Source organism: Actinomycetospora lutea (assembly GCF_028737205.1).
Classification (GTDB): Bacteria; Actinomycetota; Actinomycetes; order Mycobacteriales; family Pseudonocardiaceae; genus Actinomycetospora; species Actinomycetospora lutea.
In genome coordinates this window covers 55,832-111,667 of sequence record NZ_JAQZAL010000008.1, presented here as the reverse complement: position 1 = coordinate 111,667, position 55,836 = coordinate 55,832, and the positions used below count along the sequence as shown (strand labels likewise).

At 74.8% G+C, this 55,836-nt stretch carries 53 protein-coding genes and 3 pseudogenes (2 of these 56 only partly in view); 22 read left to right on the top strand and 34 right to left on the bottom strand.

The genetic code is table 11. The features are described from left to right. Together PHK61_RS11035 and PHK61_RS11030 are read left to right on the top strand one after the other, a co-directional pair. A protein-coding gene (locus PHK61_RS11035; protein WP_274281018.1) for a TIGR03085 family metal-binding protein crosses the window boundary here: on the top strand, nucleotides 1-344 show its 3' portion. 289 nt of this gene lie to the left of the window's left edge; 344 of the gene's 633 nt are visible here — the last part of the coding sequence; its start codon lies off the left edge, out of view; it ends in the stop codon at nucleotides 342-344. 184 nt (nucleotides 345-528) lie between these two features. Further along, a complete protein-coding gene (locus PHK61_RS11030; protein WP_274281017.1) occupies nucleotides 529-2,217 on the top strand; it encodes a ribonuclease J in 1,689 nt (562 codons plus the stop codon). 9 nt (nucleotides 2,218-2,226) lie between these two features. Here the strand turns inward: PHK61_RS11030 and PHK61_RS11025 are convergent, their stop codons facing one another. Continuing rightward, the gene (locus PHK61_RS11025) at nucleotides 2,227-3,045 is read right to left on the bottom strand and encodes a DUF2182 domain-containing protein (protein ID WP_274281016.1); all 819 of its coding nucleotides are present in this window, start codon (nucleotides 3,043-3,045) and stop codon (nucleotides 2,227-2,229) included. Nucleotides 3,046-3,049: 4 nt separating this feature from the next. Then, nucleotides 3,050-3,652: a DUF1326 domain-containing protein gene (locus tag PHK61_RS11020; protein ID WP_274281015.1), complete on the bottom strand. Its 603-nt coding sequence runs from the start codon at nucleotides 3,650-3,652 to the stop codon at nucleotides 3,050-3,052. A gap of 327 nt (nucleotides 3,653-3,979) precedes the next feature. On the opposite strand from PHK61_RS11020, the gene PHK61_RS11015 reads away from it, so the two are divergent. Then, nucleotides 3,980-5,092: an MFS transporter gene (locus PHK61_RS11015; RefSeq protein WP_274281014.1), complete on the top strand. Its 1,113-nt coding sequence runs from the start codon at nucleotides 3,980-3,982 to the stop codon at nucleotides 5,090-5,092. A gap of 2 nt (nucleotides 5,093-5,094) precedes the next feature. On the opposite strand, the gene PHK61_RS11010 is transcribed toward PHK61_RS11015, so the two are convergent. Continuing rightward, nucleotides 5,095-5,481, bottom strand: a complete 387-nt coding sequence (locus PHK61_RS11010) for an NUDIX hydrolase (RefSeq protein WP_274281013.1) — start codon at nucleotides 5,479-5,481, stop codon at nucleotides 5,095-5,097. A gap of 37 nt (nucleotides 5,482-5,518) precedes the next feature. Here PHK61_RS11010 and PHK61_RS11005 point away from each other — a divergent pair, with 37 nt between their 5' ends. Then, nucleotides 5,519-6,130, top strand: coding sequence for a hypothetical protein (locus PHK61_RS11005; RefSeq protein ID WP_274281012.1), 612 nt, complete (start codon nucleotides 5,519-5,521; stop codon nucleotides 6,128-6,130). 148 nt (nucleotides 6,131-6,278) lie between these two features. Then, a complete protein-coding gene (fdhA, locus tag PHK61_RS11000; protein WP_274281011.1) occupies nucleotides 6,279-7,493 on the top strand; it encodes a formaldehyde dehydrogenase, glutathione-independent in 1,215 nt (404 codons plus the stop codon). 34 nt (nucleotides 7,494-7,527) lie between these two features. Here fdhA and PHK61_RS10995 read toward each other — a convergent pair whose 3' ends face one another. From PHK61_RS10995 to PHK61_RS10935, 13 genes are all read right to left on the bottom strand, one after another. Next, nucleotides 7,528-8,598: a sodium:calcium antiporter gene (locus PHK61_RS10995; protein ID WP_274281010.1), complete on the bottom strand. Its 1,071-nt coding sequence runs from the start codon at nucleotides 8,596-8,598 to the stop codon at nucleotides 7,528-7,530. 7 nt (nucleotides 8,599-8,605) lie between these two features. Next, nucleotides 8,606-9,187, bottom strand: coding sequence for a TMEM165/GDT1 family protein (locus tag PHK61_RS10990; protein ID WP_274281009.1), 582 nt, complete (start codon nucleotides 9,185-9,187; stop codon nucleotides 8,606-8,608). Between the two features lie 55 nt (nucleotides 9,188-9,242). Then, on the bottom strand, nucleotides 9,243-9,536 hold the full coding sequence (locus tag PHK61_RS10985; RefSeq protein ID WP_274281008.1) for an amphi-Trp domain-containing protein: 294 nt from the start codon (nucleotides 9,534-9,536) through the stop codon (nucleotides 9,243-9,245). 78 nt (nucleotides 9,537-9,614) lie between these two features. Further along, the gene (gene pqqE, locus PHK61_RS10980) at nucleotides 9,615-10,751 is read right to left on the bottom strand and encodes a pyrroloquinoline quinone biosynthesis protein PqqE (RefSeq protein WP_274281007.1); all 1,137 of its coding nucleotides are present in this window, start codon (nucleotides 10,749-10,751) and stop codon (nucleotides 9,615-9,617) included. Then, nucleotides 10,744-11,025: a pyrroloquinoline quinone biosynthesis peptide chaperone PqqD gene (gene pqqD, locus PHK61_RS10975; RefSeq protein WP_274281006.1), complete on the bottom strand. Its 282-nt coding sequence runs from the start codon at nucleotides 11,023-11,025 to the stop codon at nucleotides 10,744-10,746. Before pqqD ends, pqqE begins: the two co-directional genes overlap by 8 nt. Next, a complete protein-coding gene (pqqC, locus tag PHK61_RS10970) occupies nucleotides 11,022-11,756 on the bottom strand; it encodes a pyrroloquinoline-quinone synthase PqqC (RefSeq protein ID WP_274281005.1) in 735 nt (244 codons plus the stop codon). Before pqqC ends, pqqD begins: the two co-directional genes overlap by 4 nt. Before the next feature lie 8 nt (nucleotides 11,757-11,764). Then, entirely contained in the window at nucleotides 11,765-12,703 is a 939-nt protein-coding gene (gene pqqB / locus PHK61_RS10965) for a pyrroloquinoline quinone biosynthesis protein PqqB (RefSeq protein WP_274281004.1), read from the bottom strand. Between the two features lie 93 nt (nucleotides 12,704-12,796). Continuing rightward, nucleotides 12,797-12,889 carry a pyrroloquinoline quinone precursor peptide PqqA gene (pqqA, locus tag PHK61_RS10960; protein ID WP_116706252.1) on the bottom strand — a complete coding sequence of 31 codons (93 nt, stop codon included), beginning with the start codon at nucleotides 12,887-12,889 and terminating at the stop codon, nucleotides 12,797-12,799. 74 nt (nucleotides 12,890-12,963) lie between these two features. Further along, entirely contained in the window at nucleotides 12,964-13,728 is a 765-nt protein-coding gene (locus PHK61_RS10955; RefSeq protein ID WP_274281003.1) for a ribonucleotide-diphosphate reductase subunit beta, read from the bottom strand. Between the two features lie 13 nt (nucleotides 13,729-13,741). Further along, the gene (rd, locus tag PHK61_RS10950; protein WP_274281002.1) at nucleotides 13,742-13,957 is read right to left on the bottom strand and encodes a rubredoxin; all 216 of its coding nucleotides are present in this window, start codon (nucleotides 13,955-13,957) and stop codon (nucleotides 13,742-13,744) included. A 94-nt stretch (nucleotides 13,958-14,051) separates the two neighbouring features. Continuing rightward, nucleotides 14,052-14,141, bottom strand: a complete 90-nt coding sequence (gene pqqA, locus PHK61_RS10945; RefSeq protein WP_133825024.1) for a pyrroloquinoline quinone precursor peptide PqqA — start codon at nucleotides 14,139-14,141, stop codon at nucleotides 14,052-14,054. A 56-nt stretch (nucleotides 14,142-14,197) separates the two neighbouring features. Continuing rightward, nucleotides 14,198-15,889 carry a PQQ-dependent dehydrogenase, methanol/ethanol family gene (locus tag PHK61_RS10940; RefSeq protein WP_274281001.1) on the bottom strand — a complete coding sequence of 564 codons (1,692 nt, stop codon included), beginning with the start codon at nucleotides 15,887-15,889 and terminating at the stop codon, nucleotides 14,198-14,200. A 36-nt stretch (nucleotides 15,890-15,925) separates the two neighbouring features. Then, nucleotides 15,926-16,384, bottom strand: a complete 459-nt coding sequence (locus PHK61_RS10935) for an MSMEG_3727 family PQQ-associated protein (protein ID WP_274281000.1) — start codon at nucleotides 16,382-16,384, stop codon at nucleotides 15,926-15,928. A 549-nt stretch (nucleotides 16,385-16,933) separates the two neighbouring features. Here PHK61_RS10935 and PHK61_RS10930 point away from each other — a divergent pair. Next, nucleotides 16,934-17,695, top strand: a complete 762-nt coding sequence (locus PHK61_RS10930) for a hypothetical protein (protein WP_274280999.1) — start codon at nucleotides 16,934-16,936, stop codon at nucleotides 17,693-17,695. Nucleotides 17,696-17,775: 80 nt separating this feature from the next. Beyond that, entirely contained in the window at nucleotides 17,776-20,487 is a 2,712-nt protein-coding gene (locus PHK61_RS10925) for a DNA translocase FtsK (RefSeq protein WP_274280998.1), read from the top strand. A gap of 50 nt (nucleotides 20,488-20,537) precedes the next feature. Here PHK61_RS10925 and PHK61_RS10920 read toward each other — a convergent pair whose 3' ends face one another. The 8 genes from PHK61_RS10920 to PHK61_RS10885 are packed head-to-tail and all read right to left on the bottom strand — an operon-like array spanning nucleotide 20,538 to nucleotide 27,517. Next, nucleotides 20,538-20,825, bottom strand: a complete 288-nt coding sequence (locus tag PHK61_RS10920) for an Ada metal-binding domain-containing protein (protein WP_274280997.1) — start codon at nucleotides 20,823-20,825, stop codon at nucleotides 20,538-20,540. Beyond that, on the bottom strand, nucleotides 20,822-21,475 hold the full coding sequence (locus PHK61_RS10915; protein ID WP_274280996.1) for an alpha-ketoglutarate-dependent dioxygenase AlkB family protein: 654 nt from the start codon (nucleotides 21,473-21,475) through the stop codon (nucleotides 20,822-20,824). The genes PHK61_RS10920 and PHK61_RS10915 overlap by 4 nt, the downstream gene beginning before the upstream one ends. 25 nt (nucleotides 21,476-21,500) lie before the next feature. Beyond that, nucleotides 21,501-22,526, bottom strand: a complete 1,026-nt coding sequence (locus PHK61_RS10910) for an amidohydrolase family protein (protein WP_274280995.1) — start codon at nucleotides 22,524-22,526, stop codon at nucleotides 21,501-21,503. Beyond that, nucleotides 22,523-23,479, bottom strand: coding sequence for a fumarylacetoacetate hydrolase family protein (locus PHK61_RS10905; protein ID WP_274280994.1), 957 nt, complete (start codon nucleotides 23,477-23,479; stop codon nucleotides 22,523-22,525). Before PHK61_RS10905 ends, PHK61_RS10910 begins: the two co-directional genes overlap by 4 nt. Next, the gene (locus tag PHK61_RS10900; protein WP_274280993.1) at nucleotides 23,479-24,414 is read right to left on the bottom strand and encodes a VOC family protein; all 936 of its coding nucleotides are present in this window, start codon (nucleotides 24,412-24,414) and stop codon (nucleotides 23,479-23,481) included. The genes PHK61_RS10905 and PHK61_RS10900 overlap by 1 nt, the downstream gene beginning before the upstream one ends. 12 nt (nucleotides 24,415-24,426) lie before the next feature. Then, nucleotides 24,427-25,551: an FAD-dependent monooxygenase gene (locus PHK61_RS10895; RefSeq protein WP_274280992.1), complete on the bottom strand. Its 1,125-nt coding sequence runs from the start codon at nucleotides 25,549-25,551 to the stop codon at nucleotides 24,427-24,429. A 38-nt stretch (nucleotides 25,552-25,589) separates the two neighbouring features. Continuing rightward, nucleotides 25,590-26,594, bottom strand: coding sequence for a cyclase family protein (locus PHK61_RS10890; RefSeq protein WP_274280991.1), 1,005 nt, complete (start codon nucleotides 26,592-26,594; stop codon nucleotides 25,590-25,592). Next, nucleotides 26,591-27,517 (bottom strand): fumarylacetoacetate hydrolase family protein, encoded by a 927-nt coding sequence (locus tag PHK61_RS10885; protein WP_274280990.1) that lies wholly within the window; start codon nucleotides 27,515-27,517, stop codon nucleotides 26,591-26,593. The genes PHK61_RS10890 and PHK61_RS10885 overlap by 4 nt, the downstream gene beginning before the upstream one ends. 118 nt (nucleotides 27,518-27,635) lie before the next feature. Here PHK61_RS10885 and PHK61_RS10880 point away from each other — a divergent pair, with 118 nt between their 5' ends. The 3 genes from PHK61_RS10880 to PHK61_RS10870 all read left to right on the top strand — a co-directional run bounded on the left by PHK61_RS10880 (nucleotide 27,636) and on the right by PHK61_RS10870 (nucleotide 30,442). Beyond that, nucleotides 27,636-28,166: a putative immunity protein gene (locus PHK61_RS10880; protein ID WP_274280989.1), complete on the top strand. Its 531-nt coding sequence runs from the start codon at nucleotides 27,636-27,638 to the stop codon at nucleotides 28,164-28,166. Nucleotides 28,167-28,175: 9 nt separating this feature from the next. Beyond that, nucleotides 28,176-29,144 (top strand): LysR family transcriptional regulator, encoded by a 969-nt coding sequence (locus PHK61_RS10875; protein WP_274280988.1) that lies wholly within the window; start codon nucleotides 28,176-28,178, stop codon nucleotides 29,142-29,144. An 86-nt stretch (nucleotides 29,145-29,230) separates the two neighbouring features. After that, nucleotides 29,231-30,442, top strand: coding sequence for an MFS transporter (locus PHK61_RS10870; RefSeq protein ID WP_274280987.1), 1,212 nt, complete (start codon nucleotides 29,231-29,233; stop codon nucleotides 30,440-30,442). Here the strand turns inward: PHK61_RS10870 and PHK61_RS10865 are convergent. Next, nucleotides 30,403-30,504, bottom strand: a pseudogene (locus tag PHK61_RS10865) (DNA-binding response regulator); the annotation flags it as partial. The gene PHK61_RS10870 and the pseudogene PHK61_RS10865 sit on opposite strands and share 40 nt — an antisense overlap. Between PHK61_RS10865 and PHK61_RS10860 the strand changes: the two are divergent. Continuing rightward, nucleotides 30,502-31,368: a sensor histidine kinase gene (locus PHK61_RS10860; protein ID WP_274280986.1), complete on the top strand. Its 867-nt coding sequence runs from the start codon at nucleotides 30,502-30,504 to the stop codon at nucleotides 31,366-31,368. The pseudogene PHK61_RS10865 and the gene PHK61_RS10860 overlap by 3 nt on opposite strands. On the opposite strand, the gene PHK61_RS10855 is transcribed toward PHK61_RS10860, so the two are convergent. After that, nucleotides 31,365-31,898 carry an amino-acid N-acetyltransferase gene (locus tag PHK61_RS10855; RefSeq protein WP_274280985.1) on the bottom strand — a complete coding sequence of 178 codons (534 nt, stop codon included), beginning with the start codon at nucleotides 31,896-31,898 and terminating at the stop codon, nucleotides 31,365-31,367. The two genes, PHK61_RS10860 and PHK61_RS10855, sit on opposite strands and share 4 nt — an antisense overlap. Before the next feature lie 95 nt (nucleotides 31,899-31,993). Here PHK61_RS10855 and rimO point away from each other — a divergent pair, with 95 nt between their 5' ends. The 4 genes and pseudogenes from rimO (at nucleotide 31,994) to PHK61_RS10835 (ending at nucleotide 35,864) form a co-directional block, all read left to right on the top strand. Next, on the top strand, nucleotides 31,994-33,463 hold the full coding sequence (rimO, locus tag PHK61_RS10850) for a 30S ribosomal protein S12 methylthiotransferase RimO (RefSeq protein WP_274280984.1): 1,470 nt from the start codon (nucleotides 31,994-31,996) through the stop codon (nucleotides 33,461-33,463). Further along, on the top strand, nucleotides 33,460-34,098 hold the full coding sequence (gene pgsA, locus PHK61_RS10845) for a CDP-diacylglycerol--glycerol-3-phosphate 3-phosphatidyltransferase (protein WP_420791381.1): 639 nt from the start codon (nucleotides 33,460-33,462) through the stop codon (nucleotides 34,096-34,098). Before rimO ends, pgsA begins: the two co-directional genes overlap by 4 nt. Nucleotides 34,099-34,253: 155 nt before the next feature. Further along, nucleotides 34,254-34,469: pseudogene (locus tag PHK61_RS10840) on the top strand (helix-turn-helix domain-containing protein); the annotation flags it as partial. A 564-nt stretch (nucleotides 34,470-35,033) separates the two neighbouring features. Next, nucleotides 35,034-35,864 carry a PspA/IM30 family protein gene (locus PHK61_RS10835; RefSeq protein ID WP_274280983.1) on the top strand — a complete coding sequence of 277 codons (831 nt, stop codon included), beginning with the start codon at nucleotides 35,034-35,036 and terminating at the stop codon, nucleotides 35,862-35,864. Nucleotides 35,865-35,873: 9 nt separating this feature from the next. On the opposite strand, the gene PHK61_RS10830 is transcribed toward PHK61_RS10835, so the two are convergent. Further along, entirely contained in the window at nucleotides 35,874-36,587 is a 714-nt protein-coding gene (locus PHK61_RS10830; RefSeq protein ID WP_420791380.1) for an AraC family transcriptional regulator, read from the bottom strand. A gap of 24 nt (nucleotides 36,588-36,611) precedes the next feature. Here PHK61_RS10830 and PHK61_RS10825 point away from each other — a divergent pair. Next, nucleotides 36,612-36,918: pseudogene (locus PHK61_RS10825) on the top strand (DUF2000 family protein); the annotation flags it as partial. Between the two features lie 81 nt (nucleotides 36,919-36,999). Here PHK61_RS10825 and PHK61_RS10815 read toward each other — a convergent pair. From PHK61_RS10815 to PHK61_RS10795, 5 genes are all read right to left on the bottom strand, one after another. Further along, nucleotides 37,000-37,641, bottom strand: a complete 642-nt coding sequence (locus PHK61_RS10815; RefSeq protein ID WP_274280982.1) for a hypothetical protein — start codon at nucleotides 37,639-37,641, stop codon at nucleotides 37,000-37,002. Between the two features lie 105 nt (nucleotides 37,642-37,746). Next, nucleotides 37,747-40,485 (bottom strand): ATP-binding protein, encoded by a 2,739-nt coding sequence (locus PHK61_RS10810; RefSeq protein ID WP_274280981.1) that lies wholly within the window; start codon nucleotides 40,483-40,485, stop codon nucleotides 37,747-37,749. 32 nt (nucleotides 40,486-40,517) lie between these two features. Further along, entirely contained in the window at nucleotides 40,518-41,396 is an 879-nt protein-coding gene (locus PHK61_RS10805) for a DNA-formamidopyrimidine glycosylase family protein (protein WP_274280980.1), read from the bottom strand. A 24-nt stretch (nucleotides 41,397-41,420) separates the two neighbouring features. Beyond that, nucleotides 41,421-41,744 (bottom strand): hypothetical protein, encoded by a 324-nt coding sequence (locus PHK61_RS10800; RefSeq protein WP_274280979.1) that lies wholly within the window; start codon nucleotides 41,742-41,744, stop codon nucleotides 41,421-41,423. A 74-nt stretch (nucleotides 41,745-41,818) separates the two neighbouring features. Beyond that, nucleotides 41,819-43,615, bottom strand: a complete 1,797-nt coding sequence (locus tag PHK61_RS10795) for an MFS transporter (protein ID WP_274280978.1) — start codon at nucleotides 43,613-43,615, stop codon at nucleotides 41,819-41,821. A gap of 172 nt (nucleotides 43,616-43,787) precedes the next feature. On the opposite strand from PHK61_RS10795, the gene PHK61_RS10790 reads away from it, so the two are divergent. From PHK61_RS10790 to PHK61_RS10770, 5 genes are all read left to right on the top strand, one after another. Next, nucleotides 43,788-45,305 carry a M28 family metallopeptidase gene (locus PHK61_RS10790; protein WP_274280977.1) on the top strand — a complete coding sequence of 506 codons (1,518 nt, stop codon included), beginning with the start codon at nucleotides 43,788-43,790 and terminating at the stop codon, nucleotides 45,303-45,305. Between the two features lie 104 nt (nucleotides 45,306-45,409). Further along, a complete protein-coding gene (locus PHK61_RS10785; protein WP_274280976.1) occupies nucleotides 45,410-46,222 on the top strand; it encodes an IclR family transcriptional regulator in 813 nt (270 codons plus the stop codon). A 200-nt stretch (nucleotides 46,223-46,422) separates the two neighbouring features. Then, complete coding sequence (locus tag PHK61_RS10780) at nucleotides 46,423-47,565, top strand: inorganic phosphate transporter (protein WP_274280975.1); 1,143 nt, start codon at nucleotides 46,423-46,425, stop codon at nucleotides 47,563-47,565. An 8-nt stretch (nucleotides 47,566-47,573) separates the two neighbouring features. After that, entirely contained in the window at nucleotides 47,574-47,816 is a 243-nt protein-coding gene (locus PHK61_RS10775; protein ID WP_274280974.1) for a hypothetical protein, read from the top strand. A 114-nt stretch (nucleotides 47,817-47,930) separates the two neighbouring features. Then, complete coding sequence (locus tag PHK61_RS10770; protein WP_274280973.1) at nucleotides 47,931-49,391, top strand: amino acid permease; 1,461 nt, start codon at nucleotides 47,931-47,933, stop codon at nucleotides 49,389-49,391. Here PHK61_RS10770 and PHK61_RS10765 read toward each other — a convergent pair. Both PHK61_RS10765 and PHK61_RS10760 read right to left on the bottom strand, forming a co-directional pair. Continuing rightward, entirely contained in the window at nucleotides 49,366-50,346 is a 981-nt protein-coding gene (locus tag PHK61_RS10765; RefSeq protein ID WP_274280972.1) for a hypothetical protein, read from the bottom strand. The genes PHK61_RS10770 and PHK61_RS10765 overlap by 26 nt on opposite strands. Before the next feature lie 97 nt (nucleotides 50,347-50,443). Continuing rightward, complete coding sequence (locus PHK61_RS10760; RefSeq protein ID WP_274280971.1) at nucleotides 50,444-55,324, bottom strand: DEAD/DEAH box helicase; 4,881 nt, start codon at nucleotides 55,322-55,324, stop codon at nucleotides 50,444-50,446. 106 nt (nucleotides 55,325-55,430) lie between these two features. Here PHK61_RS10760 and PHK61_RS10755 point away from each other — a divergent pair, with 106 nt between their 5' ends. After that, nucleotides 55,431-55,836, top strand: the 5' end (the start) of a protein-coding gene (locus PHK61_RS10755) for a patatin-like phospholipase family protein (protein WP_274280970.1). It continues 842 nt past the right edge of the window; 406 of the gene's 1,248 nt are visible here — the first part of the coding sequence; it begins with the start codon at nucleotides 55,431-55,433; the stop codon falls past the right edge of the window.

Genomic DNA, 55,836 nt, shown 5'->3' with positions numbered 1-55,836 from the left:
TGCGCGCGGTGGACGTCCAGGAATTCTTCATCCACCACGAGGACGTGCGCCGGGCGCAGGCCGGGTGGTCGCCGCGCCCGCCGGACGAGGCGCGCGACCGCACGATCTGGCGGATGGTCGGCCTGCTCGGCCGCCTGTCCTACCGCTCGAGCCCGGTGGCCGTGACCCTGCGTCGCCCCGACGGCGAGGAGCACGCCGTGCGCTCCGGGCCGCGCACCGTCATCCTCACCGGGGAGCCCGGCGAGCTGCTGCTGCACGCGGCCGGGCGCGACGAGTGCGTCGTGCACCCCGAGGGCGAGCCGGCCGACGTCGCGACGGTCATGGCCCTCGACCGCGGTCTCTGACCGCCCGTTCCCGAACCCGCCCCTCGTCCCAGGAGGTCCCCCGATCAGCCGTTCGACCGCCCGTCGCCCCGACGCGGGTCAGCAGCAGTCCGGCCGCCCGCAGCAGTCCGGCCGCCCGCAGCAGTCCGGCCGTCCGCAGAGCCAGCAGGACCACGCGGGCCACGACTGCGCGCAGGGCTCCGGGGTGCCCACGCAGTCGGTCCCCGGCTCCGAGGGCACCCCGCCGCCGACGCCGGACGGCGCCCTGCGCATCGTGGCGCTCGGGGGCATCGGCGAGATCGGGCGCAACATGACCGTGCTCGAGTACGACGGGCGCCTGCTGATCGTCGACTGCGGCGTGCTCTTCCCCTCCGAGGACTCGCCCGGCGTCGACCTGATCCTGCCGGACTTCCGCGCCGTCGAGGACCGCCTCGACGACGTCGATGCGCTGATCCTCACCCACGGGCACGAGGACCACATCGGTGCCGTGCCGTTCCTGCTGCGCCAGCGCCCCGACCTGCTCGTGGTCGGGTCGCTCTTCACGCTCGCGCTGGTCGAGGCGAAGTGCCGGGAGCACCGGCTCACCCCGCACCTGCTCGAGGTCCGCGAGGGGGAGCGCGACCACCACGGCTCGTTCGACTGCGAGTTCTTCGCGGTCAACCACTCGATCCCCGACGCGCTGGCCGTCGCCGTCCGCACGCCCGGCGGCACCGTGCTGCACACCGGCGACATCAAGCTCGACCAGCTGCCCCTCGACGGGCGCCTCACCGACCTCGCGGGCTTCTCCCGGCTCGGCGACGAAGGCGTCGACCTGCTGCTCGTCGACTCGACGAACGCCGAGGTCCCGGGCTTCGTCACCCCCGAGCGCGACATCGCCCCGGTGATCGACGACGTCTTCCGCCGGGCGCCCAGCCGACTGATCGTCGCCTGCTTCGCGAGCCACGTGCACCGCGTCCAGCAGGTGCTCGACGCCGCGGCGGAGCACGGCCGCAAGGTCTGCTTCACGGGCCGCTCGATGGTGCGCAACATGGGCATAGCGACCGACCTCGGCCTGCTGAACGTGCCCGAGGGGCTGCTCGTCGACCTCGACGACGCGCTGGCGATGCCCGAGAAGGACGTCGTGCTGGTCTCGACGGGCTCGCAGGGCGAGCCGCTGTCGGCGCTCGGGCGCATGGCCCGCGGCGACCACCGCCAGATCACGATCACCCCGGGCGACACCGTCGTGCTGCTCTCCAGCCTCATCCCGGGCAACGAGACGGCCGTGTTCGCCGTCATCAACGGCCTCACGCGCCTCGGCGCCGACGTCGTGCACTCCGGCGTCGCCCGCGTGCACGTCTCCGGCCACGCGTCGGCCGGCGAGCTGCTGTTCCTCTACAACGCGCTGCGCCCGCGCAACGTCATGCCGGTGCACGGCGAGTGGCGCCACCTGCGCGCGAACGCCGAGATCGCCCGCCGCACCGGGGTGGAGAACATCGTCATCGCCGAGGACGGGGTCGTCGTCGACCTCGTCGACGGCCGCGCCGCCATCAGCGGGCGGGTCGAGGTCGGGCACGTCTACGTCGACGGCAACCAGGTCGGCGACGTCGGCGAGTCGACGCTCTCGGACCGCATGGTGCTCGGCGAGGGCGGGTTCATCGCCATCACGGTCGCGGTCGAGGCCGCCACCGGGCGCGCGGTGGCCCCGCCGCGCATCTCGGGGCGCGGGTTCTCCGACGACCCGAAGGCGCTCGAGAACGTCGTCTCGCTCGTCGAGATGGAGCTCTCGCGCACCGAGGCGGAGGGGATCACCGACACCCACCGCATCGCCCAGGCGGTCCGGCGGGTGGTCGGCAAGTGGGTGGGGGAGACCTACCGTCGCCGGCCCATGATCGTGCCGACGGTGCTCCCGGTCTGAGGTGGGTGTTCACATCATCATCGGCATGTCGAACACGCCGGGAACGGTCAGCCCGGGAACGGCGGTCGGAGCGACGAGGACGACGACGCCGAGGATCACGAGGAGCGCTGCCGTTCCCCAGGTGATCCAGGTCCGCCACGGAGCGATCTTCTCGACGGCGATGAGGACGGCGACGAACGCCATCCACACGATGCTCATCACGCCGAGGGCGAACAGCGCGAGCATGAGCGCCCAACAGCACCCGAGACACCACAGGCCCAGTTCGACGCCCATCCGCAGGCCGCCGGTCGCACCGTCGCGCCAGGAGCCGAGCAGGAAACCGAACGGACTGCGGCACCGGGTCAGGCAGGCGTTCTTCACGGGGGTCAGCTCGTAGACGCCGGCGACGACGAGCGCGGCGCCCGCGAGGACGCGCCCACCGGAGTCCCAGGCGAGAGCTTCGCCGGCCAGGTGGCTCACCGACGCCCCGATGCCCCAGGCGACGACCCCGGCCACGGTCCAGGTCAGGAGGTAGCCCGCGGTGAAGGCGGAGGGCGCGAGCGGTGCCCGCGTCCTCGCCATCCGCGCGTACAGCGCGACCGTCGGCGCGATCGACGGGAACATCATCGCCGCCATCATGACGACCCAGAGCAGGACGAAGGCGCCGAGACCGCCGAGAGCGGTCCACGGCCCGGCGTCCATTCCCCGCATCTGCTCGGCGGACCACCACCAGGCGACCGCGGCGATCAGCAGGAGCGCGACGAGGAGACCGAGCCGCGCTCCGGCAGCCGCGAGGGCCGGACGAGGGCCCTCGTCGGCAACGCCGTCGCGGCGTTGCCCGAGGGGCATGTCGTCACGCCGCCCAGGAGAAGTCCGAGTGCGAGACCCCGGTCCTGCCCTCGTAACGGATGCCGAAGGCGTCGATGTGCGAGCGGGTCGCCTCGGCCATCGTGAGGTCGGGAGCCACCGGGTGGAACATGCCCGAGAACGTCACCGGTTCGGGGGGCTCCTTGCCGAACGGCACGATGTCCTGGATCTCGAAGTCGATCGCCTCCGCCACGCGCACCGAGTGCCGCAGGCCGTCGTGATCGATCTCGATCGCGGCCCGCTCCGGGCCCAGGACCTCCCCGACCAGCGGTCCGAGACCGGCCATCGGCCCTCCGAGCTGACCGCTGAACACCTCCGCCAGCTTCTCGAACTGGCCGTCGGTCGCCCGGTCGTCGACGAACACGCCGACCCGCCAGTTCCCCTCGGTCATGACCTTCGGTGTATCGATGATCATGACGATCTTTCGGTCCGCCACGTCGACGCCCGAGATCGATCCCTCACGGATGTCGAACGCCAGAGTCGCCCGGCAGAAATCGTAGGTGGCCCCGTGATCCATCGACAGGTTGCAGGGACACATCAACTCGCAGGAGCAGGTCTCCACATAGCGGCCCCGCAGATTCCACGACATCGTCGCTCCCCCGTTCCCGAGGATCGAAGAGGGTCGACTGTCCTGCGCGTCATGCGGGGTGTCAAGGCGCGGGACGGCAGCCGCGGACGCACTCGGTGTGCACCGGATCCGGTGGGCGCGAATCGGTGCAGAACGGGCAGGTTCCGTTGCTCAGCGCCACGAACCGGGAGCGGCCGGGGTGAGGGACGGAACGCGCGCGCAGTTCGCGCCGGACCGCCACGGACGCCATTCGACGGTCCGTGATCCGTCGGGTCGCCGCCGGGCGGCCACGCGTCCGCGGCCCGCGGGCTCGTGGCCGTGGTCACGGCCCCGGTACCGTCGGGACCCGTGAGCAAGGCCCGCGCGCTCGGCGGTGCCGTCCTGCTCGACCTCGCGGTCAGCCCGCTGTTCGTCTGGGACGTGTTCACCGGCGCCCTGGGGCGCGAGCTGGGCGTCGGTCACGCGGTGCTGGCCGGCGTGTTCTCCGTCGGCCTGCTCGCCTTCATGCTCGGCGTGCTGGTCGGGGGACGGGCCGCCGACCGGGTCGCGCCCCGCCGCCTCGCCCTGGTCGCGCTCGCCGGGACCGTGCTCGGCCTGCTGGGCAGCGCCGCGGCGTCGTCGGTGCTCGTGCTGTTCGTGGCCTTCGGGGTGCTCGTCGGCGGCTCCACGGGGCTCGGGTACGCCACCGCCGTGCGGGTCGCCGGCACCGTCGCCACCGGCCGCGGCCTCGCGCTCGGCCTGGTCGTCAGCGCCTACGCCGCCGGTTCCGCGGTCCTCGCCCCGGTGGCCTCGACGCTGATCGACGCGATCGGGCGCCGCGCCACCCTCGTCGTCCTCGCCGGGGCGCTCGGGGTGCTGCTGGCGGTCGCCGCCGCCCTCGTCCCCGGCGCGCGACCGGGCGCCCGGGCCGAGCGCGCCGGCGGGCGGACGCGCCCGAGCCGCTCGGTGGTGGCGCTGTGGCTCGCCTTCGGGCTCGGCAGCGCGCCCGCCCTCGCCGCCTTCGCGCAGGCCGGCGGCCTCGCCGGCGACGCGGCCGCCGTGGCGCTCGCGGTGGCCCTGCTCAACGTCGGCAACCTCGCCGGGCGGCTGGTCGCCGGCCCGCTGTCCGACCGGATCGGTCGCCGGGCCGCCCTGCACGCGAACGCGGCGCTGCTGGTCGTCGCCTGCGCCCCGCTCGCCGCCGGCGCGACCGGGAGCGTCGCGCTCGTCGCCCTGCTCCTGCTCGGCACCCAGTACGGGGCGCTGTCGACGCTCACCCCGGCCGCGACGTCCGACGTCGTCCCGCCCGAGCGCTTCGGCACCACCTACGGCCTGGTGTTCACCGGCTGGGGCGTCGCCGGCCTGGTCACCCCGGTCACCGCCGCGGCCCTCGCCGGGGTCGTGGGGTACGCCGGCGTCGCCGTCGGCTTCCTCGTCCTCGCCGCGCTGTCCTGGGCCTGCGTGGCGGCGTACGCGCACTGATCTCAGCGACGCCGGATCGTCTTCTCCAGGTGGTGGCGCACCGGCGCCCAGAGGTTCGGCAGCACCATGTCCACCTGGTCGTGGAGGTACCAGCCGGCGCGCACGCTGTCGGGGATCTCCTCGGGGTCCACGTCGTGGACGGGGCGCGCGGCGACGTAGATCGTGGCGATGCCGTCGTGGTTGAAGCGCCCGAGCTGGCGGCCGGCGCGGATCTCGACGCCGGTCTCCTCGAGGCACCCGCGCTCGGCGGTCGCTCCGGGCGACTCGCGGGCCTGCGGCCGGCCACCGGGCAGCACCGCGGGCGGCATCTCCCCGGGGCGGTGGACGAGCAGGAGCCGGCCCGGCGGTGCCGTCACCACGGCGAGGACGAGCTGCGCGTCCCGACTCATGCGACCCTCCCTCGGTAGGCCGCCTAGGCTACGGCGGGTGACCACCTCCGACGCCGCCGAGGTGGCCACTCCCGCGCAGCGCATCGCCGCCCGCGTCACGACCGCGACGTCGCCGACGCTGCTGCTCGCCGTCCTGTACCCGATCGTCGGGGCGCTCGCGGCGGGCCCCGTCGGGGTGGCGTGGTCGCTGGTGGGGATGGTGTTCACCGTGGCGATCCCGGCGTTCATCGTCGACCGCGGCGTGCGGTCCGGCCGCTACACCGACCACCACCTGCGCGAGCGCGAGCAGCGTGCGGTGCCCCTGGGGCTGGCCGCGGCGTCGGTCGCGCTCGGCGTCGTCGTCCTGGTGGTCGCCGGCGCTCCCCGGCCGATCACGGCGCTGCAGATCGCGGTGCTCGTGACCGTCGCTGTCGCCACCGCGATCACCCTGGTCTGGAAGGTCAGCTTCCACGTCGCCGTCGTGGCGGCCGCGGCGGCGGTGCTGACCCTGCTCGGCGGGGGCTGGTGGGCCCTGGCATGGCTCGCCGTCCCGCTCGTCGGCTTGGCCCGCCTGGTGCTGCGCGCGCACACCGCGGCGCAGGTCCTCGCCGGCCTCGTCGTGGGCGCCGGGGTGACGACGGCGGTGCTCGTGCTGGCCGGGGTGCCGTGAGGCCGGCGCTGCCCGCGGAACGAAGCCTTCCTGCGCTTCGTGTCCCGGGCGGGGCGTCCGACCCACCGACGACGGGTCCGGCGAGGGGGATCGCCTCCTGCGACCGCGTGAGTGACGTGGCTCACCACGGGTTACAGAATCGGAGTGCATGAAGGCCGTCGCGTACATCGAACCCATGAAGGTCGAGATCCAGGACATCGAGGAGCCGGGCCTGGAGCTCAAGGACGGGCCGGGCGTCAACCCGGCCAACGTGGGACGCCAGTGTCCCCACGGCGTGGTCCTGAAACTGGTCGCCACCAACATCTGCGGCTCCGATCAGCACATGGTCCGCGGACGCACCACCGCCCCGCCCGGACTGATCCTCGGCCACGAGATCACCGGCGAGGTCGTGGAGGTCGGCCGCGACGTCGAGTTCATCGCGCAGGGCGACCTCGTCTCCGCGCCGTTCAACATCGCCTGCGGGCGCTGCCGGATGTGCAAGGAGGGGCACACCGGGGTCTGCCTCAACGTCAACCCCGACCGCCCGGGCTCGGCCTACGGCTACGTCGACATGGGCGGGTGGCAGGGCGGCCAGGCCGAGTACGTCATGGTCCCCTACGCCGACTGGAACCTGCTGAAGTTCCCCGACCGCGAGCAGGCGATGGAGAAGATCCTCGACCTGACGATGCTGTCGGACATCTTCCCCACCGGCTACCACGGCTGCGTGAGCGCCGGCGTGACCACCGGGTCCACGGTCTACATCGCGGGCGCCGGCCCCGTCGGCCTGGCCGCCGCGGCGTCGGCGAAGCTGCTGGGCGCCGCCGCGGTGATCGTCGGGGACATGAACGGCGAGCGGCTCCGCCACGCGCGCGAGGTCATCGGCACCGAGACCGTCGACCTCTCCGAGGAGGGCTCGCTCCCGGAGAAGCTCGAGCAGATCGTCGGGGAGCCCGTCGTGGACGCCGCGGTCGACGCGGTCGGCTTCGAGGCACGCGGCCACGGCAAGGACTCCGACCACGAGCAGCCGGCGACCGTTCTGAACTCGATCATGGAGGTCACCCGGGCGGCCGGCAAGCTCGGCATCCCCGGCCTCTACGTGACGGGGGACCCGGGCGCCGCGGACGACGCCGCCAAGGAGGGCAGCCTCTCGATCCGCATCGGCCTGGGCTGGGCGAAGTCGCACTCGTTCACGACCGGCCAGTGCCCGGTCATGCGCTACCACCGGCAGCTGATGAACGCGATCCTGCGGGACCGGGTGGAGATCGGGAAGGCGGTCAACGCGACCGTCATCTCCCTCGACGACGCGCCCCAGGGCTACGCCCAGTTCGACTCGGGCGTCGCGAAGAAGTTCGTCATCGACCCGCACGGGATGATCGCGGCCTGACGACGACGGCGGCCCGGTCGGGGACCAGAGCGCCTCAGTCCCCGACCGGGACCCCGCCGAAGAACACTAGGCTGACGACGAAGTAGGCGACGTAGGCCGCGAGCAGGACGACGCCGTGGCGCCGGCGCAGCCGCCCGGTGGCGAGGAAGACCGCCGACGTCGCCGTGATCAGCACGAGCGCGGGCAGGTGCCAGCGCACGACCTCGGGCGTCACCACCATCGCGCCGCCGGCGAGCAGGAGGATCCCGAGCTTGCCGGTCACCGAGAACACCACGCTGCCGACGACGTTCGCCACGCCGATCTCGGGTGCGCCCCGGCGGGCGGGCTCGACGGTGAGCAGGAGGTCCTCGAGCGAGAGGGCGAGCGTCGCGATCGTGACGCCGAAGACCGTCCCCTCGACGGCGAACTCCTCGAGGACGCCCTCGGTCCCCGCCCCGGCGACCGCGGCGCCGACGACGAGCCCGGCCAGCGCGAGGAGGGCGAGCACGACGGTCCCGGCGGGGGAGCGCCGGCGCGCCCGCAGGAAGCCCGCGTCGATCCGGTGGCCCGCCGGCGGCTCCCCGCGCGGACCGACCGGGTCGGCGCGCCCCCGCCGCGACGCGACGCCGCCGCCGAGGGTCACCCGGTCGATCTGCTCGTAGAGTGCGGCGTCGCGCCAGACCGGGCGCCGCGCCGCGTACTCGCGCAGCGCGATCCACCCGACGAACGCGGCGAAGAGCACCAGGAGCACGACGCCGGCGACCGGTGTCAGCGTCCCGGTGAGCGCCAGCGCGTACATCACCAGCGGCGCGCCCGCGTAGAGACCGAGGTAGTCCCGGGGCACCTCGACGGCGGTGGGCGCGACGAGCGCGGCCACGGCGAGCACGAGCCCCGGCATGGCGATCGTCGTGCCGATGACCGTGCCGAGGGCGACCTCGTGGAGGTCCTCGAGCCCGAGCGCCAGGCCGAACGCCAGGTCGTCGACCTCGATCCCGGTGAACACCACCGCGACGAGGAACAGCGAGACCGCCCACCGGCTCGCCACCCCGACGAGGTGGCCGATGAGCTTCTCGGCGCAGTAGACGAGCACCGCGACGCCGAGGACGAACTCGACGATCGGGATCACGGCGGTGTCAGCCCCGGATCGCCTCGACCGCGCTGATCACGGCGAGCACCACCATGATCGACGCCGCCACGATGGCCACCCACTTCACCGGCACGACCCGGCGCAGCCGGTTGCCGCCGTAGATCGCGAGGGCGGACACGGCCCAGAGGCCCAGGAGCGCCCCGATGCCGACGAGCAGCGGGTCGCCGTACTGCGCGGTGAGGGTCGCGGTGAGGATCTGCGAGGGGTCCGCGAGCTCGGAGAGCGCGGTGATCCCGAACGCCGTCGCCGCCACCGCCCACCGGGTCCGCGGGACCTCCCGCTCCACGTCGTCGTCATCGTCATCGTCGTCGTCCTCCAGGCCCTCGCGGAGCGTGAGGGCCGCGCCGACGAGGAACATGACGGCGAGGATCGCCTCGAGGGGACGCTCCGGGAGCAGACCGACGAGGCTCCCCGCCGCCACGGCGATGCCGACGTGCACGAGCATCCCGGCGAAGACGCCGATGAGCACCCAGCGGGCCGGGAAGCGCGTCGCGAGGACGAGCGTCACGAGACCGCTGGTGTCCGCCACCTCCGCCAGGGCGATGACGACGAAGGTGATCGCGATCACGGACACGGGGACCTGAGTACTGCACGCGGGCGCCGTCCGCAAGGAAGGGCGATGGTCACCGCAGGGGCTGCGGGGCCCCGACCGAGGTCCGCGGCCGGTCCGACGACGGCTCGTTGCCCTCGTTCGGCCACACGAGCTCGAACTCGAGCTCGATCTTCTCGCCGTAGGGCTCGAGCTCCAGCTCGACCTCGAACTCCTCGGGCAGGTTCAGCGCGACGGTCGGTCCCACGAGCGCCACGTCGGCCGTGCCGCCGGTCTCCAGCGCCGTCGCCAGCTGGTGGAGCCACTTGGCGGCCTCCTGACGCGTCAGGACGACCCGCTGCTCGATCTTTCCTCCGCCACCGGACATATGTGGCTCCTCCTCGTGGATCCCCCGCTGCGACAGGACCCGAGGAGGGTAACCGCCGTGATCGCTTCCCGGAGGGCGTCAGTCCGCGCGGTGCGGGCGGACCGCGACCTCGGGCATCGGGACCAGCACGGGCTCGCGCGTGGACCCCGCGGCCGGCGCGGCGGCGGGGTCGTTGGCCGCGGCCACGGCCTCGTCGACGAGGTAGCGGTCGGGGGAGAGCACGCAGACCGGGTCGGTCCGGTTCATGTCCCCGGTGAGCTGGAAGGCCTGGCAGCGGCACCCGCCGAGGTCGACCTCGCGGCGATCGCAGCTGCGGCACGGGTCGGGCATCCAGTCGGTGCCGCGGAACGCGGAGAACAGCGGCGACGAGCGCCAGATCCAGGGCAGGTCGTGCTCGCGGACGTTGGCCCGGGGCAGCGGCAGCTCGTGGGCCGAGAGGCAGGGCCAGGCGTTGCCCTCGGGGCCGACGACGAGCTGGCGCGAGCCCCACCCGCCCATGCAGGGCTTGGGGTAGCGGCTGTAGTAGTCCGGGATGACGTAGATGACGTCGGTGCGCCCCCGCAGGCGCTCGCGGGCCGCGCGGCTGACCGTCTCCGCGTGCTCGAGCTGCTCGCGGCTCGGCAGCAGGGCCTCGCGGTTGCGCAGCGCCCAGCCGTAGTACTGGGTGTTGGCGAGCTCGACCCGGTCGGCCTCCAGCTCCTCGACCCAGTCGAGGATCGCCGCGATCCGGTCGATGTTCTGCCGGTGCAGCACCACGTTGAGGGTCAGCGGCCAGCCCAGCTCCTTGACCAGCCGGGCCGCCTCGATCTTCTTCTCGAACGAGGAGATGCCGGCGAGGCGGTCGGAGAGCACCGGCTCGTCGGCCTGGATGCTCACCTGCACGTGATCGAGCCCGGCGTCGCGCAGCGCCTCCGCGCGGGGCCGGGACAGGCCGATCGCGCTGGTCACGAGGTTGGTGTACATCCCGAGCCCGCTCGCGTGGCCCACCAGGTCGACGAGGTCGCGGCGCAGCAGCGGCTCGCCGCCGGAGAAGTGGCTCTGCAGCACGCCGAGGACGGCGGCCTCGTCGAGCACGCGGCGCCACTCGTCGGTCGAGAGCTCGGCGGAGCGCTTGGTGAGCTCCAGCGGGTTGGAGCAGTACGAGCACGACAACGGGCAGGCGTGGGTCAGCTCGGCGAGCACGCCGAGGGGGCCGTCGAGGACCTGCTCACTCATCGGTGATCACCACCCAGCGCCGGGACGCGAGGCGCTCCAGGAACGCGATCACCTCGTCGTCGACGACGCGGTCGTAGCGGCGGCCGAGCTCGTCCACGATGTCGCCGACGGTCCGCTGCCCGTCGCAGAGGGCCAGGATGTCGGCGCCGGTCGGGTTGAGCGTGACGACCGTCTCGGGCCCGAGCAGCACCTGCCGCTCGCGCGCCTTGTCGTAGCGGGTCTTGACGAACCGGGCGAGCGCGGGCCGCCCGGTGCGCGGGACGGTGTCGGTCACGAGGGATACGCCTTGTCGATGGCGTCCATCATGCTCCAGAGCACGTCGTTCTTGAAGGCGAGCGCGGCGACCGCGGCGTCCTGTGCCTCCGCGGTGCGGCAGTGCTCCTGGACGATCTCCAGCGCGTGCTCGGAGTCGCGCGGCGCCTGGTGCAGCCGGTTGCGGAAGTAGTCGAGCCCGTCCTTGGCGATCCACGTGTAGTGCTTCTCGAACGCGGCGAGGCGCTCGGCCATGAGCCCCGGCGCGAACAGCTCGGTGAGCGACGACGCGACCGCCTCGACCCACGGCCGGGTGCGCGCGAAGGTCACGTAGGCGTCGACCGCGAAGCGCACGCCCGGGACGATGTGGCGCCCGTCGTCCATCTCCTCGCGGGGGACGCCGCAGGCCTCGCCGAGCCGCAGCCAGGCCTCGATGCCGCCCTCGGTGGTGTCGGTGCCGTCGTGGTCGGTGATCCGCCGGATCCAGCGCTTGCGGATCTCGCGGTCCGGGCAGTTGCCGAGGATCGCGGCGTCCTTGCGCGGGATCGCCTCCTGGTAGCAGAAGCGGTTGGCCACCCAGCCCCGGATCTGCTCCGGCGAGAGCTCGCCGGCGTTCATGCGCACGTGGAAGTCGTGCTCGCTGTGGTAGCGCGTGGCCTGGGAGCGCAGCCGCTCCACCAGGGCCTCCGGGCCGACCGCCGTCCCGGGGCCCGCGTCGGTGCCCGTGCCGTTGGTCGCGTGGGTGACCGTCATGCCGCTCCTCAGACCTCCACCTCGAGCCCGTCGAGAGCGATCTCCACCCCGCGGGCGGCGACCGTCGCGTACTCGGGGGAGTCCTCGAGCAGCATCGGGTTCGTGTTGTTGATGTGGACGTAGATCTTGCGCTCGGCCGGGAGGCCGGCGAGGACCGCGAGGCTCCCGTCCGGCCCGTCGACGGCCAGGTGGCCCATGTCGCGGGCGGTCTTCGACGCGAGGCCGAGACGGATCATCTCGTCGTCGGTCCACGTCGTGCCGTCGACCAGCACGGTGTCGGCGGCGGCCAGCTCGTCGTGCACGGCGGGCGTCACCTCCTGGACACCGGGCAGGTACACCGCGCTCCGGCCGGTCGCGGTGTCGGTGAAGCGGTAGCCCACCACGCGACCGACGTCCTCCGTGACCCCGAACCGGGCCTTCTTCACCGTCGGGACGTCGAACGCGGTGTAGGTGAGGCCCTCGCCGAGCGCGACGGTCTCGCCGGGGACGACCGTGTGCGGTGTGACCGTCGTGTAGCGCTCCAGGGTGGACAGGAAGCCCGTGCCGTCCCGCAGGGTCTGCAGGGACGCCTCGGTGGCGTGCAGCTCCACGCCCGGACCTTCGCGCAGCAGCAGCAGGCCCATCGTGTGGTCGAGCTCGGCGTCGGTGAGCAGGACGGCGGCGATCGGGCTGTCGCGCTTCGCGCTGTATCCGGCCTTCGGCGCGGCAGCTCCGCTGCGCTTCGTGCCGCCCGGCCGCAGGACCGGTGACGCCTCGATCTGGGCCCGCAGGTCGGGGGAGGCGTTGACCAGGAACCACGTGGTCCGGTCGGCGCTCACGGCGATCGACGACTGCGTGCGGGGCGTGGCCGGCCGGGAGCCGTCACGGACCGCGCGGCACCCCGGGCAGCCGCAGTTCCACTGGGGGAAACCGCCGCCCGCGCCGGCGCCGAGCACCCGCAGCCACATCGCCCCGTCCTCCCTCGCGATCCGTGCGCCTGGTGCGACGACGGCGACAGGGGCGCCGGAAAGACATTTCCGACGCCCCTGCCGCGTTCGCCGTCAGTCGTCGAGCTGAGCGACGTACATCGTCACCTCGGGGGCGACACCGAACTCCTCGAACTCCGGGGTCTCCCAGATGGAGAGCGACTCCATGATTGCTGCCACCTCCTCTCGATCACTTCTCGATCAACGGTACCTGCCACACGCCGCGCGGGCAGCGTGCGAGATCACCAGAATTTGATGCCGACCGACTTGAGACGCCGCTGGTGGAGGTGCTCGACCTTCGCGATGTCGTCCTGGGAGATCAGGTCGCCCCACGCGGACGCGGCCTTGACGCCCTGGGTGAGCAGTTCTTCCATCTCGTCGTCGACGATGTCCGCGCTCTGGATGACGCGGGAGCCGAACCCGATGTGCCAGCGCTCGTCGCGCAGCACCAGTTCCATTCCCTTGTGTACCCCGGGAAGCTTCACCGAGCACTGTTCGATCGTCTGGAGCAGCGCGTGCTGACCCGCGGTGAGCACCACGCCCTCGAGGATCATGTGGTAGAGCCCGACCGCGGCGGTGAGGTTCTCGTGGTCCTCGGCGACGCTCTCGGCGATCGCGGGCAGACGCTCCTCGAACAGCTCGACCAGGGCGGGGCTGACGCGGTCGCGCAGGGCCTCGACGCGCTCGGTCATGTTCGACCCGGGCACGCCGGCGACCTCGCGCACCACCCGGTCGAAGAAGCGGGCGTGGCGGGCCTCGTCGCGGGCCTGGGCCGCGAAGACCTCGGCCATCTTGTCGTCGGTGGACGCGGCCGCGTGGAACGACGTGAGGTGCGTGGCCACCGATGTCTCGCCGATGCAGAAGCCGGCGAGCAGGCCGAGCACCTGGTCGTACTCGTCCTGCTCGAGCTGCGGCCAGGCCTCGATGTCGGCGCTCAGGTCGATGGTGGTCTCGTCCCACTGCAGCGATTCCGCGAGCTGGGCGAAGTGGCCGTACCCGGTGATCATGTACGCAGCATCCTCACATCTCCGGGAACTCGCCCGGTTCCACCTCGCGGAAATCCGCCTTCTCGGCGCCGCAGATCGGGCACATCCAGTCGTCGGGGATGTCCTCGAAGGGCGTCCCGGGCGGGATGCCGCTGTCGGGGTCACCCTCCTCCGGATCATAGATGAAGCCACACATTTCGCAGAGCCAGCGCTTGGCCGCCGGCCGCGCCTCTGTCTGCTCGACGGTCATCGGATCTCCAGTCGGTTTGCCGAGGAGAGGGGCACCGAAACGCCGGAAAGGGGCGCCGGAACTCCTCCGGCGCCCCTTCGCGGTCAGCAGTCGATCAGTCGTCCATCTGGGCGACGTACATCGTCACCTCGGGAGCGACCCCGATCTCCTCGAACTCCGGGGCCTCCCACACGTGGAGCTCCATGTCGTGTCTCCCTCCTGTCGGCTGACGCCGACGTGACGCTTCTTCTCTGGGGTGGTCTAGCTCTCGGGCAGCGCGAAGCAGAACAGCGCGTCACCTGCGGCGGCGCCCAGCAGGCCGGGCAGGAAGCCCTCGACCCAGCCGCCCCACCCGCTGGGGACGGCGATGTACTGGCGGCCGTCGACCTCGAACGTCGACGGGCTCGAGTGGTGCCCGCTGCCGCACTGGAACGACCACAGCTTCTCGCCGGTGTCCGCGTCGAGCGCGACGAACTCACCGGTCGGCGTGCCCTGGAACACCAGGCCACCCGCGGTGGTCAGCGTCGAGGCGCACATCGGGTACTCGTTGTTCCAGCGCCACTTCTCCTCGCCCGTGACAGGGTCGATGGCGGCGACGTAGCCGTAGAAGTCGTCGAGGTCGACGGCCACTCCGGCGCCCCAGTAGGGGATGCTCTCCCGGAACTCGCGGCGGCGGCGGGTGGCCGTCGCCCCGACCTCCTGGACGGGCACGTAGATCAACCCCGTGCTGGGGTTGTAGGACATGTGCGTCCACTCCTTGCCGCCGGCCGGGCCGGGCCAGAAGTGGACGGGGACGCCCTCCTCGTCCGGGTACACCTTCGGCGTGACCTTGCCGTCCGGCGTGATCTCGCCCCAGGTGATGCGGTCGACGAAGGGGAAGACGCGCACCAGTTCGCCGTTGGTGCGGTCGAGGACGAAGAAGTAGCCGTTCTTGTCCGCGTGGGCGAGCAGCTTGCGCCCGTCCGGAGCGTCGAAGAGCAGGTTCTCCATCGTCGAGTCGTAGTCCCACAGGTCGTGCGGGGTGAACTGGTAGTGCCACTGGATGGTCCCGGTGTTCACGTCCACCGCGACGACGCTGTCGGTGTAGAGGTTGTCGCCCGGGCGGACGCCGCCGTCGAAGTCGGGCGCCGGGTTGCCGGTGCCGTGGTACAGCAGCTCGAGTTCGGGGTCGTAGGTCGGGGTGACCCAGCAGTTGGCCCCACCGCGCTGCCACGCCTCGGCGTTCTCGTCGCCCCACGTCTCCGACCCGGGTTCGCCGGGCTTCGGCACCGTGTAGCAGCGCCACTGGCGCTCGCCGGTCTGGGCGTCGAAGGCGTCGATGTGGCCGCGGAGGCCGAACTCGCCGCCCGCGCTGCCGACGATGACCTTGTCCTTGACGATCAGCGGCGCGACCGAACCGCTCTCGCCGGCCCGAACGTCACCGTTGACGGTGTCCCACACGAGGTCACCGGTCTGGGCGTCGAGGGCGATGAGGTGGGCGTTGAGGGTGTACATGTACACCTTGCCGTGGCCCACCGCGACGCCGCGGTTGACGTTGCCGCAGCACAGCGAGACGTCGTACGGCGACGCCCACTTGTAGCGCCACAGCTCCTCGCCGGTAGCGGCGTCGATCGCCCAGACCTTGCCGTCGGGGCCGGAGACGTACATGACGCCCTCGACCACGAGCGGGGAGGCCTCGAACGAGTAGGTCGAGGCGCCGGAGTGCAGGCCGTTCATGCCGGCCTGGAACACCCACGCCGGGCTGAGCCTCTTGACCGTCTCCTTGTTGATCTGGTCCAGCGGGCTGTGCCGCTGGCCGTCGTAGCTGCCGTAGTAGGTCAGCCAGTTCTGCGGCTCCGACTTCGCGGCCTTGATCCGCTCGAAGTCGACGTTGCCGGTCGCCGGGGCGCTGCCCTTGGTGGCGCTGAGGGTCTTGTGCGGGACGGCCTCGCCGGCGTCCACGTAGTCGGTCATGTGACGTTCTTCCTCTCTACGGGCTCGACGGGGCTCTTACGGGCGCGGCTGCGGCGGACGGTCCTGCTTCGCGGAGTCCGGGACCTCGCCGCCGAAGACGAGGGCGCCGGTCAGGCCGCGGCCCTCGTCGTTGCCGGTCGTGGAGCCGTAGTAGTAGGTGCCGGGGCCCGACAGCGAGAGCCGGGCCGTGCCCTTGGAGTGGTTGACCATCCAGATGATCTTGGGGTCACCGTTGTGCGGCAGCACCGCACAGTGGGTGTTCTTGTCGTCGTTGATGAGCGTGAGCTCGACCTCGCCGCCCTCGGGGAACACGAGGATCGACGGCTCCCAGATCAGCTCGTCCTCCGGGATGCGGACCGTGGCCCGCATGATGCCGTCGGACCCCTTCTCGGCGTGCCCGATGCTGCCCGTGCCGAGCAGCCGGCCGAGGGCCGTCCTGTTCTGGCCGTCCAGGCCCGCGGCGGCCAGTTCGTCCGATCGATCAGTGGACGTCATCCGACGTACCTCCTCGTGGATGCCCTGTTGCTTCTCCGTCGACGGACCCGGGCGGGGCGCGGCCGGGTGTCGCGGGGCGTGGTGCGTCGACGGGGACGTCGAGAGGGGAGGCTCGGCAGACTCTGCTGCTGCCACCGGTCGCTCGACCGTCGGGCCGACGACGTCGACCACTGGGCGGCAGGACACGTCCGTCTGACGGCGGCCGGTTGATCTCGGGCGCCGAGCGGTGTGTGCTGAGCCACAGGCGACAGTAGGGAGCCGATCCGACGTCGGCAAGAGGCACGAGGGGGGAATCGGTTCCCGATCATGCCCTCGGAGCCATGATCACGCTTTCAGCCTGCGTCGATCACCGTGAGTAGTTTTCGGGCGTGTTCCGGTCTCCGGAAAAGCGCTCCGTCCCGGTCCGGGCGCGGACGGGGAACGGAGGGGACCTGTCCGACCGGTCGGGATCGCCGCGACGAGGTGTCGTGGATCACCGGGGGGCGGCTATGGTCGGTCGGGGCGGCGCCGCCGGCGGGGGCGGCCGGCGCCGGACGGGAGGACCATCTGGTGGGCAGGTTCGGGTCGGCCGAGGCGCTCCGGTGGCTGAGCACACACGGGGCGCACGCCGACAGCGTGGAGATGAAGACCCTGCTGGTGCCGCCGGCGGGAGCGGCGGCCGAAGCCCTGACCGGGCGCCACGGGCCCACCTGGAGCGTGCGCCAGAGCTACCTCCTCGACACCGCGGAGCTGGACCTCCTGCGCGCCGGCGTCGAGGTCCGGCTGCGCCGCCGGGCGCGCGGGAAGTTCGACCTCGCCGTGTCCGCGCGCCGTCGCGGCACCGAGCTCGGGTGCTACCGCCCCCGCGGCGCGCGCGTCGAGTACGACGTCGTCCCGGAGGGGGTCTGGAAGGACATCGAGGTCCGCCGGGACATCGACTCGGCGATCGCCGCGTCGGTGATCGCGGGCTCGGCCAAGGCGCGGGAGCTGCTCTCGGCGACCCAGAGCCAGTGGGCCCTGACCGGCGGGAACGAGGCCGTCGACGACGCACGGCTGTCCGAGCTGCGCGTCCACGGGCCGATGGTCGTGCGCCGGGTCAAGGTGACGGCGACGGCGCTGGGCCTGCGCCGTGTCGATCTCGAGCACTTCCGCTTCCCGAGCGGCCGCGAGCTGGTCGAGCTGTCGACGCGCTGCTGCCCGCAGGAGGTGCCGGAGGCCGCCGCGGGGTTCGAGCAGCTGCTCGCGGAGCGGGACGTCATGGTCGCGCCGGAGTACTGCACGAAGACCTCGGTGTGGCACGACGAGATCGTCGGGCGCGGTCGCGGCGAGTGACGCGCGCCTGAGCGCGGCCTCACCCACCGGGACGCGTGTGGCTACCGGGGCTCGTGGTGTGCCCGGGCTACCGTGTCGCCATGGCCGGGCGGACCGAGACACCTGACAAGCGCGGGTCCCGCAGCCGCCCGATCACGGGTGGACGGACCCCGCGCCCGAAGGGCGGCGGGTCCGACACCGCGACCCGGTCGCCGCAGCAGCGCCGCCCCGCGAAGGGACGCCGGCCCGCGGGGCGGTCGTCGGGCAGGGGGCGCGCGCCCGCGCGGCGCACCGGGCCCGGGCCCGTGGTGCGGACGCTGCGGGGCGGCTGGGTGCTCACCGCGCGTGGTCTCGGCTCCCTCGTGCGCACGCTCGGGCGGGCCCGTGACGTCGACGCCGCCCACCGGCGCGACGGCATCGCCCTCGGGCTGGTCGTGCTCGCGGTCGTCACCGCCGCGGGCGTGTGGTGGCGCGCGGGCGGTCCCGTCGGCGCCGGGCTCGACCTGGGGCTGCGCACGGTCGTCGGCGCCGCGGCCCTCGTGCTGCCCGTCGTGCTCCTCGGCGTCGCGGTGGTGCTCCTGCGCACCGACCCGTTGCCCGAGACCCGCCCGCGCACGGTGGTCGGCGCGCTCCTGCTCGGCGTCGGCGTCCTGGCGGTGTGGCACCTCGTCGTCGGAGCGCCCCGCGACCTCGCCGGGCGCCGCGACGCGGGCGGCGTCCTGGGCGCCGTGATCGCCGACCCGCTCGCGCGCGGCGTCACCGTCTGGATCGCCGGCATCGTCCTCGTGCTCGTCGGGCTCTACGGGCTGCTCGTGCTGACCGGTACGCCGGTGCGCGAGGTCGGGGTGCGCCTGCGCGCCCTGGTCACCGGTGAGCACCCCGAGGACGAGTGGGGCGGTCCCGAGGACGTCGACGTCGACGGCCTCGAGGACGACGGCACCGCGCCGACCACGGCGATCCCGCGGCGCGGTCGCCGCCGGGGTGGCGACCAGGCCTCCGACCAGGCCTCCGACGAGCCCTCCGACGAGGACGACCCCGACGCCGCCGCCCACCCGGCGCGCCACCGCGACCGGAACGCCGCGGCGGTGCCCGACCTGACGACGCCGCCGGAGGGCCTGCCGGCCGAGGCGCCCGCGGAGCCGCCGAAGGGCCGGTCGTCGAAGGCCGCTCCGGCGCGCGCGTCCGCGCCCGCTCCCGTGGTGGCGCCCGTGCCGCCAGAGGAGACCGAGACCGACCCCCAGGCCGCGGCGTCGTTCAGCTCCCACCGCGAGGACGCCGACGGCGACTACCGCCTCCCGCCGCCCGACCTGCTCACGCCCGGCGAGCCGCCGAAGGCCCGCAGCGCCGCGAACGACGCGATGATCGAGGCGATCACCGGGGTCCTGGAGCAGTTCAAGGTCGACGCCGAGGTCACCGGCTTCACCCGCGGGCCGACGGTCACCCGCTACGAGGTCGAGCTCGGGCACGGCGTGAAGGTCGAGAAGATCACCGCGCTGCACCGCAACCTGGCCTACGCCGCGGCCACCGACCGCGTGCTGCTGCTCGCGCCCATTCCGGGCAAGTCGGCGGTGGGCATCGAGGTGCCCAACTCCGACCGCGAGATGGTGCGCCTCGCCGACGTCCTGAACTCGCCGACGGCGCGGGCCGAGACCCACCCGATGGTCATCGGCCTGGGCAAGGACATCGAGGGCCGGATGGTCACGGCCAACCTGGCGAAGATGCCCCACCTGCTGGTCGCGGGCTCCACCGGCTCCGGCAAGTCGAGCTTCGTCAACTCGATGCTGGTGTCGCTGCTGACGCGGTCGACGCCGGACGAGGTCCGGATGATCCTCATCGACCCGAAGATGGTCGAGCTGACGCCCTACGAGGGCATCCCGCACCTCATCACGCCCATCATCACCTCGCCGAAGAAGGCGGCCACGGCGCTGCAGTGGCTGGTCGAGGAGATGGAGCAGCGCTACACGGACATGCAGGCCAACCGCGTGCGGCACATCGACACCTTCAACGAGAAGGTGCGCAGCGGGGCCATCCAGGCGCCGCCCGGCTCGGAGCGGGTGTACCGGCCGTACCCGTACATCATGTGCATCGTCGACGAGCTCGCCGACCTCATGATGACCGCGCCCCGCGACGTCGAGGACGCGATCGTCCGCATCACGCAGAAGGCCCGGGCCGCGGGGATCCACCTCGTGCTCGCCACCCAGCGCCCGAGCGTCGACGTCGTCACCGGCCTGATCAAGACCAACGTGCCGTCGCGGCTGGCGTTCGCGACGTCGTCGCTGACCGACTCGCGGGTCATCCTCGACCAGCCCGGTGCCGAGAAGCTCATCGGCATGGGCGACGCGCTCTTCCTGCCCATGGGCGCGGGCAAGACCAACCGCCTGCAGGGCGCGTTCATCGCCGACGACGAGATCGCCGCGGTGGTCGACCACTGCAAGGAGCAGGCCGATCCCGACTACGACGAGTCGGTCACCACCGAGGCCGCGGGCGAGAAGAAGGAGATCGACCCGGACATCGGCGACGACCTCGAGCTGGTGGTCGCGGCGGCGGAGCTGATCGTCACCAGCCAGTTCGGGTCGACGTCGATGCTGCAGCGCAAGCTGCGGGTCGGGTTCGCGAAGGCCGGGCGGCTGATGGACCTGCTGGAGACCCGGGGCGTCGTCGGTCCGTCGGAGGGCTCCAAGGCCCGCGACGTGCTGTTCAAGCCCGACGAGCTGCCCGACCTCCTCGCGTCCCTGCGCGGCGAGCCGGCCCCGGCGCCGGCCGCCGACCCCGACTCCGACATCCCGCCGCCGATGGAGGACGCGGACCGCTAGCGTTCGTGCCCGCGACCCCCGCCGTGGCGGGCGTGTGGCGTCACGGACGCTCAGTGCCTGCGGTGGCCCACCGCCGGCACGACACGCCGAGCCCCGACACGCCAGGCGCGGTGGGCCTCGGGCTGGCACACCGCGCAGGGCCGGTAGCCCGCGGCGCGGGCGGTGGCCTCGTCGGCGAAGAACACGCGGTGCTGCGCGTAGTGGCCACGCGCGAGCCACCGCCGGGCGCCGGGGCAGTCGAGCCGCCCGTAGATCCGCAGGCGCCGGTGCCCGCCGAGCGTGCCCGGCGTCGCCGACGCGTACGGGCGGCCGTCGGCGCCGAGCAGGCGGTACGTCACGCGAGCCCCGAGACGCGCAGGGTGATGTTGATCCGCTCGCCGGGCGCGGTCCCGACCGCGGGCACCTCGCGGTCGGGCAGCAGCTTCGGCACGCCGTGGTACGCCAGCCGGTGCTCGCCCCCGAAGACGACGAGGTCACCGGAGTGCAGCTCGACGTCCTGCCAGGGGCCGCGGCGGTCGTGAGGGCTGCCGATGCGGAACACGCAGGCCGCGCCGAGGCTCAGCGACACCACGGGGTCGGGGGCGAGCTCCTCGCGGTCCTGGTGCATCCCGAGGCGGGCGTCGCCGCGGTAGGAGTTCACCAGGGCGACGTCGGGCCGGTAGTCGACGCCCGGCTGGTCGAAGGCGTCGGCGACCGCTCGCGCGCCGAGGTCGGCGAGCCAGCCCGGGAACGGCTGCACCGGCGATCGGTCCTGGTCGTCGCGGGTGCGGCTGTAGCGGTAGGGGATCCAGTGCCAGCCGAGGCACACCGTCTCGACGCTCATCCGCGCCCCGCCGGGCAACGTCGCGTGGCGCGCGCCGGGCCCCTCGCGCGCCCACTCCCGGGCGGCGAGGACGAGGACGCGCTGCTCGTCCTCGGACAACCAGTCCGGGACGTGGACGACACCGGGGGCGAGCCTCCGCCGCTCGCGCGGGATCAGTTCGAGCACGTCGGAGTGAACACCGGACGGCCCCTCAGCGTGGCACGGCGGCCTCCCGGGCCGGGGCGAGCAGGGCCGCGGCGCTGCGGGCGCGGACCTGCTCGGCGTCGGCGGGGGACAGCCCCGCCGCGGCGAGGCGGTCGAGCGGGTCGGTGACGCCCATGTCGAACGGGAAGTCGGTGCCGAGCGCGACGCGGTCGGCGCCCGCGACGGCGACGAGGTGGCGCAGCGCCTCGGGGGTGTGGACGAGCGCGTCGAACCACAGCCGGCGCAGGGCCCCGCTCGGCGGGGCGGCGGCCGCGCGGTCGCCGGGGCGGGCGTGCCAGGCGTGGTCCTGGCGCGCGGTGCCCTGCGGGAAGAAGCCCCCGCCGTGGGCCGCGAGGACCCGGACCCCGTCGGGCAGCGCGTTCGACGCCACGAGCCGGGAGAGCGCGACGGTCGTCTCGACCGGGTTGCCGACACTGTTGGACAGGTAGCCGACGTCGAGGCGCTCGCCGAGCGTGCAGCCCCAGGGATGGACGAAGACGACCGCCTCGAGCTCGGCCGCCGCCGCCCAGAACCCGCCCAGCGCGGGGTCGTCGAGCTCCCGGCGCACCCCGTCGGGCCCGGTCACGAACGTCCCGATCTCCACCCCGCGCAGTCCCGCGGCCAGGGCCGCCCGGAGCACGTCCACCGCGAGGTCCGGGTGCTGCAGCGGCGCCGTCCCGAGCCCGACCAGGCGCTCGGGAGCGCCCGCGCAGTGCGCGAGCACGCCGTCGTTGACGGTCGCGGCGTACCGGGCGGCGAGGTCGCGCCCGGCCCAGGTGTGGTGGATCGGCAGGGGGCTGACGAGCTGCACCTCGATCCCCGCGGCGTCCATGGCCGCGAGCCGGGTGCCGCGGTCGGTCAGCGCCGGTCCGAGGGCGCCGATCTGCTCGCGGTTGACGCGTGCCGACGCCGCGCCGGCGGCCCGGGCCTCGGCGGCGCGGGCGTCGGCGAGGGCGGGCTCGTCGGCGACCAGGGCCTCGGCGGCTGGCACGAGGACGTGGGAGTGGACGTCGACGGTGGGCAGGGTGCTCATGCGGGCTCCCGGTCGGCGGGACGGGTCCGGGGTCGCGGGCGGGCGCCGGGGATCGGGGTCGGGTCGACGCCGGGGACGATCCGCGACGACAGCGTGCCGATGCCCTCCACCTCCAGCGTCACCACGTCGCCCGGCACCAGCGGCGGGCGGTCCTCGCGGGACACGCCCCGGCCCCACAGCTCACCGAGGCAGCCGCCGTGCCCGCAGGTCCCGGAACCCAGCACGTCGCCGGGCCGGACCTCGGTGCCGCGCGAGGCGTACGCGACGAGGTCGCCGAACGGCCAGCCCATGTCGGCGAGCAGGTCCTCGCCGACGACGGTGCCGTTGACCGCGGCGGTGAGGGCGAGGTCGAGGAACCCCTCGCCGTCCGGCGCGAACTCGTCGGCGGTCACGAGCCACGGGCCCAGCGTCGTCGCCGTGTCCTTGCCCTTGGCCGGCCCGAGGCCGACCTGCATCTCGCGGAACTGGACGTCGCGGGCGGACCAGTCGTTGAGGATCGTCAGCCCCGCGACGTGGCCCCACCCGTCGCCGGGGGCGACGTCACGGCCGACGCGGCCGATCACGGCGGCGACCTCGAGCTCGAAGTCCAGTACCGCGCAGCCCGGCGGCACCGGGACGTCGTCGGCGGGCCCGAGCGTGGCGTAGGGGTTGGAGAAGTAGAACGTCGGCGCGTCGTACCAGGCATCCGGGACGCCCGCGCCCGCCCGCATCCCCTCCACGTGCTCCTCGAACGCCACGAAGTCGCGGACCGTGGGCGGCTCGAGCGGGGCGAGCAGGCGCACCTCCGACAGCGCGACGGGCCGGGAGCGCAGCGCGTCGCGCCCGGCGTCGAGCAGCGTGCCCGAGCGCAGCAGGTCGAGCACGGTGACGGGCCCGTCGAGCAGGTGGATGTGGTCGCCGACCACCACCCCGACGCGGGCGGAGCCGTCCGCCAGCGCCGTCGCGATCTTCATCAGACCGGGGGAGCGACGAAGACGCCGCGGTCGGGGTCGTTGAACGACTTCTTGGCGACGAACTCGCTCATCGGGTTCGCCGTGCCCCACTGGTCGGAGACCATCGGGTCGGTGAAGTCGTGCAGCGACGGGTGCCAGGTGTCCTCGTCGAGGCACTCCAGCTCGGTCGTGTACTCGACGGTGTTGCCCTGGGGGTCGAGGAAGTACGAGAACGTGTTGTTCCCGGCCAGGTGCCGGCCCGGGCCCCACACCTTCTCGACCCCGGCGCGCAGCAGCCGCCCGGTGCCGCGCATGTACTCGTCGATGCCGCGCAGCTCGAACGACGCGTGGTGCAGCGACACGTGCGGGCACCGCGCGATCGCCAGCGAGTGGTGCTGGGGGTTGCAGCGCAGGAACCACATCATCTCGCCCATGTGCGGCGAGAAGAGGGTGTCGGAGAGCGTGAAGTCGAGGTGGCGGTCGTACCAGGCGACCAGCGCCTCGGGCTGCGGCGAGTTGATGACGACGTGGGAGAGCTTGACCGGGACCGACTCGCCCTCCTCCACCTTCCGGTGCGCGCGGGTCGCGACGTCGGCGGAGACCTCGATCGTGCGGCCCTCGAGGTCGAAGAAGCGGAAGCCGTAGCCGCCACCGGGGGTCGCCAGCTTGTCGGGCGTGCTGACCAGCGTCACGCCCTCGCGGCCCAGCTTCTCGGCGAGCGCGTCCACGTCGGCGGGGGACGCGGCGCCGAACGCGATGAGGTCGACGCGCTTCTCGGCGTCGGCCCGCAGCCGCACCTGGTACTGCTCGGGCGAGCCCTCCGCCGCGAGGAAGGCGATCCCCGTGTCGAGGGTCTCGGGGGAGAGCTTCCAGAGGTCGCGGTAGAAGGCGAGCTGGGCGTCGAAGTCGGGCACGCCGAGGTCGACGTGGCGGAGGTGGGTGATCAGGCGATCCATGTCGTCCTCCTGTCAGGGTCGCTGCGCGAGCAGCGCGGCGGTGCGGGCCATCAGCCCGGGGACGTCGGCGGCGCCGCCGGCCTGCGGCGGGGGCTCGTGGTCGAGCAGCCAGCGCGCGAGCTGCACCGAGCCGGCGACGACGGCGCCGGCCCGCTCCCGGCGGCGGGTCTCGTAGGCGGTGAGCGCGGCGTCGAGGTCGTCGGTGCCCCGCAGCTCCTCCACCAGGACGGACGCGTCCTCGAGGGCCATCGCGGCGCCCTGGGCGAGGGTGGGCGGGCAGGAGTGGGCGGCGTCGCCGGCGAGGACGACGCGCCCGCGGTGCCACGGCCCGTCGACGAGGTGGTGGGTGAACCACGTGTAGTTCACCCGCGACGGGTCGGTCATCCGCTCGCGGATCTCGGTCCAGGGGCCGCCGTAGTGCCCGGCCAGCTCGCGCATGGTGGCGAGCTGCTCGTCACCGGACAGGCCCGTGCGGTCGGCGGCGTCCTCGACGAGGTACGCGTAGATCGAGTCGTCGCCGGTCGGGCAGTAGCCCGCGATGTAGGCGGCGCCGCCGTAGGTGAGGTCGGTGCGGGTGATGCTCGCCGGTCGCGTCGTGAAGACCCGCCAGATGCCCATGCCGAGCGGCTCGGGGCGGGTGTCGATGCCGAGCTGCGCGCGCACGACGGAGTTCAGGCCGTCGGCGCCGACCACCAGGTCGTACGTCTCGCGGGTGCCGTCGGAGCAGACGGCGTCGCCGTCGGGGCCGACGCTCTCCAGCCGCGTGCCCGTTCGGACCTTCACCCCGACCTCGGCGGCGCGCTCGGCGAGCAGGCGGGCCATCTGCCCGCGGGGGATCCCGACGGTGGCCGGCAGGTCGTCCCCGCCGGTGCGGGCGTCGGGGATGACGGCGAGGACGCCGCCGTCGGGGGTGCGCAGACCGACCTCGTCGAAGGCGTACCCGCGGGCGAGGACGTCGTCGAGCACGCCCAGGTCGCGGAAGACCCGCAGGGCGTTGCCCTGCAGCGTGATGCCGGAGCCGGAGCGCCCGATCTCGGGGCTCGCCTCGACGAGCTCGACGGTCACGCCGGCGCGGGCCAGCAGGATCGCGGTGGCGGTGCCCGCGGCGCCGCCGCCGACCACCAGGGCAGAGGACACGGAGCGCAGCGGAGCCGGCCCGGGGGCACTGTCGATCATCACTTCACCGCGATCGGGTTGACGGGAGAGCCGACGGCACCGGTGATGCGCAGCGGCGCGGCGGTCAGGAAGAAGTCGTGGCGGCCGTCGGCCGCGCAGTCGGCGGCGAGACCGTCGAGGTCCCACATCTCGCCGAGGAACAGGCCCAGGTGCGGGATGGCGACCTGGTGCAGCGGCTGGAAGGCGACCTCGAACTCGTTGGGCCGCACCTCGACGCCCCAGGTGTCGGTGGCGATCGCGGCGATGTCGCTGTCGTGCAGCCAGTCCAGCGTGGTGAACGACAGGCCCGGCGCGGGCCCGCCGGCGTAGCCGCCCCAGCCCTCGCGGCGGGTGCGGGCGTACTGGCCGGTGCGCACGCACACGATGTCGCCGGGCCGCACCTCGACGCCGTGGGCGCGGGCGACCTCGTCGAGCTCGTGGGCGGTGATCGGGTACGAGTCCGGCAGCTCGCCCTTCTCGTCACCGAGCACGCGCCCCGCGTCGAGCAGCACGCCACGCCCGGCGATGTGGGCGGCGGCGGTCTCGATCCCGGTGAGCCGGTCGCCCTCGACGCGCACCACCGCGGCGGCCTCCCGGCCGTTCCAGGCCTTGCCGTGGTCGAAGATGTGGCCGAGGCCGTCCCACTGGGTGGAGCACTGCAGCGGCATGGCGATGATGTCGTCGGCGCCGCCGATCCCGTGCGGGAACTCGCCGTCGAGGGCCTCGTGGCCGGTGCCGAGCATGGTGTGCACCGGGTTGGTGCGCTTCTTCCAGCCGTGCTGCGGGCCGGCCTCGTCGAAGGGCTGCGAGAGCGAGAACGCGACGCCGGTGCGCACGCAGGCCGCGCCCTCGATCCGCTTGGCCGGGGTGAGCAGGTTCAGCGAGCCCAGGACGTCGTCGGCACCCCAGCGACCCCAGCGCGAGACGCGGGCGACGGCGGCCGCGACGGCCTCCTCGGGCTTCGCCGGGTCGTACCCGGCGGCGACGACGGCGGCCCGGTCGGTGGTCGTCGGGGTGTCGGTCATCGCTCGGCCACCACGCGGGTGGTCTGCGTGCCCAGCCCCGTCACGGACCCGACCATCACGTCGCCGTCGCGCAGCAGCCGGCCGCGGGCCATGCCGTTGCCGGCGGGGCTGCCGGTGAGCACGAGGTCGCCGGGGTGCAGCGGGGTGATCTCCGAGGCGGCGGCGACGAGGGCGGCGACGTCGAAGAGCATGTCCTTCGTCGTCTCGTCCTGCATCACCTCGCCGTTGAGCGCGAGGTGGATGCGCAGGTCGGACGCGTCGACGTCGCGGGCGGGGACCAGCCACGGGCCGAGCGGGGTGAACCCGGGACCGTTCTTGGCGCGGAACCAGTCGGTGCCGATCTCGGGCATGTCGCGGCGGAAGACGTGGTCGCGGGCGGTGAGGTCGTTCGCGATCGTGTAGGCGGCGACGTGCTCGAGAGCACGGGCCCGGTCGACCCGGAACGCCTCGCGGCCGATCACCGCGGCCAGCTCGAGCTCCCAGTCGAACTGCTGCGTCCACGCCGGGATGACGACGTCGTCCTCGGGGCCCGTGACCGCCGAGGGCAGCCCGACGAACAGGTACGGCGTGCCCTCCGCGGCCCGCCGGTCCATCAGCGCCGCGACCTCGGCGCGGATCTCGACATCCGGGCGCGTGCCGCGCTCGGCGTGGTGGGCGGCCGCCAGGTCGATCACGTGGGTGCGGTAGTTCGCCCCGGACTGCAGGACCTGGCCGGGCTCGACGGGGGCGTGGACCCGCAGCCCCGCCAGCGGCTCGCCGCCCGTGCGGTCGTCGAGCCGGGGGAGCACGCGGTCCCAGTCGGCGAGCAGGCCGCGGGTGCTCGCGGCGAGGTCGGACAGGTCGACGACGCTCCCGTCCCCGGTGACGAGCCCCGGGAACGGTCGGTCCTCCCCGGGCCTCGAGAAGGTCCCCAGCCTGATCATGCATCCTCCGTGACGCCTCGGTGCGGTCCCGACCACGATGCGGGGCGCCCGCTCGCCCCCGGAACCGCGAACCGCTGATGGCGGCCATCGCCGGCGTCGATGCCGGGACAATGGGCCCGTGCCGGCACCCGACCGCATCGACCTCTCCCTCGACGAGATCCGCGCGGTCGCCGGGTTCGCCGCGGCCTGCGCCCGCCCGGCGCTGAGCCTGGTCGGCGACGACCCCCGCCCGCGGGTCGCGGTCGACACCGCGCAGGCCTTCGCCGACGGGGCGCCGCGCACCAAGGCGCTGCGCGACGCCGCGTGGGACGCGCACCGGGCGGCGCAGGAGGACCGGGACGCCGGGCACCCGGCGGGGAGCGAGGCCGCGAGGGCCGCCGGGCACGCCGCCGGGGCCGCGTTCCTCCACCCGCTCGCGACCGCCACCCAGGTCGGGCACGTCCTCGCCGCGGCCGCCCACGCCGCGCGGGCGCTCGAGCTGACCGGCGACGACGACCACCTGGCCCGGTGCGCCGCGCTCGCGACGCCCGCGGTGGTGGCCGTGCTGCGCCGCTACCCGCCGGCACCCGGGGGTCGCGGACGGGTCGGGGCGCTGATGCGGGCGCTGGACGGCGCGCTGCGGTGGGGATCGGGGGAGGGAGTGCGGTAGGGATACGGGATGGACGAGGGAGCCCCGCCGCCGCTGCGGCTGGCCAACCTCGACCTCAACCTGCTGCTCTCGCTGCGCGCCCTGCTCACCGAGCGCAACGTGACGCGGGCGGCGGCGGCCCTGGGCCTCTCCCAGCCCGCGGTCAGCGCCGCGCTCGCCCGGCTGCGTCGCCACTACCGCGACGACCTGCTCGTGCGCGTCGGCAACCGCTACGAGCTCACGCCGCTCGCGCTGCGCCTCGTGGAGCGCACCGAGCGGGCGGTGGCCGGGATCGAGGGCGTGTTCTCGGCGGCGCCGGACTTCGACCCGGCCTCGACGACCCGCGAGTTCACGCTGCTGGTCTCCGACTACGCGACCACCGTGCTCGGCGTCCCGCTCGCGGCGGCGCTGGCGGAGCAGGCGCCCTGCGCCCGGCTCTCGCTGCGCCCGCACAGCCCCGACGACGTCGTCGGCGGCGCGGCCCGCCTGCGTGGGGTCGACGGGCTGGTCATGCCGCACGGGTTCGTCGACGACCTGCCCTACCTGGACCTCTACGCCGACCGCTGGGTCCTGCTCGCGTCGGTCGACAACCCGCGGGTCGGGGAGCGGGCCACGCTCGACGACCTCGCCGCCCTGCCGTGGGTGATGATCTACCACCGGCCGACGGCCTTCACCCCGGCCGCGCTCCAGCTGCGCACGCTGGGCATCGAGCCGCGCGCGCAGGTCGTCGTCGAGTCGTTCCTGCCGGTGCCCGGGCTCGTGGCGGGCACCGAGCGCGTGGCCCTCGTGCAGGCCCGCCTGGCCGACCGTCTCGGGCCGGGCGACGGGGTGCGCGTGCTCGCCCCGCCGTTCGAGGTGGGGCCGCTGCTCGAGGCCCTGTGGTGGCACCCGATGTACGACACCGACCCGGCACACCGGTGGCTCCGGCGTCTGATCGCCGAGGTCACGGATGCGCTGCCGGCCATCAGCGCGACGGATGGCGGCCCCCAACCGGAGTGATTTCCGATCACCGTCCGCCCGCCCCGAGACTTCGCCGCACCTGTGGTGCCGCTCACGGCGCCCGAGGACGAGGGCGGAGGACGGACGTGACGGTGATCGGCCAGGACGACCAGGGCACCGAGGCCCGACCACGGCGGGCCACCGGGCAGGGCGTGATCCTGCTGGCCGGGAGCTGCCTGCCGATCCTCGGGTCGGTGCTCCTCGCCCCGGTGCTGCCGCGGTTGATGGACGCCTTCGCAGGCACGGCGGGGGTCGACGTCCTGGTCCCGATCGTGCTCACCGCGCCCGCCCTGGTGATCGGGCTGCTCGCCCCGGTGGCCGGTCGGCTGGTCGACGCGGCCGGGCGCAAGCGGGTGCTCGTCGTCGCCCTGCTCGTCTACGCGCTGTTCGGCACGGCCCCGCTCTACCTCGACACGCTCGGGGCGATCGTCGCCAGCCGCGTCGGGGTCGGCGTCTGCGAGGCCGCGATCATGACCGCCTGCACCACCCTGCTCGCCGACCTCTTCGACGGCACGGCCCGCGACCGCTGGTTCGGCCGCCAGACGATCGCGACGACGCTCGCGGCCACCGTGTTCTTCGGTCTCGGCGGGGCGCTCGGGGCCGTGAGCTGGCGGGCGCCGTTCTGGCTGTACCTGTCGAGCCTCGTGATCGCCCTGCTGGTCGCGGTGTTCGTCCGCTCGACCGGGCGCACCCCTGCGGCGTCGCTGCCGCCGGTGCCGTGGCGCCTGATCGCCGTGCCCTGCCTGGTCACCCTCTTCGGCGGCGTCGTCTTCTACACCCCGATCGCCGAGCTCTCGCTGGTGCTCGCCTCGGTCGGGGTCACGTCCACCGCGACGATCGGCCTGGTCAGCGCGGTGGCGTCGCTCGCCACGGCGGCCGGCGGGTTCACCTTCTCCCGGGTCGCCGGCCGCGGCCCCCGCGTGCTGCTCCCGGTGGCCCTCGCGCTCGCCGCGGCGGGCCTGGTCGTCGTCGGGGTGTCGTCGGCGGTGCCCGTGATCGCGGTCGGCGCGGTGATCGCCAGCGCCGGCACCGGCCTGCTCCTGCCCACGCTGCTGACCTGGGCGCTCTCCGGGCTCGGCTTCGCCGAGCGCGGCCGCGGGACCGGCTTCTGGACCGCCGCGATGTTCATCGGCCAGTTCTTCTGCCCGCTCGTGCTCCTCGCCGCCGCGGGCCCGCTCGGCGGCCTGTCCGCGGCGATCCTCGCGCTCGGGGTCCTGACCGCCGGTGTCGCCGCGTTCGCCCCGGCGATCGTGAGGGCTCAGCGGTCGAGCCGCGCGGTGACCACGCCCGTCTCGTAGGCCAGCACGACGGCCTGCACGCGGTCGCGCAGGTCGAGCTCGGTGAGGATCCGCCCGACGTGGACCGGACGGCCGTGCCGCTCCCGGCGACGTTCCGCCCCGACCATCGCCCGCTCGCGACGACGCTGACGCTCGGCCTGCCCGACGCGCTCGCCCCCAGCCGCGCGGCCGTGACGCTGTCGTACGTGATCGTCCCGGCGATCTGGGGCCTCGGGGTGCTGCAGCGCCGGTCGGCGCAGGCGGCCGCGCAGCGCGCCGACACCCGGGCGGGCGCCGCCGCGGCGCGCGCGGTGACCGCCCAGCGGCTCGGCCTGGCCCGCGAGCTGCACGACGTCCTGGCCCACGAGCTGTCCGCGCTGGTGGTCACGGTGCACGCCGCCCGCGTCGCCCCGGAGCCCGCGACCCTCGCGACGATCGGCGAGGCCGGCGAGCGGATCGCCGCCGCGCTGCCGACCCTGCTCGAGGGCCTCGCCCCCGGGGTGCCGTCCGGGGACGCGGCCGAGCACCTCGAGCTCGACGCTGCGGCGGTCGAGGCGCTCGCGGCGCCGGTGCGCGACGCCGGGCTGCCGGTCGTCGTCGAGGTCGTCGGGGCCGCCCCCGCCGACCGCCCCGAGACCGACGTGATCGCCGCGCGGATCGTCACCGAGGCCCTCACCAACGCCCTGCGCCACGCCGGGCCCGCCCCCACCCGGGTCACCGTGCGCCACGAGCCCGACGCGGTCGCGGTCGAGGTCGTCGACGAGGGCGTGCGCCCGGGTCACCCCGCCGAGCGGGAGGGCTCCGGGCTGGGCGTCGTCGGCATGCACGAGCGCGCCGCCCTCGTGGGCGGGACCGTCGAGGCCGGCCCGAGCGGCGAGGGCTGGCGGGTCGCGGCCCACCTCCCGCGCCGGGAGGTGGGTCTGCTCGTCGAGGCCCGGAGCGCTTAGAGCTCGAGGAGCATCCGGCTGTTGCCCAGCGTGTTCGGCTTCACGTACGCGAGGTCGAGGAACTCGGCGACGCCCTCGTCGGCCGACTGCATCATCTCGGCGTAGACGTCGGGGCTCACCGGCGAGCCCTCGATCTCCCGGAAGCCGTGCTGCTCGAAGAACGCCACCTCGAAGGTGAGCACGAACACGCTGCGCAGGCCCAGCGCCCGCGCCTGCGCCAGCAGCTCGTGCACGAGGCCGTGGCCGATGCCCGCGCCCTGCATGCTCGGGTCGACGGCGATGGTGCGGATCTCGGCGAGGTCCTCCCACAGCACGTGCAGCGCCCCGCAGCCCACGACGTGGCGGCCGCGGACCGCCACGCGGAACTCCTGGACCGTCTCGTAGAGGGTCACCAGCGGCTTGCGCAGCAGGATGTTGTCGTCGGCGAACGAGTCGACCAGCGTCTTGATGCCGCGCACGTCGGCCGTGCGGGCGCGCCGCAGGAGGACGGGGGCGGCCCGGTCGGCGGTGCCGTCGACGATCTCGGTCACCCGCTGCTCACCACCAGCGGAGGGTAGGCCAGCCCCCGGGCCGATAGGCTGAGGAGGTGGTCGAGCGCTCCCCCCGTAGCCCAGAGCGCCCCCGTGTGGCGCTGGTGACCCTCGGGTGCGCCCGCAACGACGTCGATTCCGAGGAACTCGCGGGCCGGCTCACCGCCGAGGGCTGGGACGTCGGGACCTCGGAGGACGAGGGCGCCGACGGTGCCGGCCCGGACGTCGTCGTCGTCAACACCTGCACCTTCGTCGAGCAGGCCAAGAAGGACTCGGTCGACGCCGTGCTGGCCGCCGGCGGCGGTGACGCGAAGGTCGTCGCGGTCGGCTGCATGGCCGAGCGGTACGGCGCCGAGCTCGCCGAGGCGATGCCCGAGGCGGCCGCGGTGCTCGGCTTCGACCACTACGGCGACCTGCCCGCCCGCCTCGACGACGTCCTCGCCGGGCGCCCGCTCGCCTCCCACACGCCCACCGACCGGCGCGCGCTGCTGCCGATCAGCCCGGTGAAGCGGCCCGAGGCGGTGCGCGACACGAGCATCCCCGGCCACGCGTGGGTGCCGACGGTGCCGCGCCGGCGCCTGGACGACGCCCCGGTGGCGCCCCTGAAGCTGGCCTCGGGGTGCGACCGGCGCTGCACCTTCTGCGCCATCCCGTCGTTCCGCGGCGCCTTCGTCTCGCGCGACCCGGGCGACGTCGTCGCCGAGGCCGCGTGGCTCGCCGACCACGGCGTGGCCGAGGTGCTGCTGGTCAGCGAGAACTCCACCTCCTACGGCAAGGACATCGACGCGCGCGGCGCGGCGGGCGGGGCCCTCGAGCGCCTCCTCGGCGAGCTGGCCGCCGTGCCGGGGATGCGCCGGGTGCGCGTCTCGTACCTCCAGCCCGCCGAGGTGCGGCCGCCGCTGCTGCGCGCGATCGCCGAGACGCCCCGCGTCGCCTCGTACTACGACCTCTCGTTCCAGCACGCGAGCGCGACGGTCCTGCGCCGGATGCGGCGCTTCGGCTCCCGCGAGACGTTCCTCGCGCTCTGCCGCGAGATCCGCGCGCTCGACCCCGAGGCGGGCATCCGCTCCAACGTCATCGTCGGCTTCCCCGGCGAGACCGAGGAGGAGCTCGCCGAGCTCGAGGCGTTCCTCGCCGAGGCCGAGCTGGACGCGGTCGGGGTGTTCGGCTACTCCGACGAGGACGGCACCGAGGCCCTCGGCCTGCCGGGCAAGGTCGACGCGGGAGAGATCGCGGCCCGCGTCGAGCGGATCACGAGCCTCGCCGAGCACGTCGCCGAGGACCGGGCCGCCCGCCGCGTGGGCACGTCGGTCGAGGTGCTCGTCGAGCGGTGGGAGGACGACGAGGACGCCTGGATCGGCCGCGCCGCCCACCAGGGACCCGACGTCGACGGCGAGTGCCGGCTCGCCGGTGACGAGGACGTGCTGGACGCGCTCGCGCCCGGCGTCGTGGTGACGGGCCGGGTGATCGACGCCGAGGGCATCGACCTGGTCGTCGAGGCGCTGGGTGTCGTGGGCGCCGACGGCTCGGTCGGGGCCGCTCCCGTCGGGGCGGGGGCCCGGTGACGACCCGCGGGTCCGGCGAGCGGTCGACCCCCTCCACCGCGTCCACCGCCTCCACCGCCGGGGTCGTCACGCCGGCCCCGGTGCCGCTGGTCAACATCGCGAACGCGCTGACCGTGGTGCGGCTCGTGCTGGTGCCGGTCTTCCTCGTCGTGCTGTTCGTCGACGACGGGCAGAGCACGCCCTGGCGGTGGGCCGCCTTCGCCGTGTTCGCCGTCGCCTCGCTCACCGACACCTTCGACGGCGACCTCGCGCGTCGCTGGGGGCTCGTCACCGACTTCGGCAAGATCGCCGACCCCATCGCCGACAAGGCGCTCACCGGCGCCGCGCTCGTCGGGCTCTCGATGCTGGGCGAGCTGGCGTGGTGGGTGACCATCACGATCGCGGCCCGCGAGCTGGGGGTGACGCTGCTGCGGTTCTGGGTGCTGCGCCACGGCGTGATCCCGGCCAGCCGCGGCGGCAAGATCAAAACGGTGCTGCAGACCCTCGCCCTCGGGCTGGCGATCATGCCGCTGCCACCGGTGGTGACGCCCGCGGTCGCCGTGCTCATGGTGGCCGCGGTCGTGGTCACGGTCGTCACCGGTGTCGACTACCTGATCCGCGCCCTGCGCCTGCGGGCCCGCGCGCGCACCGCCTGAGCCTGTTCGCTCAGGACGAACAGCCCCGGGCCCGCGTCACCGTTCCCGTCCCGGCGATCTCGGTACGGTGGACGGACACGGTCGTCGACGCCCGGTCAGGACTCCTGGAGGGCGCTGCCACGGGGACACCCACGACCGGTGCTGGGAGGTGTGGCATGTCGCTGCTGTTGCGCGAGGCCATCGGCGGGACCATCCGGCGGGCCCGGACCGAGCGGCGCCGCACGCTGCGGGACGTCTCGCGGGAGGCGCGGGTCAGCCTCGGATACCTCTCGGAGATCGAACGGGGTCGCAAGGAGCCGTCGAGCGAGCTGCTCGCGGCCATCTGCGAGGCCCTGGACCTGCCGCTGTCCGAGCTGCTCGACGAGGTCGCCGACGTGGTGCGCCCGACGCCGCGCCGGGTGCCGGTCGCTGCCGGGGCCGGCGGTCGCGGCGGGTTCGGCGACGTCGACGGCGGCGTCGACGACGAGCTGCGCTCCGCGGTCGAGGAGGCGTTCGAGCCGGACGCCGGCGACGGGGCCGCGGCCAGCATGTCCGCGCGCATCCCGGCGCCGCCCGAGCCCGAGGAGCCGGCCGCGCCGCGCACCGTGGCGCCGCCCGAGCCCGAGGAGCCGGCCGCGCCGCGCACCGTGGCGCTGCCCGAGCCCGAGGGCGCCCCGGTCCGCGACGACGGCGAGGAGGTCGTGGCGCCGGTCGAGGGGGCGACGACGGTGCGTCTCGTGGGGCTGGTCGGCGGCGTCGGCGGGCCCCGCGCGGCGACGGTGGTGTGCGTCGCCGCGTGATCGGTGTGAGCGCCGGGTGAAGGTCGCCTCCGGCGTGATCGTCGGGACCGGCGGGTCGGTGGAAGCCTCCGCAGGGAGGTGAGACGATGGTCGTGAGACCAGGCGCGGATGTCGCCCGCCTGAGCCGGATCGACGTCACGAGTTGGGCGGGAGCAGATGGCCAACCCCTTCGTCAAGGCCTGGCGGTACTTCCTGGCCGCGTTCTCTTCGAAGATCGATGAGCACGCGGACCCGAAGGTCCAGATCCAGCAGGCCATCGAGGACGCGCAGCGTCAGCACCAGGCGCTGTCGCAGCAGGCCGCGTCGGTGATCGGCAACCAGCGCCAGCTGGAGATGAAGCTGAACCGCCAGCTCGCCGACATCGAGAAGCTGCAGGCCTCCGCGCGCCAGGCGCTGGTCATGGCCGACGACGCCCGCGCCAAGGGCGACGAGGAGGGCGCGCAGCGCTACGAGCAGAGCGCCGAGCAGTTCGCCTCGCAGCTCGTCACGGCCGAGCAGAACGTCGAGGACCTCAAGACGCTGCACGACCAGTCGATCGGCGCCGCCCAGCAGGCCAAGCAGGCCGTGGAGCGCAACGCCCAGACGCTGCAGACCAAGATCGCCGAGCGCACCAAGCTCCTCAGCCAGCTCGAGCAGGCCAAGATGCAGGAGCAGGTCTCCGCGTCGCTGCGCTCCATGAGCGAGGTCGCGGCGCCGGGCAACACGCCCTCGCTCGACGAGGTGCGCGACAAGATCGAGCGCCGGTACTCCACGGCCCTCGGGCAGGCCGAACTCGCGCAGAACAGCGTGCAGGGCCGCATGCTCGAGGTCGAGGCCGCCTCGCGCGACTACGCGGGCAAGAGCCGGCTCGACCAGATCCGCGCCTCGATGGGCCAGGGTCAGGGCCAGGTCCCGGCCGGTCAGCAGGCCCAGCCGCAGGTGCAGCCGGCCCAGCCCGCCGCGCCCCAGCAGCAGCCGACGCAGCAGCAGGCGCCGCGCCAGAACTGACGGTCGACCTCAGCCGGGGCGGGCCACGAACCGCCCCGGCGTCGTCCCGGTCACGCGGCGGAAGTGCCGCGTGAGGTGCGCCTGGTCGTGGAACCCCGCCGCCGTCGCCACGGCCGCGGGCGCCATCCCCTCGAGGACGAGGTGCCGGGCGAGGTCCACGCGCCGCCCGGTGAGGTAGCGGTGCGGCGGGAGCCCGAACTCGGCGCGGAACGCGCGCACGAGGTGCGTGGGGTGGGCGTGCAGCAGCCGCCCGGCCTCGTCGAGCCCCAGGCCCCGGTGACCCGCGCGTCGAGCAGGTCGCGCAGGCGGTGCGCCAACCCCGGGTCGCGGGTCCGCCGGTCGCACCGGGCGCCGAGGTGCCCGGCGAGCCGCTCGGTGATGAACGCGAGCCTGCTCTGCGCCGCCAGCTCCTCGCCGGGGTGGCCCAGGACGCGGTGCAGCTGGTCGACGCGCCGGCGCAGGACGGGGTCGTCGAACGCCGGCCGGTCGACCGCGCGCCCGACCAGCGACGGGGCCAGCGCGCTGTCGTCGAGGTACACGACGCCCTATCGGCGTGCTCGTCTGTCGGAACCCGCCCGGCCGCGCGGAACGCCCGTCATGGGCGACGTGGGGCGGCAGCAGCGTCACCGACGCCGGGAGCGCGCCGTGCTCGTGGCGGTCGAGGTCGTAGCGCACGGCGCCGTCGTCGACGATCAGCAGCGTCCAGGCGTCGTGGGTGTGCAACCGCGCCGGGTGATCGTGGGCGCCATGAGCAGCGGATTCGACACCAAGATCGCCGTCGTGCTGCGTGACGACCTCGAGGGCTGGCGGGCCCTCAACGTCACCGCGTTCCTCACCAGCGGCATCACCGCGGCCACCCCCGAGCTGGTCGGCGAGCCCTACGCCGACGCCGACGGCACCGCCTACCTCGCGATGCTCGGGCAGCCGGTGATGGTCTTTCGCCGGCGCCGACGTGCTGCGCGCGGCGCACACCCGCGCGCTGGGCCGGGGCCTGCGCCCGGCGATCTTCACCGCGGACCTCTTCGCGACCGGCAACGACGCCGACAACCGCGCCGCGGTCGCGAAGGTGGCCCGCGAGGACCTCGACCTCGTCGGGATCGCCGTGCACGGGCCCGGAACGCCGTCGACAAGATCGTCAAGGGCGCGCGGATGCATCCGTGAGCGCCTGCGGCACATCGGCCCCGTCGATGTCCCAGCGATCCACGCGGTCGGGCGGGGAGACCAGGGCGGGGTCCTCGCCCGCGGCCGGGTCGGTCGCCTCGACGGCCTCGCGCGCCGCGTCGAACGGGGTCGTGTCGGTCGCCAGGTGCAGCCCGCGGATCGACCGCGAGAGGCGGTCCCACAGGAAGAGCAGCCGGACGGTGCCGGGCAGCGTCCGGAGCACGGGGATGACGTGCCCGCGGTGGATGCGGTCCATGGCGGCGCGCCCGGCGTCGCTGAAGGGCCCGTCGAACGCCGCGACAGCGGCCACCGTCGCGTCGGCGGCGGCGTCGGGTCCGGGCTCGTCCTCGACGACCTCGTAGACGGTGTCCTCGTCGATGGTGACCGGCGGCGGCGTGCCGTCGTAGGCGGCGCGGGTGCGGTCCGAGGCGGCGCGGGCGTCCTCCTCGGTGGCCCACAGGGTCACCAGGGCCCGCATCGCGGTCGGCCCGGAGACCATGAAGTAGGCCCCGCTGTAGCCGGCGTGGCGGCGCAGGATGTCGGTGAGCTCGCGGCGGAGGGTGTCGGGGTCGTCGGCGGGCGGCAGGGACTTGACGGTCTGGAGTCGGGCGAACACGGCGTCCACGTCCTCTCGGGTGGGTCGGTGGGTGTCCACCGAGGGTCGTGGTGGGCGCCGGGGCGCGGCCTCCGTGCTGGTACGGAGATGCGGTACGCAGACCCCTCAGCCGAGGCCGTCGGCCGCCCACGCCGCGAGCTGCGTGCGGTTGTGCAGCCCGAGCTTGGCCAGCGCGTTGCGGACGTGGCTCTCGACGGTGCGCTCGCTGACGACGAGCCGGGCGGCGACCTCGCGGTTGGCCAGTCCGGTGACGACGAGGGCGACGGTCTCGCGCTCGCGGGCCGTCAGGGACGCCGCCCCCGGCCCGAGCCCGGTGAGCTCGGCGAGCAGCGACGCCGCGCCGTCGTGCGCCGGGCGCATCCCGAGGCGCCGGGCCACCGTGCGGGCCTCCTCGAGGACCCGCCGGGCGCGGTCCCGGTCGGCCGCGGCGCCCCGCGCGGCGAGCGCCCGGCCCAGCTCCAGGCCCGAGTGCGCGAGCCCGGGCATCGCCCCGAGGCGCCGGTCCGACGTCACGGCCTGGTCGGCGAGCCGGACGGCCTCGTCGTGCTCGTCGAGCCGGCGGGCGGCGGACGCGGCGAAGCGGGCGACCGGCCCGGGGCAGCCCGTGCTGCTGTCGGTGCGCAGCGCGGTGTGGGGCAGGAGCTGGGTGAGGGTCGCCCGCACCACCTCGGTGTCGCCGAACGCGACGGCCAGCTCGCTGCCGCAGCAGAGGACGGGCCGCCACCGGTTCGTGTGCGGCACGGCGAACAGGTGCGGGCGCAGCTCGTCGTAGAGCGTGCGCGCCAGGTCCTCGTCGCCGCGGTCGAGGAACGCGACGCCTGCGGTGGCCCAGAAGACCGGGAGGCGCCGGGTCCGCACCATGGCTCCCTCGTCGGGGGTCCACGCCGCGAGGGTGCCGAGGTCGCGGTGGAGCAGGGTCACGAACGCCTGGTACATCGCCTCGGCCGTCGGGTCCTGGCTGCGGCGCCCGAGCTCGCGGAAGCGGCCGGCCAGGGCGAACGCGTCGTCGTACCGGCCGACGAGGTGGGCGCGGGCGGCGCGCGCCCGCAGCTCGTGCCAGCGGGCGAGGGTGCCCCCGAGCTGGTCGGCCACGCCGGCGAGGGCCTCGATGCCCGCGTCGACCACGTCGGGCGACCCGAGCTCGAAGGCGTCCTCGATGCGCCAGACGTGGCCCCACACCAGGGCCTCGGGATGCCGCGTGGTGCTGCCCAGGGCGATGGTGCGGCGTCCGACGGCGAGCCGTTCCGCGACGTGCTCCGGGCCCCCGCTCAGCTCGTAGCGGGCGTGCAGCGCGTGCAGCACCGCGTCGACGCCCTCGGCCTCGTCGGCGTGCCGGTCGGCCATCGCCAGCGCCCCGGCCGACAGCTCGATCGCCTCGTCCCGCCGCCCGCGCACGCCGGCGATCATCGCCTCCTGGGCCAGGACCCGGGCCCGCCGCGCCGAGTCCTCCCCGGCGAGCAGCGCGGCGGCCCGCTCGACGAGACCCTCGACCGTCCCGGCGACCAGGTCCGGCCCGACCCCGCGCACCACGACGGCGGCCGCCGCGGCGAGGTCGGCGCGCCCCTCCCGCTCGGCGGCGTCGAGCACCGCGCCGGCCTCGTCGAGGGCGTCGGCGGTGCGGTCGGCCCGGACAAGGGCCCGGGCCAGCGCCAGCCGCACCTCGGCCCGCGCGACCCGGTCGTCGGTGAGATCCAGGGCCCGCCGGTACCAGGCGGCGGCGTCGTCGGGCGCCCGCCGGGCGGTCGCGTCCTGCGCCGCCGCGCGGCACGCCGTCGCCGCCCCGGCCCGCCCCGCGGGGGAGTCGGCGGCCGCGAGCCGGTGCCCCGCCACCTCGCCCGCCCGGGCGGACGGCAGGGCGTCGGCGAGCCGGCGGTGCTCGGCGCGGCGCCGCGCGGTCGGGAGCCCGTCGCGGCAGGCGGCGCGCACCAGCGCGTGGGACCACCGCACCCGGCCCGCGTCCCGGGGGTCCTCGCCGAGCAGTCCCGCCGCGAGCACCTCCGCGAGGGCGGCGGGGTCGTGCCCGTCCAGGAGGTCGAGCTCCACGTCGTCGCCGGCGACGGCGGCGGTGGCGACCAGGTCGCGGGCGGCGGGGGAGAGCGCGGCGACGCGGCGACGCACCAGGGGCGCGACCGCCTCCGCGTGCACCTCGGGGGCGCGCAGGAGCTCGCGCAGGTGCAGCGGGTGCCCGGCGCTGACCCGCAGCAGGGTGTCGACGGCGGTCTCGTCGGGCTCGCGCCCGTCGCGGCGGCGCAGCAGCTCGCGCAGCGCATCACGCCCGAGCCGCCCGGGGCGCAGCACCGCCGGGCCCGCCGCCTCGAGGCCGTCGGGCACCGGCTCGCGGCTGGTGGCCACCAGCAGCAGGCCGGGTCCGCGCGGGGCCACGACCTCGCGGGTCAGGTGGTGCAGGAGGCCCAGCGAGGCCTCGTCGGCGGCGTGCACGTCCTCCACGGCCACCACGAGCCCGCCGTCCGCGGCGCCCGCGAGGGCGTCGGCGGTGTCCGCCACGGCGCGGAAGCGCGCCCGGGCGTCGCTGGTGTCCGCGGCGGCGGCACCCAGGTCGAGCACGCCGGGATCGAGGCCCCGGTCGCGGGCCGGCGGGCTGCCCAGCAGGCGCAGCCAGGGCCAGAACGCCGGCGTCCCGAGGTCGGCGCTCGCCCGGCCCAGCAGGGCGGGCACGCCCCGGCGCTCGGCCGCGTCGAGCAGCGTCCCGAGCAGCGTCGACTTGCCGATGCCCGCCTCGCCGACCACCAGCACCGCGCTGCCGCGCCCCGCGCACGCCTCGCCCAGCGCCGAGACGAGCACCGCCGTCTCGTGCTCGCGTCCGGGCGGCGGCACGGGGTCCACCGGGGCAGTGTGGCCCCGACCGGCGCGTCCCCCTAATAGCGCGCCTGGCGCCCCGACTGCTGCTGGGGCCGGCGCCCCGCGCGCCGGGGCGGGAGCTGCGGGTGGGGGCCCGGCTGGCACGTCGGGCAGAAGTAGGCGATGCGGTCCTCGCGGTCGGGCGACCCGTCGTCCTGCCCGGCCGTGCGCACGACGTCGCGGCAGCGCCGGCACCCCCGCCCGCCCCGCTCGAACACCCAGTGCTGGGCGTTGCCGCCGAGGTCGCCGGTGGTCGACTGCTCGGGGCGCCAGGCGTTGCGCACGAGCAGCTTGTGGGCCCAGGCGACGACGTCGTGCACCTGGCGGTCGGACAGGTCGCCGACCGGCGTCCACGGCGAGACGCCGACCAGGAAGCAGATCTCGGCCTTGTAGAGGTTGCCGACCCCGCAGGCCACGCGCTGGTCGAGCAGGGCGGCGCCGAGCTCCCGGTCGGGATCGGCGCGCAGGAGGCGCTCGACCTCCGCGGCCGCCTCCGGGCCCCAGTCGTCGCCGAGCAGGTCCGGCCCGAGGTGCCCGACCCAGGTGTCCTCGCGCTCGGTGGGCAGCAGGTCGAGGTCGTGCAACCGGAACCCCACCGCGACGCGGTCGGGCACCTCGAGGATCGCGCGCACCTGGTGCTCGGGGCCGCGCCACGGCCGCCCGGGCCGGTAGAGGTGCCACGACCCGTCCATGCGGAAGTGGCTGTGCAGGCTCGTGCCGTCGTCGAACCGGGTGAACAGGTGCTTGCCGACACTGACGACCTCGAGCACCGTGCGGCCGGCGAGGTCGTGCTCCACCAGCCGCGGGTGCCGCAGCTCCCCGCGCGTCAGCTCCCGGCAGGCCAGCGCGTCGTGCATCCGCCGGCCGGCGAGGAAGACGGTGTCACCCTCCGGCACCCCGCCATGGTCCCACCGGGAGCCTCAGTCGTCCGGACGGCCGGGGCGCGCGGGCACCGGCTCCTCGTCGATGCCGTCGCGCGGGTCGCCGGAGGCGACGTCCACGGGCGCCAGGGCGGACGCGAGGCGCCGGCGCAGCGTGCCGAGGTCGCGGGTGTGCGGGTCGCGCGGATCGGTCGTGGCGCGGTCGACGCTCTGCAGGACGTCGAGGAGCTGCTCGACCAGGGCCCGGGCCTCGACGCCGAGCATCCCGAGGTCTTCGGCGTCGAGCTCGCGCGTCACCGTGCCCGCGCGCAGGGCCGACGTGGCCTGCCGGAGGGCCACCACCGGGGTGTCGTCGCTGGACATCGTTCCTCCCGCCGCGTCGTCGCTGACGGGGACGGAGTGCCACGTGTCGCCCGCGCCACAAACCCCGGCCGGGATCAGGAGCGCGCGCTGCACCGCGCCGCGGCCGCGGCGGTCGGCGGCGTGCCGGCGACCTCGGTGACGGCCGCGAACGGGTCGGCGCCGCGGGCCAGCACGAGGGGCCGGTCGAGCGTGTCCTGGCCCGGGGCGAGGTGCACGGCCACGGGCTGGGCGCCCGTGCGGCCGGCGATGAGCAGCACCGGGCGATCGGCGCCCGGGTCGGCGGCGAACGCGCCGTCGGCCTCGACCGGCGCGACGGCGACCTGGCGGCCGTCGTGCCCGACCAGCGTCACCCGCGCGCCCGCCGCGGGCCCGCCGTCGTCGTGCAGCACCCGGCCGCGGACCACCGTCACGGCGACCGGCGCGGGGGACGCGACGTCACCGGCGTGCTCGGTGTGCTCGGTCGGCTCCGGCAGGTTCGGGACCGCCAGGCTGACCACCAGCGCGAGCACCGCGCACCCGGCGGCGATCAGCAGGGTGGTCTGCAGCGCGCCCATCGACGGCACCAGCGTGCCCTCGACCCGCACCGTCGACGCCCCGAGCACGACGGCGGCCACCGCCGACGCGGCCGACGTGCCGATCGAGCGCATGAGCGTGTTGAGGCCGTTGGCGGCGGCGGTCCGCGTCGTCGGCACCGCGCGCATGATCAGCGCGGGCAGGGAGCCGTAGGCCAGGGCGACACCGGCCCCGATCACCGCGATGACCAGCGAGACCTGCCACGCCGCCGAGAGCAGGAAGGTGCCCGCGGTGTAGGCGACGGCGATGATGACCAGGCCGATCCGCAGCGAGGCCCGCGGCCCCCACGCCGCCGAGATCCGGGCGGTGACCGGCGACATCAGCATCATCACCAGCCCGTTGGGGGCCAGCGTGAGGCCGGCGACGAGCAGGCTCAGGCCCAGCCCGTGGCCCGACGCGAGCGGCGCCGAGAGCAGCTGGGGGAACACCACCATGCCGGTGAACATGGCCACGCCGACGGGGATGGAGATCAGGTTGGGCAGCAGCACCGCCCGCTGGGCGTTGAGGCGCAGGTCGACCAGCGGGTCGCGCACCCGCAGCTCGTAGGCGCCCCAGGCGAGCAGCGCGACGACCGCCACCCCGGCCGAGGTGAGCGTGGCCGCGCTGGTCCAGCCCCACTCGCCGCCCTTGGACACGGCGAGCAGCAGCCCGATCAGGCCGATCGAGAGCCCGACCGCGCCGCCGGCGTCGAAGCGCCCGCCCGAGCGGGTCGACGACTCCGGGATCACGACGGCGACCAGGACGAGCCCGGCGAGCCCGAGGCCGCCGGCCACCCAGAACAGGGCGTGCCAGTCGGCGATCTCCACGATGACGGCCGCCAGCGGCAGGCCGAGACCGCCCCCGATGCCCAGCGTGGCGCTCATCAGCGCGATGCCCGAGCCCAGCCGCGCCGGCGGGAGCGTGTCGCGCATGAGGCTGATGCCGAGCGGGACCGCGCTGACCGCGACGCCCTGCAGCGCCCGCCCGACGAGCACCGGCACGAGGTCGTCGGTCACGGCACAGAGCACCGAGCCGAGGACGAGCAGCCCGAGCGTGGCGACGAGGACCCGCCGCTTGCCGATCATGTCGCCGAGCCGCCCGGCGATCGGCGTCGCGACCGCGCCGGCGAGCAGCGTCGCCGTGATCACCCACGACGCGGTGGCCGTCGACGTCGAGAGCAGCTGGGGGAGCTGGGGCACGAGCGGCACGACCAGCGTCATGCACAGCGCGGCGACCAGACCCACCGAGGAGAGGACCGTGACGACGAGGGCGGGGCTGGGCCGGGTGCCGGGGCTCTCCGGCTCGTCGGCGTGCGGCACGCACTCTCCTCGGGGGGGACGGACGATCGTTGGCTGTGCCAACCAACTGTAGACCGCGAGGCCCGCTCCGGGAGCGGTCCCGGGACGTGAATCCGCTCGCTCCCTGCCTCCCGGCGGCCCCCGGCATGGTTCGTGTCACACCGTCCGGGACGATCCGCTACGGTCCGTGAGCATGATCGCGACGCGGGCCACCGCCCTCGCCCTCGGCGGCCTGCTCGCGCTCGCGCTCGCGGCCTGCGGCAGCGGCAGCGGCGCGGGTGGCGCGGGCGAGGCGACCGCCCCCGCGCCCTCGTCGGCGGCGGCTCCCGGCCCGACCATTGACCCCGGGCTCTCGCGGCGGCTCGCCGAGCAGGTCACCGGCGACGGGGCGTACGCGCGGCTGGAGGAGCTGCAGCGGATCGCCGACGCGAACGGCGGCAACCGGGCCTCCGGGCAGCCGGGCTACGACGCGAGCGTCGAGTACGTCGCCGGGCAGCTGCGCCAGGCGGGTTACCGGGTGGAGACGCCGAGCTTCCCGTTCGACACGTTCTCCGCCCAGGCCCAGACGCTCGCCGTGGCCGGCGCGCCCGGGCCGGCCGTCACGGCGCTGACCTACTCGCCGACGACCCCGCCCGAGGGCGTCACCGGCCCGCTGGTCGTGGCCCCGGACGCGCCGGGCGACCCGACCCCGGGCTGCGAGGCGACCGACTACGCGAACCTGCCCGCGCGCGGTGCGGTGCTGCTGGTCCGCCGAGGTGCGTGCACGTTCACGCAGAAGCAGCAGATCGCCGCCGAGGTCGGCGCCGCCGCCGTGCTCGTCGGCAACAACGTCCCGGGCCCGCTCGGCGGGACCCTCGGCTCGGTCGCCGAGGGCCGCCTGCCCACCGGCGGGCTCCTGCAGCCCGACTTCGACGGGCTGCTCGCCCGCGCGGGCCAGCCGGCGACGGTCACGCTGGTGACGCAGTCGCGGACGATCACCACCCGCAACGTCGTCGCCCAGACCACGACGGGGCGCACCGACGAGGTCGTCATGGCCGGCGCCCACCTCGACTCGGTGCCCGAGGGGCCGGGGATCAACGACAACGGGTCCGGCTCGGCCGCGCAGCTCGAGCTCGCCGTGCGTCTCGGCGGCGCCCCGCCGGTGACCAACGCGGTGCGGTTCGCGTGGTGGGGCGCCGAGGAGGTCGGGCTGCTCGGGTCGACGGCCTACGTCCAGGGGCTGACGCCCGAGGCGCGCCGCGACATCGCGGTGCTGTTCAACGCCGACATGCTCGGCTCGCCGAACCCGGCCTACTTCGTCTACGACGGCGACGACTCCGACCGCCAGGGCGCGCCGCCCGGGCCCCGCGGCTCCGAGGGCATCGAGCGCACGCTGGCCGGCGCGCTGAGCGCGACCGGGGCCCAGCCGCAGGGCACCGACTTCGACGGGCGCTCCGACTACGGGCCCTTCGTCGAGGCCGGCATCCCGTCGGGCGGGCTGTTCAGCGGCGCCGAGGAGATCAAGACCCCCGAGCAGGCGGCGCGCTGGGGCGGGCAGGCGGGGGCGCCCTACGACGCCTGCTACCACCAGGCGTGCGACACGCTGGCCAACATCGACCGGGTCGCCCTCGACCGGATGCTCGACGCCCTGGCCGTCGGCGTCGGCACCTATGCGGTCGATCTCGGTGGGCCGAACGGCGTCCCCCCGCGCGACCAGCGCCAGACGCGCTGACATCGGTTAGGGTTGCGGACCTCGCAACCCGAGCGGCGCCGGTTCGACCCCACGGACCCCCCGCTCCCCGACGGGGTCTCCCCGATCGGACAGGATGGGGACCGATGACGGCCACCGACGGCGATCCCGACGAGACCGGAAAGGGGCGGAGCGAGCCCTCGCTCGTCCGCTCGGTCGACCGGGCGGTGACGGCTCTCGAGGTGGTCGCCGAGCGCGGCGAGGTCGGCATCACCGAGCTCGCCGAGGAGCTCGGCGTGCACAAGTCGACCGCCTCGCGCCTGGTCGCGGCGCTGGCCCGCCGCGGGATGCTCGAGCAGCTCGGCGACCGGGGACGGGTCGCGCTCGGCTTCGGGGTCGTGCGCCTCGCCGCGTCGGCCACCGGCCGGATGGACATCGCCCGCCTCGGCCAGCCGACGTGCCAGCAGCTCGCCGAGCAGGTGGGGGAGACCGTCAACCTCGCCATCCACGACGGCGAGGCGGCCATCAACGTCACCCAGGAGTTCGGCACCGCCTCGGTGACCACCCAGAACTGGGTGGGCCGGCGCACCCCGCTGCACGCGACCTCGGCCGGCAAGGTGCTGCTGGCCTACATGAGCGACCCCGAGCGACGGGCCTTCCTGCGCCGGCGCCTGCCCCGCTACACCGAGTCGACGATCACCGAGCCGGCCGCGCTGCGCACCGAGCTCGCCCGCGTCGTCGACGAGGGCCACGCGCGCTCGTTCGAGGAGCTCGAGGTGGGCCTGCACGCGGTCGCCGTCCCGGTCTGGGGCGCGGCGGGCGACGTCGTCGCCGCCCTCAGCGCGGCCGGGCCCTCCTACCGGCTGCCGCGGCGGCGGGCGCGCGCGATCGTGCCCGACCTGCGCGCCGCCGCCGAGGACCTCTCGACCCGCCTGGGCTGGGTCGGCTCGTCGAGCTGACGCGTACGTCACGTTCCGCGACCGCGGCGCGGGGCCGTTGCGCCGGGGACACCGCGTGATGCCGCACGTCAACCCGTCTGTGTGATCGTTCTCTGGATCGTCGTCCCTCGTTCGGGTAAAGGTCACTTGACCTGTCGTTCTCCGGCGGTTCGCGAGGCACACCTTGCGTGGCCGCGGGCCCGGCTGAAGGGGAGAAGCGGGTGGACCTGTCCTTGATCGTCATCGTCGTGGTCGTCACGGCGCTGGTGTTCGACTTCACGAACGGCTTCCACGACACCGCCAACGCGATGGCCACCTCCATCGCCACCCGCGCCCTGTCGCCCCGGACCGCCGTCCTCATCGCCGCCGTCCTCAACGTGGTCGGCGCGTTCCTGTCCGTCGAGGTCGCCAGGACGATCTCCAGCGGGCTGGTCGACGAGACCCGGATCTCGCCCGTCGTGATCTTCGCCGGGCTCATCGGCGCGATCATCTGGAACCTCGTGACCTGGCTGCTCGGCCTGCCGTCGAGCTCCTCGCACGCCCTGTTCGGGGGGCTGATCGGGGCCACGCTGGTGGCCGCGGGCCTCGGGGCGGTGGACTTCGGCGCGGTGTTCTCGAAGGTCATCCTGCCCGCGGTCGTCTCGCCGGTCCTGGCCGGGATCACCGCGCTGATCGCGACCTACCTGGCCTACCGCACGACCGCGCGCGCCGACGCGGGCACGGTGCGGCGGGGCTTCCGGGTCGGCCAGATCGGGACGGCCTCGATGGTCGCGCTCGCGCACGGCACGAGCGACGCGCAGAAGACGATGGGGGTCATCACGCTCACCCTCATCACCGCCGGCGTCCTCGCGCCGGACTCGGGCCCGCCGTTCTGGGTGATCCTCGCCGCCGGTCTCGCGATCGGGCTCGGGACCTACTTCGGCGGCTGGCGCATCATCCGCACGCTCGGCAAGCGGGTCAGCGAGATCGAGACCCCGCAGGGCTTCGCCGCCGAGGCCAGCACCACCGCGGTCATCCTCACGTCCTCGCACCTCGGCTTCGCGCTCTCGACCACCCAGGTGGCCACCGGCTCGATCGTCGGGGCCGGCGCCGGCCGCCGCCTCGCCGCGGTGCGCTGGAGCGTGGCGGGCCAGATGGCGATCGCGTGGGTGCTCACCCTGCCGGCCGCGGCGGTGGTCGGCGCGGTCGCGGCCTGGGTGTCGTCCACCGGCACGGTCGGGACCGTGCTGGTCGCGGTCGTCGCGATCGCCCTGGCCGCCGGGATCTACGCGGCGTCGCGCCTCCGCCCGGTCACCGCCGACAACGTCAACGACGTCGACGACGACGCCGCGGTCCGCCACGAGCCCGCCGTCGCGGCGCGGTAGGAGGGGCCATGAGCATCGACTGGGGCTCGCTCGGACTCGTCGTCGCGGTCTCCCTGGCCGCGGGCGTCGCCGTCGTCGTGCTGGTGTCGTTCGCGCTGGTCGGCCTCTCGGCCCGAGAACACCCCCGGCCCGGCGGACCGGACGACGGCGCACCGAGCCTCGGCCCGCGCGCCGGCACCGCCGTCGCGGTCGTCTGCCTCGCGGCCGTCGTCGCGATCGTCGCCCACGGTCTGGTCGTCATCGCCTCCTGAGCGCCGCTGGGGTCGCCGCGAACGCGGTGTCCGGCACCCGGACCCCTGTCGATCACCGGCCCCGTGTGAATTCTGTGTGTGGTCCGTGACGCTGCGACACCGCAGGATGGGGCGATGACGTCCACGCCGTCGCGCCCGGGGTTCGCGGCCGCCCTGCTCCGGCGCAAGCCCGTCGAGGACATCGAGCAGGGGCCCGACGGCGGCACCGGGCTCGCGAAGACGCTGAGCCTGCGCCAGCTCACCGCGATCGGGGTCGGCGGCATCATCGGTGCCGGCATCTTCTCGCTCGCCGGGCAGGTGGCGCACGAGACCGCCGGGCCCGCGGTGCTGATCTCGTTCCTCGTCGCCGGGGTCGCCAGCGCGGCCGCCGCGTTCTCCTACGCCGAGTTCGCCGGGCTCATCCCGCGCGCCGGGTCGGCCTACACCTACGGCTACGTGGTGCTCGGCGAGCTCGTGGGCTGGTTGATCGGCTGGGACCTGCTGCTCGAGTACACGGCGATCGTCGCCGTCGTCGCGATCGGCATCTCCGGCTACTTCAACGACCTGCTCGGCTTCCTGGGCCTCGAGCTGCCGGGGTGGATGCTCGGCGCGCCGGGGACCGAGTCGGACGGCGTCCCGGCGGGCACGCACAAGGTCGACCTGTTCGCGATGCTGCTGTGCCTGCTCATCGCCTGGGTGCTCAACCGCGGGATGCGCAACGCGGCGCGCACCGAGACCGCGCTGGTATACCTCAAGGTCGCCGTGGTGCTGCTGGTGATCGTGGTCGGCGCCTTCCACATCGACGCCGGCAACTACAGCCCGTTCGCGCCGTTCGGCCTCGCCGGGATCTTCACCGGCGCCGCGACGGTGTTCTTCGCGGTGTTCGGCTACGACGCGATGAGCACCGCGGCCGAGGAGTCGCAGGACTCCCAGAAGCACATGCCCCGGGCGATCCTGTACTCGCTGGCGATCTCGATGGTGCTCTACGTGCTGGCCTGCCTCGTGCTGACCGGGATGGTCGACTACACGCGCATCGACAGCGAGGCCGCGTTCTCCAGCGCCTTCGCCGACGTCGGGCTCCCGCTGGTCGGGCTGGTGATCGCCATCGGGGCGATCCTCGGCATCCTGACCGTGCTGTTCACCTTCCTCATGGGCGCCACGCGGGTCGGCTACGCGATGAGCCGCGACGGGCTGCTGCCGGCGTGGTTCGGGCGCACCAGCGAGAAGCACCAGGTGCCCAACCGCATCACGTGGGTGCTCGGCGTCGCCGCCGCCCTCATCGCGGGCTTCCTGCCGATCGGCGAGGCCGCGGAGCTGACGAACATCGGCATCCTGCTGGCCTTCGTCGTCGTGTGCATCGCCGTGGTCGTCCTGCGCTACCGCCGCCCCGACCTGCCGCGCTCGTTCCGCTGCCCGGGCATGCCCGTGGTGCCGATCATCGGGGTGGTCTTCTCGCTCTGGCTGATCACGTTCCTCGACCCCGTGACGTGGCTGCGCTTCGCGCTCTGGTTCCTGCTCGGCCTGGTGATCTACCTGGTCTACGGCCGGCGGCGGTCGAAGCTCGCGCGGGTCACGTCAGGTCGGGATGGTCCTTGACCCACCACAGGAACTGGCGGGCGTGGTCGAGGTCGACGAAGCGGCGCCCGATCAGCTCGACCAGCAGGTCGTTGCTCCAGTAGGCGAGCCGCCCGATCGTCTGTGAGGTCGTCTCCGGGGCCGGCAGCTCGAGGCCGAACACCTGGCGGGCGATCTCGCGCTTGCCGCCCGCCGGGCTCGTGTAGATCAGGATCGGCAGGAAGCGCTCCGGCTCGGCGATGCACAGCACGCGGGTCAGCATCGCCTCGCGGAACCCGGGCATCGCCGGCGCCTCGTCGGAGGTGATCAGCTCGGTGAGCCGGTCCTCGGGCGCGGGCGGGTCCTCGCCGCGCAGCAGGTGGTCGACGACGCCGCGGAACGCCTCGGCGGCGCGCACGTTGCCGAGCGCCCGCCACTCGTCGTTGAACCGGCTCATGTTCCCGGGCCGGGCGACGACCTTGCTGTTCGCGAAGTCCTTCAGCGCGACGGGTGTGGTGTAGGGGAGCGCGTCGGCCTCGAACGCCTGCCGGTACACGTCGCGGTAGCGGCCGGCCTCCTCGTCGGGGTGCGGGAAGTCGGCGAGGAACTCGCGGCGCAGCGCCTCGATGATCCGCCAGCGCTCGGGCGGCACCATGTCCGCCGTCGCCGTGAAGCGCGCCCGCGCGGTCTCGACGTCCTCGAGCGGTCGGCGCTCCCGCTGCTGCACCGGACCGCGGGTGCCGGAGGTCCGGCCCGCCGAGCGGGTCACCGAGGCGGACGAGCGTGTCGGGGGTCGGCTCGTCGTGGTCGGCTTCTTGGCGGCGGAGCTCGTGCTGCGCGAGCGCGTGGTCTGGCTGATCGCCCGCGGGGACACCGGCTTGGCCCCGAGGACCCATTCGTGCCCGCAGCTCGTGCAGCGCATCATGTTGCGGCCGTCGTCGGCCATGCCGAGGTACTCGGCGGCGGACTCCTGACACGTCGGGCACGCCAGCGCCATCGCTCTCCCCAGGTCGTCGATCGACTGCCGGTCGGGCCGGGACGGTGTAGTGCGGTGTCCAGCCTGCCGTGGGTGGCGCGGGGCCGCGCGGGGAGGGTCAGGCGCGCAGCCGCAGGCCCTTCGGGCTGTGACGGAACCCGGCCTCGGTGAGCACGTCGGCCAGCACGCCGTCGAGCGCGCCCGAGCCGTCGGCCTTCTCGACCGCGATGCTGCCCAGCCAGCCCTCGCGCACGGCGGTGGCCAGCGCGGCCGCGGCGGCGGCGAGCGACTCGCGCGACGTCGTGAAGCTCAGCAGCGACTTCCCGCCCCGCTCGACGTAGATCGCCGGCTCGCCGTCGACGAGCACCACCAGCGCGCCCGCCTTGCGCCCCGGGCGGTGGGAGCTCGTCCCTCCGTCCTGGCTGCCCACGGTGGCGGGCCACTCCAGCGCCGCACCCCAGGGCTGGGCGGGGTCGGTGGCCGCGAGCACCAGGGCCGTCGGCTCGCCGGCACCGTCGTCGTCGCGCGACTCGGCGCGCAGCCGGTCGATCGCGCCGGGCACCGCGAACTGCGCCGCGCCCAGCCCCTCGATGACGTAGCCGCGCCGGGCGCGTCCCGACTCCTCCATGGCCCGCAGCACCGGGTAGATGCCGGTGAACCCGCCGGTGGCGCGCTCGGTGTCGAGGGCCCCGCGGGTGAGCACCCCGTGGCGCTCGAGGAACGCCTCGGTGCGCGCCTGCGCGCGGCGGGTCGGCTCCTCCTCGCGCGCCGGCACCCCCGACCAGCGCCCGGCGGCGGTCGGCGGACCCGTCCGCGAGGGCATCGGGGCGCGCCCGAGCCGGGCGTAGCGGCCCCGCGAGGGCGTGCGGCGCTGGCGGTGGGCGCCGCCGCGCGAGCCGCCGGAGCCGCGCGAGCCGCCTCCGGACACGAGCGCCCGGACCGGGGCGAGCGTGTCGTTGGTGGCGAGCCCCGCCCACACGAGGTCCCAGAGCGCGGCGACGAGCGCGGCGTCGTCGGGCATCCCGGTGTCCGACTCGCCCGCCTCTCGCAGCGCCGCGTGGGTGCGCTCGCCGAGCTGGCGGAAGAACAGGGCGCCGCCCGCGTCGAGCGTCTCGAGCAGCGCGCGGTGCAGCGGGGTGTCGACCATGTCGGGCTCGGCGTCGGGCAGCAGGAGGTCGGCGAGGTCGGTGGGCGCGACCGCCAGCCAGCCGTCGCCGCCGGCGAGCGTGCCGCAGCCGGTCCACGTGACCTCGCCGGCGCTGGTGAGCTCGTCGAGCAGCGCGGGGGAGTAGCCGGGCAGACGCGCCGGGAGCACGAGGCTCTCCAGCGCGCTCGCGGGGACCGGCGCGCCGGCGAGCTGCTCGACGACGCCCAGCACGTCGTCGGGACCGGGCGCGCGCCGGATCCTCCGGCCCACCCCCTGCCAGGCCGGCAGGAACCGCCCGAGCGCCGCCGGCTCCACCGGCTCGACCTCGGCGCGCAGCCGCGCCAGCGAGCCCCGGCGCAGGCGGCGCAGGACCTCGGCGTCGCAGACGTCGGGACCGGACGCGGAGCGCAGCCGAGCCGGACCATCGACACCGGTGCCCGTGAGGCCGGAGGGCACGCCCGGCAGCGGCGGCGCGCCGTCGGGGCGCAGCTCGCCGCGCACCAGCCGCCCGGAGGAGACCAGGCGGTCGACCACGCCGCCGACCACGGCCACGCCCAGCCCGAACCGGTGGGCCGGCGCGGCCACCGGGAAGGGGCCGCGGGTGCGGGCGAAGCGGGCGAGCAGGTCGCCCAGGGGGTCGGTGACCGGCTCGGTGAACGCCTCGGGCACCCCGACCGGCAGGCCCGCGCCCAGCGCGTCGCGGAACCGGCCCGCGTCCTCGATGGCGATCCAGCGCTCCTCGCCGGCGACCCGGACGCGGATCGCCCGGCGGGAGGACTCCAGCTCGCTCAGCCACTCCGGCGCCACCCCGCGCGCCGCGGCCTCGGCGGTGGTGAGGTCGCCGACGAAACGCAGCAGGTCGGCCGTGCCCTCCATGTCGCGGACGTGGCGCTCGGGGTCGGTGCGCTGCAGCTGGCCCTCGATCTCGGCGAGCACCTCGCCGTCGAGCAGCTCGCGGATCGCCTCGGAGCCGAGGAGCTCGGCCAGCAGCGCCGAGTCGAGCGAGAGCGCCGCGGCCCGCCGCTCGGCCAGCGGGGCGTCGAGCTCGTAGAGGAACATCCCGACGTAGCCGAACATCAGCGTGCGCGCGAACGGCGACGCGCTCGTGGTCGCGACGTCGACGACCTGCACCCCGCGGGAGCGGACGTCGCGCATCAGCTCGGTGAGTCCTGGGACGTCGTAGACGTCCTGGAGGCACTCGCGCATCGTCTCGAGCACCACCGGGAACTGCTCGAACCGGCTCGCGACCGAGAGCAGCTGCGCCGCGCGCTGGCGCTGCTGCCACAGCGGGGTGCGACGGGTGGGGTCGCGGCGCGGCAGCAGCAGGGAACGGGCCGCGCACTCGCGGAACCGTGAGGCGAACAGCGCCGAGTTGCTGACCTCCGCGGTGACCATCTGCTCGACCTCGTCCGGGTCGAGCAGCACGTCCTCGGCGGTCGGGAGGATCTCCTCACCGGCCTCGTCGAGGGCGTCGGGCAGGCGCAGCACGATGCCGTCGTCGGCACTCGCCGCCGACACCTCGAGGCCGCGGGTCTCGCGGAACCGCGCCGCGATCGCCAGCGCCCACGGCCCGTTGACCTGGGCGCCGAAGGGGGAGTGCACCACGAGCCGCCAGTCGCCCAGCTCGTCGCGGAAGCGCTCGACGACGATGGTGCGGTCGCTCGGGACGTGGCGGGTCGACTCCTTCTGCTCGCGCAGGTAGGTCAGCAGATTGGTGGTCGCGTTCTCGTCCAGCCCGGCGGCCGCCGCGCGCTCCCGGGCCGCGTCGTCGTCGGTGGCGGAGAGCTCGCGGACGAACGCGCCGAGGGCCCGGCCCAGCTCGAGCGGGCGGCCGAGGGCGTCGCCCTTCCAGAACGGCATCCGCGCCGGCACGCCGGGTGCGGGCTCGGCGACCACCCGGTCGCGGGTGATGTCGAGGACCCGCCAGCTGGTGGACCCGAGCAGGAAGGTGTCGCCGACCCGGGACTCGTAGACCATCTCCTCGTCGAGCTCGCCGACCCGCGAGCCGCCCGTCCCGCCCTCGCCGGCGCCGGGCGTGACCACGGTGTAGAGCCCGCGGTCGGGGATCGTGCCGCCGCTGGTGACCGCGAGCCGCTGGGCACCCGGCCGGCCGGAGAGCTGGTCGGTGACCCGGTCCCAGGTGATGCGCGGGCGCAGCTCGCCGAAGTCGTCGCTGGGGTAGCGCCCGGCGAGCATGTCGAGCACCGCGCCCAGCGCCGAGTCGGGCAGCCCCGCGAACGGCGCCGCCCGGCGCACGAGCCCGGTGAGGTCCTCGACCGACCAGGGCTCCATCGCCGTCATCGAGACCACGTGCTGGGCGAGCACGTCGAGCGGGTTGCGCGGGAAGTGCATCGCCTCGATCGCACCGCTCGCCATGCGCTCGGCGACGACGGCGCACGAGACGAGGTCGCCCCGGTACTTCGGCATGACGACGCCGGTGGACACCGCGCCGACCTGGTGGCCCGCGCGGCCCACCCGCTGGAGCCCGCTGGCCACCGACGGCGGCGCCTCGACCTGCACGACCAGGTCGACCGCGCCCATGTCGATGCCCAGCTCGAGGCTCGAGGTGGCGACGACGCACGGCAGGTGGCCGGACTTCAGGGCCTCCTCCACCTGGGTGCGCTGGGTGCGGCTCATCGAGCCGTGGTGGGCGCGGGCGACGATCACCTCGGCGGGCTCGGCCGTCCCCGACTGCCCGACCGCCTCGGCGGGGAACGAGCCGTGATCCCGGGTCGGGCTCCGCTCCGCTCCGTCTCCTGCCACCGGCGCGAGCTCGTCGGCCTCGTCGGCCTCGTCGTCCTCGTCGTCCGTGGGGGCGTCGGGGTCCAGGTCGACCGGCGGCCGCTCGGCCTCGGCGGCGTGCGCGCGCTCGGTGGCCAGCTCGTTGATCCGCGCCGTGAGCCGTTCGGCCAGCCGCCGGGAGTTGGCGAACACGATGGTCGAGCGGTGCTCGCCGACCAGGTCGAGGATGCGCTCCTGGACCGCGGGCCAGATGGAGGCCCGCTGCGCCGCGCCCGCGGCCGAGCCCTCGACCTCCTCCTCGACACCGGGCCCGGAGCTGTTGTCGCCCCCGCTGTCCAGCGCCGCCATGTCCTCGACCGGCACCTCGACGCGGACCTGCACCGTCTTCGTCGTCTCCGGGTTGACGACCCGCACCGGCCGCCCGCCGCCGAGGAACGCGGCGACCTCGTCGATCGGGCGCACGGTGGCCGACAGGCCGATGCGCTGGGCCGGCGCGTCGAGCAGGGCGTCGAGCCGCTCCAGGCTCAGCGCCAGGTGTGCCCCGCGCTTGGAGGCGAGCACGGCGTGCACCTCGTCGACGATCACCGTGTCGATACCGCGCAGCGACTCGCGCGCCGCGGACGTGAGCAGCAGGAACAACGACTCGGGCGTCGTGACCAGGATGTCGGGCGGCGCGCGGTTGAACGAGCGGCGCTCGTCGGCGGGGGTGTCGCCGGTGCGCGAGCCGACGGTGACGTCGGGGCGGGGGAGCCCGAGGCGCTGCGCGGCCTGGCCCAGCCCGGCGAGCGGGGAGCGCAGGTTGCGCTGCACGTCGATGGTCAGGGCCTTCATCGGCGAGACGTAGAGGACCCGGCAGCGGCGCGTGGGCTCCTCGGGCGGCGGCGTGGTGGCCAGCCGGTCGAGCGCCCAGAGGAACGCGGCCAGCGTCTTGCCCGAGCCGGTGGGCGCCACGACCAGCGCGTGCTGCCCCTCGGCGACCGCGTCCCACGCCCCCTCCTGCGCGGGCGTGGCCCCGGCGAACGCGCCGGTGAACCAGTCGCGCGTGGCGGGGGAGAAACGGTCGAGGACAGACGCGGAGCGCAGCGGAGCCGGACCATCGGCGGGGGTCACGGCACCATGGTGCCCCCGACCCCCGACAACGACGCGTCGAGCGCGACCGGGGCGATCACGGCGCGGCGCCCTTCCTCGGCGTCCGGGCGCTCACTAGCGTGGCCGGGTGCGGATCGCGCTGGCCTTCCAGGGTGGGGGCAGCCACACGGCGTTCACCGCCGGCGTCGTGGCCCGCTGGGTCGAGGCCGGCGCCCTCGACGGGCACGAGGTCGTCGCGGTCAGCGGCACCTCGGGCGGGGCGATCAACGCGCTGCTCACGTGGTCGGCGCTGCGCGCGGGCCGGCTCGCCGACGTCCCGGCGGCGCTCGAGGCCTTCTGGGAGGACAACGCGGCGCGCCGACCGGTCGAGCGCCTCGGCAACGCCGTGCTCGTCGGTGCGGGCCTCGCCCAGAGCGTCGGCCTCGCGCCACCGCTGAACCCGTACCTCGTGCCGCCCCCGTTCGACGGCCGCGAGGAGTTCCGCCGGCTCCTGCGCCGCCACGTCGACTTCGACGCGCTCGCCGCCGAGCTCC

Excerpts from the sequence above, each read along its gene's own strand:
- PHK61_RS11025 (WP_274281016.1), bottom strand. The coding sequence starts at position 3,045 with ATGCCCCTCGGGCAACGCCGCGACGGCGTTGCCGACGAGGGCCCTCGT.
- PHK61_RS11020 (WP_274281015.1), bottom strand. The coding sequence starts at position 3,652 with ATGTCGTGGAATCTGCGGGGCCGCTATGTGGAGACCTGCTCCTGCGAG.
- PHK61_RS11010 (WP_274281013.1), bottom strand. The coding sequence starts at position 5,481 with ATGAGTCGGGACGCGCAGCTCGTCCTCGCCGTGGTGACGGCACCGCCG.
- fdhA (WP_274281011.1), top strand. The coding sequence starts at position 6,279 with ATGAAGGCCGTCGCGTACATCGAACCCATGAAGGTCGAGATCCAGGAC.
- PHK61_RS10985 (WP_274281008.1), bottom strand. The coding sequence starts at position 9,536 with ATGTCCGGTGGCGGAGGAAAGATCGAGCAGCGGGTCGTCCTGACGCGT.
- pqqE (WP_274281007.1), bottom strand. The coding sequence starts at position 10,751 with ATGAGTGAGCAGGTCCTCGACGGCCCCCTCGGCGTGCTCGCCGAGCTG.
- pqqC (WP_274281005.1), bottom strand. The coding sequence starts at position 11,756 with ATGACGGTCACCCACGCGACCAACGGCACGGGCACCGACGCGGGCCCC.
- pqqB (WP_274281004.1), bottom strand. The coding sequence starts at position 12,703 with ATGTGGCTGCGGGTGCTCGGCGCCGGCGCGGGCGGCGGTTTCCCCCAG.
- pqqA (WP_116706252.1), bottom strand. The coding sequence starts at position 12,889 with ATGGAGTCGCTCTCCATCTGGGAGACCCCGGAGTTCGAGGAGTTCGGT.
- PHK61_RS10955 (WP_274281003.1), bottom strand. The coding sequence starts at position 13,728 with ATGATCACCGGGTACGGCCACTTCGCCCAGCTCGCGGAATCGCTGCAG.
- rd (WP_274281002.1), bottom strand. The coding sequence starts at position 13,957 with ATGACCGTCGAGCAGACAGAGGCGCGGCCGGCGGCCAAGCGCTGGCTC.
- pqqA (WP_133825024.1), bottom strand. The coding sequence starts at position 14,141 with ATGGAGCTCCACGTGTGGGAGGCCCCGGAGTTCGAGGAGATCGGGGTC.
- PHK61_RS10940 (WP_274281001.1), bottom strand. The coding sequence starts at position 15,889 with ATGACCGACTACGTGGACGCCGGCGAGGCCGTCCCGCACAAGACCCTC.
- PHK61_RS10935 (WP_274281000.1), bottom strand. The coding sequence starts at position 16,384 with ATGACGTCCACTGATCGATCGGACGAACTGGCCGCCGCGGGCCTGGAC.
- PHK61_RS10925 (WP_274280998.1), top strand. The coding sequence starts at position 17,776 with ATGGCCGGGCGGACCGAGACACCTGACAAGCGCGGGTCCCGCAGCCGC.
- PHK61_RS10910 (WP_274280995.1), bottom strand. The coding sequence starts at position 22,526 with ATGAGCACCCTGCCCACCGTCGACGTCCACTCCCACGTCCTCGTGCCA.
- PHK61_RS10905 (WP_274280994.1), bottom strand. The coding sequence starts at position 23,479 with ATGAAGATCGCGACGGCGCTGGCGGACGGCTCCGCCCGCGTCGGGGTG.
- PHK61_RS10900 (WP_274280993.1), bottom strand. The coding sequence starts at position 24,414 with ATGGATCGCCTGATCACCCACCTCCGCCACGTCGACCTCGGCGTGCCC.
- PHK61_RS10890 (WP_274280991.1), bottom strand. The coding sequence starts at position 26,594 with ATGACCGACACCCCGACGACCACCGACCGGGCCGCCGTCGTCGCCGCC.
- PHK61_RS10885 (WP_274280990.1), bottom strand. The coding sequence starts at position 27,517 with ATGATCAGGCTGGGGACCTTCTCGAGGCCCGGGGAGGACCGACCGTTC.
- PHK61_RS10875 (WP_274280988.1), top strand. The coding sequence starts at position 28,176 with ATGGACGAGGGAGCCCCGCCGCCGCTGCGGCTGGCCAACCTCGACCTC.
- PHK61_RS10835 (WP_274280983.1), top strand. The coding sequence starts at position 35,034 with ATGGCCAACCCCTTCGTCAAGGCCTGGCGGTACTTCCTGGCCGCGTTC.
- PHK61_RS10800 (WP_274280979.1), bottom strand. The coding sequence starts at position 41,744 with ATGTCCAGCGACGACACCCCGGTGGTGGCCCTCCGGCAGGCCACGTCG.
- PHK61_RS10790 (WP_274280977.1), top strand. The coding sequence starts at position 43,788 with ATGATCGCGACGCGGGCCACCGCCCTCGCCCTCGGCGGCCTGCTCGCG.
- PHK61_RS10785 (WP_274280976.1), top strand. The coding sequence starts at position 45,410 with ATGACGGCCACCGACGGCGATCCCGACGAGACCGGAAAGGGGCGGAGC.
- PHK61_RS10775 (WP_274280974.1), top strand. The coding sequence starts at position 47,574 with ATGAGCATCGACTGGGGCTCGCTCGGACTCGTCGTCGCGGTCTCCCTG.
- PHK61_RS10770 (WP_274280973.1), top strand. The coding sequence starts at position 47,931 with ATGACGTCCACGCCGTCGCGCCCGGGGTTCGCGGCCGCCCTGCTCCGG.
- PHK61_RS10765 (WP_274280972.1), bottom strand. The coding sequence starts at position 50,346 with ATGGCGCTGGCGTGCCCGACGTGTCAGGAGTCCGCCGCCGAGTACCTC.